Source organism: Meridianimarinicoccus roseus, from assembly GCF_003172915.1.
GTDB classification, from domain to species: Bacteria; Pseudomonadota; Alphaproteobacteria; order Rhodobacterales; family Rhodobacteraceae; genus Meridianimarinicoccus; species Meridianimarinicoccus roseus.
Map to the genome: position 1 here is coordinate 56,903 of NZ_QGKU01000033.1, position 56,227 is coordinate 113,129.

The following is a 56,227-nucleotide window of genomic DNA, read 5'->3' on the forward strand; positions in this document are numbered from 1 at the left end:
CGTAGCTTTCACGCAGCAGCATCACCTCGGACCCGTTTTCGGCGGCGATGCGCAGTGACCCTGCGGCCTGCGGCTTGACGATCTCGCGGATGTCTTCAACCGGGACTGCGAACAGGCGTTGCCCCTGACGCAGGATAATGCAGTCGAGGAAGGCCAGCGAGACGGGGATATGCAGGGCGACGCGCGTGCCCTCGCCCGCGGCGCTGTCGACAATGATGCGGCCGCGCAGATCGTTCATCGTGGTGTTCAGCACGTCCATGCCCACGCCGCGCCCCGACAGGGTGGACACGCTGTCGGCGGTGGAGAAGCCCGGCTCGAAGATCACCTTCCAAAGCGCGGAGGGATCGGGTTCCTCCTCGGGACCGAAGAAGCCGCGTTCGCGGGCCTTCTTCAATATCTTGTCGCGGTTCAGGCCGCGCCCGTCATCAGCCACGACGATGCGCACCTCACTGCCCACCTGCGAGGCGGACAGGGTGATGCGCCCGCGGCGCGACTTGCCCGTCGCCTCGCGTTCGTCCGGCGGCTCCAGGCCGTGATCGGCGGAATTGCGCAGCACGTGCAACAGCGGGTCGTAGAGGCGGTCTGACACCAGCTTGTCGACGAGCGTGTCGGATCCCTCGACCACAAGCTCGATCTGCTTGCCGGTCTCACGCTCCATCTCGCGGATCATGCGTCGCAGGCGGCGGAACACCTCGTCGACCGAAACCAGCCGCAATTCGGTGGCCGCGTCCTGAACCTCCCGCACCAGCATTGTCAGCCGGTGCACGGCGGCATCGAAACTGGTCAGTTCCAGCCCGGACAGGTCGGGGGAATTGACCGTTTCCGACACGCTGAGCGACAACTCACCGAGAAGATCCATCAGGCGGCTGATCTTGCCCGAGGAGACGCGCATCAATGCGGCGCCAGAGGATGTTTCAGCGGCGACCTCGACCTCACGTGTCATCGGTTCACTCCAGTTCTAGGTAGCATCTTGCCGGTCATGACGCGGGTCAGCCCCCGCCGAACGGCGAACGATCGACGGACGGGCAGCGGATGATCCGCGCTCGTACCAGCCTATGCACAATCCGGGCCAAACCGACCCGGACCGGTCAGGCCGCGTCTTCTTCCCCGCGATCGAAGTTGAATATGCATACCCCGTCGAACCCTGTGGACTTGAACAGGAAGGTCTTCTTCATCGTGTCGATGAAGCCACCGTAGTTCTTGTCGAAGTTCTTCAGGTCCGCCATCGACGGAAAAAAGACATTCACCGAAATGTCGCCGTCCTTACTGATGAGGACGGTCAGCCCCGACAGCTTGCAGTTGGGGATCGCGTTGCCGAGGGTCTCGGTCACGAAAGGCGCTGCAATCTGTGCCGCATCGAGACTGGGGAACTTGAGGTGGTATGTTTTTGAAAGCATGTCTCTGGCCTGCCGTTGTTCTGACGTCTGTTTCATCTGCAACGGCGGCTTGATCGTTAATGTAATACATCCTGAAGTATATTTTTAATGAACATTGCCCATACGTCTGTGGGGGGTCTGCGGACTTAGGCCCGGGTTCAGGGCCATGTGGCCAGTCCGGAGTTCCGCAAGTCTGTGGCGATCAGACGACGGGCGGTGTCATGAAACCCGGCACGGACGTGCGGCGCGTGCGGGCTGACGTGAGGCCGACAAGCACCACGATGCGCGCGGGGCCTCTGATGGCGTATAACGCACCCCGAACGGCCCGTTTTAGCGCACAAGGCAAACTTTTTTTGCTTCGACGCAGTTGGCACGCTTCCTGCTTCTTCCTTTTCAACGAGAAGGAGACTGACATGGACGCTGTACAGATCATCGACCAGAACTTCGTCGCGGCAGCGGCGCTCGCCGATCTTCTGAAACGCCGCCGGGTAGCCGTGGCCGCGCCGGGTGCGGCGGGCAAGATCGCGCTGCTTGTGTGCTCGGCCGCCTACGAGGCGTCCCTCGGATCGCCCCGAGCGCTGGTCGAGGCGGCGCGCGCCGCCGGAGCGCAACGCATGATCGTCGTGGACGAAGCTGCGGCGAGCCTGACGCTGACCGAAGATCTGGGCGGGCGCCTTGTGCGGGTCGGCCTGCCCGCTGCCCGGCCCGGCACCGACCCGCTGCGCGACGGCGCGCTGCTGGCGCTGGCAGACATCGCCGGTCAGTCCTTCGGCGCGATGGTGGCGGCCGATGCCGCGACCGGCAGCCTTATCGACATGGCCGCCCGCGTTGGGCGCACCGACGTCACCGTGTTCATCAACGGACCGACGGGCAGCGGCAAGGAGGTGCTGGCGCGACTGATCCATGCCTCGTCGCGCCGCGCGGCCGCGCCCTTCGTCGCGATCAACTGTGCCGCGATCCCGGAGAACATGCTCGAAGCGATCCTGTTCGGCCACGAGAAGGGCGCCTTCACCGGGGCATCGACTGCGAACAAGGGCATCGTGCGCGCGGCCGACGGCGGCACGCTGCTGCTGGACGAGATTTCGGAAATGCCGATGGGTCTGCAGGCCAAGCTGCTGCGCGTCCTGCAGGAGAAGGTGGTCACGCCGCTCGGATCGCAGAAGGAAGTGCCGGTGGACATCCGTATCGTGGCGACCTCCAACCGCGACATGCTCGGCGAAGTCGCCGCCGGGCGCTTCCGCGAGGACCTTTACTACCGTCTGAACGTGTTCCCCCTGTGCACGCAGGCGCTGGCCGACCGGCCCGGCGACATTCCCGCGCTGGCCGTCGCGATGATCCGGCGCCACTGCGCGCAGGACGAAGCCTTGCCGCTGCTGACGGCGGACGCCTGCGACGCGCTCATGGACCACGACTGGCCCGGCAATGTGCGCGAACTGGAAAACGTCGTGCAGCGTGCCCTGGTGCTGCGCATCGGCGACCGGATCACGGCCGAGGACGTGATGATCCACGCCGCTGCCGGACTGGTGCCGATGAACGACGCGCCGGCGCGGCTCCAGCTCGCAGCCCGCGTGGCCTGAGGAGGCTGGCATGACCATTTCGGGAGTATCCGGTGCCGGCAGTCTTGCCGCCCTCGCCGCACAGGCGGGCCGCGCGCCGCAGCAGGCGCAGCAGGCGCCGCAGCAGTACCAGGGGCCAAGCTTCTCGGAACGGATGAACGGCGCGATCGAACAGGTAGCCGACGCGCAGCGCACGGCCTCGGAAAGCGCCAAGGCCTACGAAACCGGCGCGACTGATGACCTCGCCGCGGTGATGATCGACCAGCAGGTCTCGTCACTCGGCTTCCAGATGACCCTTTCCGTCCGCAACAAGGCCCTGACGGCCTATCGCGACATCATGAACATGCCGGTCTGAACCGGCGGCACGAGCACAGGCAGGAAGAACGATGGATACAGCCACCGCACCGGTCCCCTCTACCGGCCGCTCGGGCACCGTTGCCAGGATGCGCGCCACTTTCGCGCAGGCGACGGGCTTCACCAACCAGCCTGCGATCCGTCGTGCGATGCCGGCCATCGCGCTCCTTGTCGCCGCCGTGCTTGGGCTTGGCGCCTACATGCTGCTGTCGCAGCCCGAGCGGATGACTCTGGCCGCCGGCCTGCCCGACAGCGAGAAGGCGAACGCGCTTCAGATGCTTTCGGCGGCGGGCATCGACGTTGTTCTGGACCAGACCACCGGGCAGTTGCGGGTGACCGCAGCCGATTTCCACCGCGCACGGATGCAATTGGCCGCCGAAGGTCTGCCCGCCACCACGCCCGAAGGCTTCGCGATGATCTCGGACATGCCGATGGGCACCAGCCGATCGGTGGAAGGCGCCCGCCTGCGCCGGATGCAGGAACTCGATCTTGCCCGGTCGATCACCGAATTGCAGCCCGTGACAGCCGCGCGCGTGCATCTCGCGCTGCCCGAACGCACGGCCTTCGTGCGTGACAGCCAGCCGCCCCGCGCTTCCGTGATCCTGCAGATCGCTCCGGGCCGCGCGCTGGACCAGGGCCAGGTGCGCGCGATCGTCAGCCTCGTGTCGACCTCGGTGCCGGGCATGGCGCAAAGCGCGGTGTCGGTCGTGGACCAGTCCGGCCGACTGCTGTCGGACGATGGCGGCGATCCGCTGCAGCAGCTGACCAACAAGCAGATGGAACAGCAGGCGCGCATGGAAGCGCAGTACCGCGCCCGGATCGAGGCACTGATCACGCCTCTGGTCGGCATCGGCAACGCAGCCGTGGAAGTCACGCTCGACATGGATTTCACCCGGTCCGAGATCACCAGCGAAAGCTACGACCCCAACGCGCGCGCCCTGCGCAGCGAACAGGAAAGCCTTGACCAGGTCAGCAACCCCGCCGCCGAGGGCATTCCTGGTGCGGTCGCAAACACACCGCCCGCAGAGGCCGAGCTGAACGCCGAACAGGGCGGCGCTGGCACCGGGCCCGACCAGCTCACCAACCGGTCCAGTTCTTCCACCCGCAACTACGAAGTGAGTCGCCGGGTGGAGACGATCCAGCCCGCCACCGCCACCGTCACACGGGTCAGCGCCGCGGTGCTGCTTCGCGCCCGCCCCGGCGAGGAAGGAGCGCCTGCCAGCCTGCCGACCGAAATCGTCGAGGCCATCGAGACGCTGACCCGCACCGCCGTCGGCTTCGACGCGGCGCGCGGCGACCTCGTGACCGTGTCCACCGGGCAGTTCGTCAGCGCCTTCGACATGACCGAACCGGCCTGGTACCAGGCCGAGTGGATCCCCGCAGCGGGTCGCCAGATCCTTCAGGTGATCGCGCTCGCGGTGATCGTGCTGGGCGTCGTACGCCCGATGCTGAACCGCGTGCTGCTGCCCGCCGATGCAGCGCCCGAGGGCGAGAACCCCGGCTTCCCCGAAACGGTCGAGGTGAAGGACGGCGAAAGCCTGAACGACCTGCGCAAGCGGCTGGAACAGCCTGGCCTGCAGGGTGGGTTGACCTATGACGAGAAAATCGCCTTCCTGCGTAACATCGCCAGCGGCGAAAGCAGCCGCATCGCGACCGTGTTCCAGTCGATGCTCGACACCGAGAAGGACATGGTGCGATGAGCGACGACACCTACATCAGCGCGCGCCCCGGCAGCCTGCCCTTTTCGGAACTGACCGGAACGCAGAAATCCGCCGTGATCATGCTGCTGTTCGGCGAAGAGGGCGCGGCCAACGTGCTGCGCTGCATGTCCCCTCAGGAAGTTCAGCAGATCGGCACGGCGATGTATTCGGTCCGTGGGCTGGACCACGCCACGGTGGACGCGGTACTGAACGAGTTTCTCGACAATCTCGGCGCGCAGACCACGATCGGCGTCGGCGCCAGCGCCTATGTGCGCGACGTGATGACCTCGGCGCTAGGCAGCGACAAGGCTCAGTCCGTGCTCAGCCGGATCAGCCCGTCGAGCGGCGAGCGCCCGATCGAGATCCTCGACTGGATGGACGCGAATGCCGTTGCCGAACTGATCTTTGACGAGCATCCCCAGATCATCTCGCTGATCGTGGCATCGCTGGAATACAATCAGGCGGCGGAAGTGCTGTCGCTGCTTCCGGCTGATCTGCAGCCCGACATCGTGAATCGGATCGCGACCCTGACCACCGTGCAGCCAGAGGCGCTGCGCGAGCTGGAAAAGGTGATGCAGCAGAAATTCAAGGCGAACACGACGCTGCGCGCCTCGCAGATCGGCGGCGTGAAGGCCGCTGCACGGATCATGAACTTCACCCGCCAGGGGATGGAGGAACGGATCCTCAAGGAGATCCGGAAAGACGACAAGGACCTGATGCAGGCGCTTCAGGACAACATGTTCGTGTTCGAGAACCTGGGCAAGTCCACCGACCGGGCGCTACAGACGCTGCTGCGCGAGGTGGATCAGGAACTTCTGGTGCTCGCGCTGAAGGGCACCGACGCCAAGTTGCGCGAACGGTTGCTTGGCTGCGTGTCCTCGCGGGCCGCAGCAAACATCCTCGACGAGATGGAAGTGATGGGCCCGGTGCGTCTGTCCGAAGTCCGCGAGGCACAGAAGCAAATCGTCGCCATCGCGCGGCAACTGTCCGACAACGGAACCATCGTGCTTGCCGGGCGCGGCGGTGAAGAAATGGTCTGAGGGGTATCATGGCACAACCACATGCAGGACACGACGACGCGCGGGCACTGAGCCCGGAGGACATCATGCGCCTGGTCCGCGAGGCCGGACAGTCTGGGTTTGCGCGCAGCGCCCTTGACGCGGACCGCAGGGGGGCAGCCTTCACCGCCCGCGACCCGTTGCGAAGCGAGGCTCCGGCCTGGGGGGCGGAGCGCCAGCCCCACCAGCCCGGCGCCGCCGAGGCCGCAGCACCCTTTGCGCCTGCGCGTGCCGCGGCCCCGGCTTCTGCCGCTGCCGCAGCGACAGCCGCGGCAGGTGCGCCCGACCCCGCCGCTCCGGGGGCCGCGCACGCCGCGGCGGCTTCAGCATCCCAACCTCGCCCCGCCGCCCCAAGCCAGCCGGACATCACCGCGCTGCTCGAACAGGCCCGCGCCGACGCGTTCGAACAGGGCCGCACCGAAGGGTTCGAGCAAGGCTATGCCGCCGGTGCCGAAGAAGGCCGGATGTCGGGCTGGACCGCGGGACTCGATGCCGGGCGCAAGGAGGCAGAGGAAGACCTGCGCGACGCGCGCGATACCTTCCTGCAGGCCGCACTTGTGCTGACACGCCCGGACGCATCCGACCTCGGAATGCTGACCCCGATGCTGCTTGACGCGGTCCGCACGCTGGCGTCGGAACGTGCAGGCATGGCCATCGCCGCGATGCCGGAGGCCTTCGTTGCGCGCATAGAGGCGCTGGCCGCGCAGGCCGTGCGCGGTCTGGAGAGCCTGACCATCCGGCTCAACCCCGAAGACTATGCCGCGATTGCCCCTCATCTGCCACAGTCCGAACTGCTGGCCGAAAGCCGCATCCTGCGCGAGCCTGCGCTCGCGCGCGGCGATCTGGTGCTGCGCGCCGGCGGGGTTGAACTGCGCGACGTTCTGGGCGTGCGGCCTGCGCGCACCGGCAGCGAGGCCGCCGCATGAGCGCGCTGGCCCGCCTGCTCGGCGACGAGTTGCGCACCGCTGCAGCCGCCCCGCTTGCGGACTGGAGCGGTCAGGTGCTGCGCTATGACGGGCTGATCGTGGAATGTGCGGGCTTTCCAGCCGCCCCCGGCAGCCGTTGCCGGGTCGAAACGCTGGACGGCGCGGGCGTGACCGGCGAGATCGTCGGGTTCGCCGATGGCCGCAACATGCTGTTCCTCGACCGGCCCGGCGCGCGGATCGTGGCCGGAGCGCGTGTGACGCTGCTGGACGACGGATCGCAGGCCGCGGTGGGCCCCGGTCTTCTGGGCCGCGTTCTCGACGCAGACGGTGCGCCGCTGGATGGCGGCGCCGCGCCCGACACACCCGATACCTGGCCGCTGGCCGGCCGCGAGATGAACCCGCTGATCCGCACGCCGGTGGACACCGCCCTCGATGTCGGCGTACGCGCGATCAACGCCGCGCTGACGGTCGGTCGCGGGCAGCGCGTGGGCATCATCGCAGGCTCCGGCGTGGGCAAGTCCGTGCTGATCGAGATGATGACCAAAAGCACCACGGCCGACGTGATCGTTGTTGGGCTGATCGGCGAACGGGCCCGCGAGGTGGGAGCCTTCGTATCCAAGGTGATGACCGGCGAGGCCGCCGCCCGAGTCTGCATCGTCGCGGTGCCGGCCGACCGCTCTCCGTTGCTGCGGCTGCGCGGCGCGCAGCGCGCTACCGCCATCGCCGAATACTTCCGCGCCGAAGGCAAACAGGTTCTGCTGATCATGGACAGCCTCACCCGCGTCGCCCACGCCAAGCGCGAAGTCGGTCTGGCCCTTGGCGAGCAGCCAACCGCCAAGGGCTACCCTCCCTCCGTGGTGTCGATGATACCGCAGCTTCTGGAACGGGCGGGCCCCGGTCTGCCGGGCGAAGGTGCGATCACCGCGTTCTACACGATCCTGGCCGACGGGGACGACACCAACGACCCGGTGGTGGACGGCGCGCGCGCGATCCTCGACGGGCATCTCGTGCTGTCCCGCAAGCAGGCACAGATGGGCATGTACCCGGCCATCGACATCCCGCAATCGGTCAGCCGCGTGATGAACGACGTGGTCGATCCCGAGCACCGCGCCGCCGCCCGCAAGCTGCGGGCGATGGTCGCCGACTACATGGAAAACCGCGACCTGATGCTGATGGGCGGCTACAGCGAAGGGCAGGATGCCGCGCTCGACACCGCCATCGCGCATTGGCCCGCGATTACCCGCCTGCTGCGCCAGAACGAGGAAGAGAAGGCCGACTTCGACGCCAGCCGGGCACAGCTTCTCGCCGTCACGGCGGACGTGGCATGAGCCGCCGGGAACGCCTGTTCGCGCTCATGGCGCGACGCCAGAAGATCGAACTGGGCCAGAAGGCGGCCACCGCGCAGCGCGCTGCGATGCGCGCCGCCGACGCGGACCGGCAGGCCGAGCAGTTGGGCAATCTTCTGGCCGAGAAGAGCGGGACACTGGCCCGGTCCGCCACCAAGGCCGACATGCTGGCCGCGCACTGGATGGGCGTGGAACTGGCCGCCCACCTGGAGATCACGCGCAACAACGCGGCGCATCTGGAGCAGGACCTGATCCGCGCCCGGGCGGAGTTGGCGCAGGCCGAGCATCGCAGCGGGCTGTATCACGACCGTGCCGCCGAAGCCCGGCGCGAGGCCCGCGAGGCTGCCGAGGCACGACGCGAGGCCGCCCGCCCCGCCCGCCGCGGACCGGCCTCCGCATGAGCCGCGCAGCCCCCGCCCAGGGACGCTTGGCACTGCTCTTGCAAGCCAGCCCCAGATCCGTTCGGCGCCGCAGCGCGGCGCGGAAGACAGCCACGGAGGCGACGACAACAGATGACTGAGATCGCATCGATCAGCCTGCGCCGCGACACGCTGCAAGGCGGCAGCCTGTCCCGCGCGCCGTCCGGCAAGGACGGCGGGGCCTTCCGCGACATGTTCGACCGGATGAACGCACCGCGCGACGACACGGGCGCCGACCGGCGGGATCGCGATGCAGCTGGTGCCGCCGACCGGCCCGGCAGCCGCGGCGCGGACCGTCCCGACACACGCGATGACCGGCGGGCAGATGCGCGGACCGACGCGCGCGACGACCGGCAGCCGGACGATGCGGACGCGCGGGACCGGGCGGGCGATGCAGCCGGACCGGATGGTCAACGCGCGCAGGAACGAAACGAGGCCGATCCGGAGCGCGCCGAAGGGCCGGGCAACAACCCTCCGGCGACCGATGGCAAATCGGCGTCACAGGCCGCGCCCGAAACCGCCGCGCTGACCGGTGTCGTCACGGTCGCGGCATCCGATACGGCACGGGCCACCCCAGCGCCCAGCGGCGACGGGGCGACACGGGCGATCCCGGGTTCGACCACGGGCGCGCCGACCGCCGCAGAAGCATTGGCCGCCGCAGCCACACGAAGCACCCCCGAGACAGGCGCGACGGCACAACCGGCACCGGCGGCAAGTCCCGAACAGGCCGAAGCCGAAGCGGCGGCCCGCTTGGCGGCACCGCAACCGGCGGGCGACCTGTTGGCGAAGCGCGCTGCCGCACAGGACAAGAGCCGCACGGCGCTCCCTGCGCAAGCTATCGCAGGCGGGCAGACCGGCGGGCAGACAGCAAATGCGGCGACGGCAAGCGGCACGGTCATCTCCGGGATCGCGCAACCGCAGACGGCACCGCAGCAGGCCAGCCAGGACATCGGCGCACAGAACCCCGCGCAGGCTATCGCGACCACCGACACGGCCACCGGCACCGCGGGCGGGACTGACATGCCCGGCATCGCCGACATGCTGGCCGAGGCGATGACCCGCGAGGCCGCGGCCGCCACCCCGAAGCCAGATGCCGCCGCCCTGCGCCAGCGCGCGGAGACGGCCTCCCTTCCCGGCACTGAAGCTGCACAGGCAGCGCAGGGCGCGCCCGGCGGCATGGCCCCGGCCGCCCTTCCCGGCAGCGCCGAAAACGCCGCGGCACTGTCGGCGGCGCAGGGCCGTGGCGGCACGCCCGTCGGCATTGCCGGCGAAACCGCCACCGCTGCGGCACGCCCGCTGCCCACCGCACACGTGCTGTCGACCGAGTCCGCCGAATGGATGACATCGCTTGTCGACCGGATCGCACGGTCCAGTGCGGACGGAATGGACGAGATCGAGATGACGCTCACCCCGCGCAACCTTGGCAACCTGTCGGTGCGTATCGACATGCGTGACGGCGCCGCGATGGTTTCGATCGTCACGGAAACGGCCGATGCCGCGCGGCTGTTCAACGACCAGCAGGACAAGCTGGCCAGCCTGATGTCCGAAGCGGGTCTGAACCTCGGTCAGCACCGTGCCGACACAGGCGGCGAGAGCGCGCAGGGCTGGCGGGGCGATGCCCCGGCCGGACCTACCGGCAGCGCGCAGACCAACGACGCACCCGCAACCGCCCCGGCCTCTCCCCGCGGGCTTGTCGATCTCCTGGCATGAGGACCGTGACCCTTGGCTGACGCAACCGCAGACACCCCGCCGAAACGCAAGGGCGGCCTTGTCCGGATCATCCTGATGGTGCTTGGCGCCGCGCTGCTGCTCGGCGGCGGCTTTGGCGGCGGCTATTTCTATTCACGCCAGACCGTGTCGCCCGCCGACGAGGTACAGCGCCTGCTGGACGAACGCGACGCGGCCGAAGCCGAAGAAAGCGGACCGCAGATGGAAAAGGTCGCCAAGGAAATGCCGGCGCAGGCCGCGTTCCTGACCCAGTACTACGAATTTCCCGAACCGCTGACCACGAACCTCAAGGGGTCGCGCCGGTTCCTGCAGATCGGCGTGGGCGTGTCCACGCAATACGACGAGACGGTAATCCGCAACGTGGAAACCCATACGCTTGCACTGCGTTCCGACATGCTGGCCGTTATCAGCGGTTTCGGCGAACCTGATATCGAGGGAAAGGCCGGGCGCGACGCGCTGGCCGACGCGCTGCGCGACGCGATCAACGTTCGCCTGGAGAAGCTGGAAGGCTTCGGCGGCGTCGAGGGCGTCTTCTTCTCGACCTTCGTTCTGCAATAGGGGCCCGCGCCATGGCGACGCCACACAAGCTTTCGTCGAACGAAGTCGCCGCACTGGTCGGCGGACTGATGGACATGGACAAGGACGTCGGCGGAGGTTCCGACGGCGCCCGGCCCTACAAGCTGGGCAAGAACGACATGTCGATCATGGGCGACCTGCACGCCCTGCGGATGATCAACGAACGGTTCTGCCGCATCGCGCGGTCGGTGTTCCTGCCGATGATCCGGGTGGCGCCGCGGATTTCCGCCTTCCCGCCCGAGATCAAGAAATTCTCCGACTACAGCGACGAGCTTGAGAATTTTGTCAGCTTGACGATCAGCCGCATGTCGGGCCTGCGGGGCAGCCAGCTTCTGATGGTTCCGCCCGCCTTCGTGTCGCTGCTGACCGAAGCGTATTACGGCGGGGCCGTGCGCTACGTGCCGAACCGGCGCAACGAGTTCACAGCCACCGAACAGCGGGTGATCGAACTCGTGACCAACGGTTTGAACCGGGCGCTGGAAATGGCCTGGCGCGATCTGATGCCGTTGCAGTTCGAATTGCTGAACCGGGAAGAGAACCTGCAATTCGCCAGCTTCGTGGAAAGCGGCGAGATGATCGTGAACTGTTCCTTCATGGTGCAGTTGCCCGACACCGACCCGGCACAGTTCGACGTGATCTACCCGCTGCAAGCCTTTCGCCCCATCGCGGCGCAGTTGCGCTCGCGGATGCAGTCCGAACTGGTGGACGAAGACGCAAGCTGGCGCGCCCGGCTGGTCGAGGCGATCATGAACGTCCCGCTGACAATGTCCGCGCGCTTGGCCGAACCCGAGGTCGCGCTCGGGCACCTGATCGGCGCCACGCGTGGGTCGGTCATCCCGGTGAACCTGTCGCCCGATCCCAAGGTACTGATCGAGGAACAGCCCTTCTTCGACGTGGAGGTCGGCGAACGCGGCGGCCGCGCCGCCGTCAGCATGGGCGCGCGCTACACGCTCTGAACCGCCAACCCCCGGAACCGCACCCGACCTGCCCGCCGCAGCAACAAAGGACCAGACCATGACCGACACATCCGACACGACGACCATGCCATCGGAACATGGCACCACCGATGTTTCAGGCCTGCGCGCGCTCGAGAACATCAAGGTCCGAATGACCGTCGAGGTCGGCCGGACCGAGATCACGATCCGCGAACTGCTGCGCCTGAACGAGGGATCGGTGGTGGAGCTTGACCGCCTGGCAGGCGACCCGCTGGATATCCTCGTGAACGGCACGCCGATCGCCAAGGGCGAGGTGGTGATCGTCGGCGAACGCTTCGGTATCCGCTTTGGCGACATCGTCGATCCCAAGGAACGTGCGCTGTCTGTGTGAAGGTGGCACGGAACATGCACTCATGGCGCGAGACCCCGGACCGGAGCGCGCCAAGTGGACATCCTTCGCCCTGAACAGATCATAACCGTCGCGGCCTTCCTTGGGCTGCTGCTGCTGGCCGCCGCGCTGCTGCGCACCAAGGGCGGCGCGCTGAAAAGCCGCCTGACCGCGGGGCGGCGCATGGACGTGACCGAGGTCGCCTCGCTGGGACCGTCTGACCGCGCGGTATTGCTCCGCATCGATGGGCGGGAGTTCCTTGTGCTGACCTCGAAGCGGGGCACGCCGCAGGCGCTGCCGCTGGGCGACATGCCCGCCCCGCGCGGCCCGGAGGCCACCGCATGAGCCGCGCAGCCTTTCCCGCCGCACTGGTCTGCCTTGCCGCCGCGCTGTGCCTGCCTGGTGATGCGCTGGCCCAGGGGATGCCGGCCTTCCAGCTGACGCAGAACGACGGCGAGACGACCTACAGCCTTTCGCTGCAGATCCTCGCGCTCATGACCGGCCTGACTGTGCTGCCCTCGCTCGTGCTGGGGGCCAGCGCCTTCACCCGGATCATCATCGTGCTGTCGATCCTGCGCCAGGCGCTCGGCACACAGCAGACCCCGCCCAACCAGGTGCTGATCGCCATCGCGTTGTTTCTCAGCTTCTTCGTGATGCAGCCGGTCCTGACCGAAGTCTACGAGACCTCGGCCGGTCCCTACCTCGACGGAGCGCTGCCCGCCGACGAGGCCCTGTCGCGCGGCCGCGAGGTGATGTCGACCTTCCTGTTGCAGAACACCCGTCAGAACGACCTTCTGATGTTCGCGGACCTTGCGGGTGACGCGCCCTATGCCGAGGGCGAACCGGTGCCGCTGTCGGTGCTGCTGCCCGCCTTCATGACGTCGGAACTGAAGACTGCGTTCCAGATCGGGTTCCTGCTGTTCCTGCCGTTTCTTGTGATCGACATGGTGATCGCGTCGATCCTGATGGCTCTGGGGATGATGATGCTGTCGCCGATGCTTGTCTCGCTGCCGTTCAAGCTGCTGCTGTTCGTGCTGGTCGATGGCTGGGCCCTGACAATGGGGTCCCTTGCCAGCAGTTTCCTCGGGGGATGAGGCGATGGATTTCGACGCGAATATCGAACACCTGCAACTGGCCTACTGGAACATCCTGCTGACCGCAGGTCCGGTGCTGGGCATCGCGCTGGTGGTGGGCCTTGCGGTCGGCGTGCTTCAGGCCGCGACCTCGATCAACGAAGCGACCCTGAGCTTCGTGCCCAAGCTGGCGATCGTGCTTTTGACGATGGCCGTGTTCTCGGGCTTCATGCTGACCACGATGAGCGACTATTTCGCCTTCGTGTTCGAAACCATCGCGACGCTGCGCTGAGCCGATGGAAGGCACCGCACTGCCCGGCCTCGGCCTGTCGGAACTGGTCGGCCTGCTGTTGCAGTTCCTGTTCTCGATGCTGCGGGTCGGCGGATTCCTGATCGCCGCACCGCTGTTCGGCAGCCGGTTCATCCCGTTGCCGGTGCGGATCATGGCGTCGGTCGTGCTCAGCCTGCCGGTCTTCGCGCAGGTGCAGATGCCGCCGCCCGAAGAACTGGCGACGCTGTCTGCGGTGCCGATGGTGATGACGGAACTCGTGATCGGCGTGTCGGCCGGCCTGCTGCTGACGATCCTGTTCGGCGCTGCGGCGGTCGCGGGCGACCGGATCGCCACGACGGCGGGGCTCGGCTTTGCCAGCCAGGTTGACCCGTCCTCGGGGGGGCAGACCCCGGTCGTCAGCCAGATCTTCATGCTGTTCATGCTAGCGCTGTTTCTTGCCGAGGACGGGCACCTCGCCGCGCTGCGCATCGTGCTGGAAAGCTACGTGATCGCCCCGGCGGGCGCGCCGGTCGATCTTGCCGTGCTGATCGCTGCGGGCACGACCGCGGCCGGGCAGATGTTCCTCGTAGGGATGCAGCTGATGCTGCCCGCGGTGTCCGTTCTGCTGCTGGTAAACCTCGTGATTGGCGTCGTCACGCGCTCCGCGCCGCAACTGAACATTTTTTCCTTCGGCTTTCCGATGACCCTCATGGTTGGCATCGGGATGCTTTTCCTTGGCGCTCCGACGCTCGGCACCGCGATGCTGCAACTGGGCCTCGACGCGACGGACGCGCTGACCGCGATGATGGGGGCGCTGGCCAATGGCTGAGGGCGACGACGGTCAGGAAAAGACAGAAGAACCGACCCCGAAGAAACGCCAGGACGCGCGCGACAAGGGGCAGATCGCAACCTCGAAGGAAATGTTCGTGTTCGGCGGCATGGCCGGCGCGACGGCGATGCTGGCGCTGTCCAAGGGGATAATGCCCTGGCTCGTGGGCGAATGGGCGCAGTTCTTCACCTTCACAGATGCCGACCATCTGGAAACGCTGATCCTGGCCAAACTGGGCGTCGCGTTCTGGCAGACGCTGCTGATCCCGCTGGTGATCGGGCTGCCGCTTCTGGCGATGATCGGGCTGATGCAGGCAGCGGTTGGGGGTCTTGTGTTCGCGCCCGACGCGCTGGGTTTCAAGCCCGAGAAGATCGACCCTCTGAAGGGCCTTCAGCGCATGGTGTCGATGCAGTCGCTCGTCGAACTGGGCAAGGCGCTGCTGAAGGTGGTGCTGCTGGTGACGGCGGCGGGCGCGGTGCTGATGCCCCTGCTGCCGGTGCTGGACCGGACCCTCACCATGGCGCCGGGCGACGCCGCGGCGGTGATGGGCGACGGGATGATCCGTCTGCTGACAGCGATGACACTTGCGCTGGCGGTGGTCGGCGGCGTGGATCTGGCGTGGCAGTTGCACAGCACCACCAAGAAGCTGCGAATGTCCCGCCAGGAGATCAAGGACGAGATGAAGCAATCGGAAGGCTCGCCCGAGGTGAAGGGACAGCTGCGCCGTCTGCAGATGGAAGCTTCGCGCAAGGGGGCGCAGCGCCAGAAGGCGCTTGCCGATGTGCCGAACGCGACGACGATCATCACCAACCCGGTGCATTTCGCGGTCGCCCTGCGCTATGTACCCGACCAGCCGGGCGCGCCGACCATCCTCGCGCTGGGTCGCGGGCCGATGGCGCACGAGATCATTGCGCGCGGCAAGGCCGCCGGGGTCACCGTGCTCCAAGCCCCGCCGCTTGCGCGAGCGCTGTATTTCACCGGAGAGATCGGAGCCGAAATCTCGGACCAGCTCTACACCGCCGTCGCCGCCGTGCTGGCGCATGTCTACCGGCTCGACAACGGCATCGGCAGCGAAATACCCCAGATCGACCTGCCCGACGGCTTGATGCTGGACGAATTCGGCCACCCCCTGAACGGAGCGCAAACATGAAACAGACAGGCCATCGCAGCACCGGCGACATGATTTCGACCGTGGTCTTCGCGGGCATGGCGCTGATCCTCGGAAGCGAGGCAGCGTCTGGTACCGGCCCGGTCTGGCGCGACGCGCTGCTGGGGCTGACCGCGCTGGCGTCACTGCTGGGCGCGCTGCGCTTCCCTCTGGCCGCGCTGACGGCCCGGCTGCGCGGCGACGAGGACACCTGAGACGACCCGGCGCGCAATTGGCACGGCGGGTCAACGGGCTGTTACGGACGGTCATGGCGATCGCGCGGCGGCGCGGATACTGCCGCAAGCGTCACTTATGACCAACCCATTCCGAGGTAACCCAATGAGCTTCTTCGCACGCAGCGCCGCCGCACTGGCCGCGGCCCTCCTTCTATCGCAGCCCGCCACCGCCGAGCCGGGCTTTTACGCAGGCGCCTTTCTGGGCATCGTCTGGAACGGCGACCAGACGCTGGACGGGGCCGCCGGCGCGCCCGAGGTCTCGCTTGAGGAAGGCGGTGATCTGAGCGTCTTCGCCGGCTACAATTTTGGCGCTGTCGGTCCGGCCGGGTCGTTGCGGACCGAACTTCAGTTCTCGGGCCGCGCTGCGGACGTCAAGCGGATCACCGGCGGCGCCGGACCCGTCACCGGCACGTTCGAGGAAGGCGCGGCCTTCGTGAACGTGCTGTATGACTTCGATCACACCGGAACCCGCTTCGTGCCCTATGTCGGCGCCGGGTTCGGCCATGCCGAATTGGGCTACAAGAACTACGGCACCGCGGGTGGCCAGGTGCTGGACGGCACGGACGAGGTCTGGGGCGCGCAAGCGATCGCCGGTCTGGGCTACGACGTGTCCGAAAAGGTTCGGATCTTCGCCGATTACCGCTACCGCGACTACAGGCAGTCACGCGTCGCAACCACAACCGGCGGCGCGGCGCGGGTCGACGCAGACTCGGCCAGTCTGAACCTTGGCTTCCTCTACGCGTTCTGACCCGTCGCGGCGAGTATGCCCGCCCGCACCGCTTGGGAGCGGCCCCGCATGGGCCGCCCCCTACTTTAGGCCAGCCGACACTACCAAAGTCAGGGCCAATGCGCTTTGGAGTATCTTCTCGCTATGCGTGTGCATACTTCTGGAGGGCAGCGCTGGCCGAATACCTTGCGCAGGACCGACTTCCTGCCATTAAATCGGCCATCCATCTTCCCGTTAAAATTAATGCGAACGACAGGGTTCGCTTCTTTTTGACGAGGGACATGGGACATGCACGATGACTTGCCTGACACTCCGAACCCGTCTTTGCTATCGCCAGTGGCGCTGGTGGCCATGGATGGGGCACTGACCCTTGCGCTGGTCTGGATCTTCAAGTCTTGGGCGCTGAGCTGGGGTGCTGCGCTTCTTCTGGGCTGGATCTGCGGCGCTTTTCTGACGGTCGGCATCATGTTCGCCGCCGCGGTCGCGTCTGAACAGACAACCGACAACGACGCCTGAAACCCAGGCGCGGGTCGGGGCTGCACACCCAGCACCCGCCCCACCTTTGCACTGATGGCTGGCGCGTGCGCGCGACAGCCGAACTGAAACGCCGCGCCCCTATTCTGCGGCGGATTTCAGGCTGGCCATAAGGTGATGGAATTTCTCTCCCTGCACCGCGACATGCTCGCGCAGCAGGCGCGCCGCGGCCTCCGCGTCGGCATCGGTCAGGGCCTTCACGATGCCTTCGTGTTCCGACATGGACTGCATCAGGCGTCCGCGCAATTGCAATTGCACCCGGCGGAACGGCTTCAGCCGCCGGTGAAGGCGCGATGCCTCGCCCTCCAGGAAGGCATTGCCGGACTGGCGATAGATGATGTGATGGAAGCGTTCGTTCTCGCGGTAATAGGCGTCGGTCTCACCCGCCTCTACGGCCTCGCGGCAGCGAGCGTTCGCGTCGTTCAGAGCAGCCAGCGCGTCATCGCTTATCCGGGAAGAGGCAAGGCGCCCGCAGATGCCCTCGAACTCGGCCATCACCTCGAACATGTCCATCAGTTCGACGATGCCGGGCTGACGCACGAAGACGCCGCGGCGGGGTATCGCCTCAACCAGTCCGGACAACGCAAGTCGCTGGAAAGCCTCGCGGATCGGGGTCCGGGACACACCGAACCGTTCGGCAAGCCGATGCTCGTCCAGCCGGTCCCCATCGGAGAATTCCCCGCTGAAGATCAGCCCTTCAAGCGTTTCCGCAATCCTGTCGGCACGACGCATTTCCATGCCAATATGTATACGCTCAAGCCCTTTTTCGTGCAAGAGAGCAAATCTTGTATACAAAAACATTGACTCACGGTGCAAAGACGTCAATTCTTGGGATGCAGCGCCCAAAGAGGCGCGGTCAACTGTTCAGGGAGGACAATCAGACCATGACCAGGACATTTCTGTCTGCCACCACGGCACTCGCGCTGATCGCTGGCGCGGCGCAAGCCACCGAACTGCGCCTGTCGCACCAGTGGTCCAATCAGGACGTGCGCCACGCCGTGGCCCAGATCGTCGCCGACGAGGTAGCCGCAGCTGAGGTGGATCTCGATATCCGCATCTTCGGCTCGCAATCGCTGTTCAAGGCGCGCGAGCAGTACACGCCTCTGTCGCGCGGTCAGCTCGACATGACGGTGCTGCCGCTCAGCTACGCAGGCGGGCAGCGCCCCGAATACAACCTTACGCTTATGCCCGGGCTCGTGAAGAACCACGACCACGCCGCGCGCCTGAACGAAAGCCCGTTCATGGAAAGCATCGAGGCAACGCTGGCCGAAGATGACGTCATGGTGCTGGTGCACGGCTATCTCGCCGGCGGCTTCGCTGGCAAGGAAGGCTGCATGACCGCGCCCGAGGACGTCAACGGCGCGCAGATGCGCGCGGCGGGCAAGGCGTTCGAGCAAATGCTGGCAGGCGCCGGCGCTTCCATCGCGTCGATGGCCAGCTCGGAAATCTACAACGCGATGCAAACCGGCGTTCTGGATGGCGCGAACACCTCGTCCTCGTCCTTCGTGTCCTACCGGATCTACGAACAGGTGGCGTGCTACACCCCGCCGGGCGACTATGCGCTGTGGTTCATGTATCAGCCGCTGCTGATGAACAAATCCACCTTCGACGGGCTGACCGAAGCGCAGCAGGCCGCGCTGATGGCCGGTGCCGAGAAAGCGCAGGCCTACTACCTCGAAGAAGCCAAGAAGGAAGACGCGGAATCGCGCCGCGTGTTCGAGGAAGCCGGCGTGGAAATCCGCGACATGACAGAGGCGGAGTTCAACGCTTGGCGCGCGCTGGCGCAGGAGACGTCTTATCCGGCCTTCGTGCAGGACACGCCCGGCGGCCAGGCGCTGCTGGACATGGCGCTCGCAGTCGAGTGACGCCCGCCTGACCGACGACACGCGGGGGCCTTGCGCCCCCGCGCTTCAACGGAAATTAGAACCAGATAGAAAGAGGGCGCGCCATGGCGACCCATAGTTCCGCCACCGTCGCACGGACGGGCGGTAACCCTTTTCTGCGTGCCGTCGCTGCAGTATCGACCGTTGCCGGCTGGTGCGCGGCAGCGATGATCGTCGCGGCAGTGGGCATCACCTGCCAGATGATTTTCGTGCGCTTCGTGCTGAACGGATCGACCATCTGGCAGACCGAGGCAGTGATCTACCTGATGATCGCGGCCACGCTGATCGGCCTGTCCTACGTGCAACGCCTGCGCGGGCATGTGAACGTGGATCTGATACCGCTGCTATTGCCGATGCCGGCGCGCCGCGCACTGGCGATGCTGACGCTGGGCCTGTCGATCGCCATCATCGCGGTCATGCTATTCTACGGATACGAGTTCTGGCACTTCGCCTGGGAACGCGGCTGGCGGTCTGACACCGTCTGGGGGCCAAAACTCTGGATCCCCTACCTGTCTCTGCCGCTCGGACTCGGGCTGCTGCTGCTGCAATTGGTGGCCGATTTCGTGGCGCTTGTGCTGCGCATCGACACACCCTTCGGACTGGAGGCCGACTGATGGATCCGCTCACACTTGGGGGGCTGGTCGCGCTTGCCACCATTCTCGTACTGTTCTCAGGCGTTTCGGTGGCGGTCGGCCTGCTGATCGTGTCGGCCGGCTTCCTGATCGTGTTCGACGGAATGCGGTCGCTTGAACTGATGCCGGAAATCCTGTTCGGCAAGCTCGATAATTTCGCGCTGCTGTCGATCCCAATGTTCATCATCATGGGCGCTTCCATCGCTTCGACCCGCGCGGGCGCCGACCTTTACGAGGCGCTGGAGCGCTGGCTGACGCGCGTTCCGGGCGGGCTGGTCATCTCCAACCTGGGGGCCTGTGCCCTGTTCTCGGCGATGTCGGGCTCCAGCCCGGCGACCTGCGCCGCCATCGGAAAGATGGGCATCCCCGAAATGCGCAAACGCGGCTACCCCGACGGGATCGCCGCCGGATCCATCGCAGCGGGTGGCACGCTGGGCATCCTGATCCCACCCTCGGTCACAATGATCGTCTATGGCATCGCCACTGAAACCTCCATCGGGCGACTGTTTCTCGCCGGTGTGATTCCGGGCCTTCTGCTGGTGGCGCTGTTCATGGGATGGTCGCTGTATGCGACGTGGAAGTCCGGCAACACCGCCGTGCTGTCGGCACGAAGCTACAGCTGGCGCGAGCGGCTGGAGATCCTGCCCCGCGTGATCCCCTTCATCATCATCATCGTCGGTGTTCTCTATGCCATGTACGGCGGGATCGCGACGCCGTCCGAAACCGCCGCCGTCGGCGCGCTGCTGTGCCTGATGATCGCCATGGTGATATACAGCCTGTGGTCGCCCCGCGCGCTGTGGGTCGTGTTGCGCGACAGCACCCGCGAGAGCGTCATGATCCTGTTCATCATCGCGGCTGCGGGCGTGTTCTCGTACATGCTCTCGTCGCTCTTCATCACGCAGAGCATCGCAGCCTGGATCGGCGAGCTGGAGGCGAACCGCTGGGTGATCATGTTCGCCATCAACATTTTCCTTCTGGTCGCGGGCTTCTTCCTGCCCCCCGTGGCGGTCATCCTGATGGCAGCGCCGATTCTGCTGCCGATCATCACCACGGCCGGTTTCGACCCGATCTGGTTCGCCGTGATCCTGACCATCAACATGGAAATCGGCCTGATTTCGCCGCCTGTTGGGCTCAATCTCTATGTTATCAACGGAATCGCACCGGATATCTCGCTGCGGACGATCCTGACAGGTTCTCTGCCCTTCGTCGCGTGCATGGTCCTTGCTATCATCATCCTGTGTGTATTTCCCGGGCTGGCGACCTGGCTGCCCGACCTTGTGATGGGGCCTGCGTTTTGAATATGTTTGCCGACATTCTGTCCTCCGTCTTCGAACGGCGGCAATGGATCTGGGAGAGGCCCCCAAAACCGGGGGCCCGGCTGGACGATCTCGCGCGCACGCTGATGGGCAACCGCGGAGAGGCTACGGGCATGGCGCTGGCGCATGATCTGCTGCAAGCCTATGCCGCAAGTTCCCCCGAGGCCCGGCGCGCCTTCTTCGATTTCGTGATGCACGATCTCGACATCGACGCGGACGCGGTGCGCGCAGCGCTGGCTGCCTATGAGAACGACCCCGGCAAGGCCACCTACCGCGCCTATGCCGAGGCCGCCGAACCGCGGCGGCAGGAACTGATCCGTCGGCTGAACCAGGTGCCCGGCGGCACCGCACGGCTGGTGGGGATGCGCAGCGACCTGCTGAAAATCCTGCCGGAGGCGCCGCATCTCGCGCCGCTCGACCTGGATTTCCGGCACCTCTTCGCATCGTGGTTCAACCGGGGCTTCCTCGTGCTACGGCCGATCAACTGGGAAACCCCGGCGCATCTGCTTGAGAAGATCATCGCTTACGAAGCGGTGCATGCGATCGGAAGCTGGTCTGCGCTGCGGGCCAGGCTCAAACCCGCCGACCGGCGCTGCTTCGCTTTCTTCCACCCCGCAATGCCGGACGAACCGCTGATCTTCGTCGAAGTCGCGCTGACCCGGGGCATCCCCGGATCGGTGGACCGCTTGCTTGCCGACGACCGCGACGAGACACGCGCCGCCGATGCCGACACGGCGGTGTTCTATTCCATCTCGAACTGCCAGACCGGGCTGGCGGGCGTGTCCTTCGGGCACCTTCTGATCAAGCAGGTGGTTGAGGACCTGTCGCGCGCTCTGCCGGGGCTCAAGACCTTCGTGACGCTGTCTCCTGTTCCCGGGCTGGCCGGATGGGCGAAACAGACCGGCCAGACACTCGACCCCGCCGCGCCGGACGCGCTGCGCCAGTTGACCGCCCGCTACCTGCTGGAGGCCAAGCGCGGCGAGGAACCGCGTGATCCGGTGGCGCGATTTCACCTTGGGAATGGCGCGATCCTGCATGCGGTTCACGCCGATGCGGATCTGTCGGAAAAGGGCCGGGCACAGTCCGGCGGCGCGATGGTCAACTACCTGTACGATCTGCGCAAACTGGCCGAGAACCACGACCGCTACGCCAAGCAGGCCACCATCGCCGCCAGCGCCGATGTGCGCGCGCTGGCCAAGGCCGCGAAAAAGACCGACGCATAGGAAGACCCCAGATGGCAAACCCCCTGTTCGATACCCTGTTCGGCCAGCACGCCGGGCGGCCGAACCCGTTTCTTCACCTCGCCGATGGCAGCGCGCTCAGCTATGACGCCTTCCTGCGCCGCACCGCTCAGTTCGCCAACCTGATCACAGGCGCGGGCCTCGCCCCCGGCGACCGGCTGGCAGCGCAGGTCGCCAAGTCGCCCGACGCTCTGGCCGTCTATGCCGCTTGCGCGCAGGCCGGGATCGTCTTCTTGCCGCTGAACACCGCTTACACGCCCGGCGAAGTGTCGTATTTCGTCGAGAACAGCGGCGCCAAGCTGTTCGTCTGCGAGCCGCCCAAGGCCGGGGCGCTGACACCCGTGGCCCACGGCGCGAACGCGCGGCTGGAAACGCTGAACACCTCGGGCGGGGGCAGCCTTGGCGAAGGGGCGCGCCACCAGCCGGAAACCTTCTCCACCGTGGACCGTGACGAAGACGACCTGGCCGCGTTCCTCTACACCTCGGGCACGACCGGCCGGTCGAAGGGCGCGATGCTGACCCAACGCAATCTTATGTCGAATGCCCGTACGCTGGCCGATCTGTGGCGGTTCACCGGCGATGACGTGCTGTTGCACGCGCTGCCGATCTTCCACACCCACGGCCTGTTCGTCGCCACCAATATCATTGCCCTGACCGGAGCGTCGATGCTGTTCCTGCCGCGCTTCGACATCGATGCGATGATCGCGCTGATGCCGCGCGCGACGACGATGATGGGCGTGCCGACCTTCTACACCCGCCTTCTGGACGATACCCGCTTCACCGGCGATCTGACCGCGCATATGCGGCTGTTCGTGTCGGGTTCCGCGCCGCTGCTGGCCGAAACCCATGAACGTTTCGAGGCGCGCACCGGGCACCGCATCCTCGAACGCTACGGGATGACGGAAACCAACATGAACACCTCCAACCCCTATGACGGCGACCGGAGGGCCGGCACCGTCGGCTTCCCGCTGCCCGGAGTGGAGGTCAAGGTCACCGATCCCGCCACTGGGGACGCGCTGCCGCAGGGCGAGATCGGGCAGATCGAGGTGCGCGGCCCGAACGTATTCAAGGGCTACTGGCAGATGCCCGACAAGACAGCGGCCGAACTGCGCGCCGACGGGTTCTTCATCACCGGCGATCTGGGCCGGTTCGACGCTGACGGCTACCTGCATATCGTCGGGCGCAACAAGGACCTGATCATCTCGGGCGGCTACAATATCTACCCCAAGGAAATCGAGCTGCTGCTGGACGATCAGCCCGGCGTTCTGGAAAGCGCGGTGGTCGGCGTTGCGCATCCCGATTTCGGCGAAGGCGTGGTCGCCGTTCTGGTGCCCGAACCCGGCGCGGTGCCCGACCTCGAGGCGATCCGCGCCGCCTGCAGCGAGACGCTGGCGCGCTACAAGCAGCCAAAGGTGTTCGAGCTTCGGGGCGAACTGCCCCGAAACACGATGGGCAAGGTGCAGAAAAATGTGCTGCGTGACGATTACGCGAGCGCGTTCGGCTGAGGTTCAGAAACGGCGGGCCAGTGACAGGTTGAAGATCGCGACGGTGTCTTCGCCCGGCGGGACGACCGACAGGCGCAGGTCGCTGTGGCCCTTGCGCAGCGCCGCCGTGGCCGCCACGATGGGTATGAAACCGTTCGCGTTGGGGATGCCGTAGTCGGACTTCAGGCTGCGCGACAACTCGCGATAGTAGGCCGTGCCGACGCTGGCGCCGAGCCGCAGCCGCCCTATCCGGCCGGCCGCGACCTCGGCCGACACGCCGCCCAGCAAAAGAGGCGCCACTTCGAGATAGCTGTTCAGGAAGACCCCGCCCTCGACATGCCATTCCGTATCAGGCAACGCCGCGACCCCTGCCAGCGGCGCGCGGCGGCCGAAGGTGATGCCGGGCGTGACATTGTTCAGATCGGCGTTCCCCACGTGCCACGACCCGGCCATGAAAGCGACATAGCGGTCCGCCGGTTGCGCCGCCGCCGGCCCGGCGACGGCCAGGACCAGCGCAAGCGCGGCCGCCGCGCGTCTCATGCCGCCGCCACGAGGGCGCGAAACAGTGCGCGCTGGCGATGGGCATAGATCAGATGTTCCGGGTGCCATTGCACGCCCACCATGAAAGGCCCGGCTTCGCGCTCCACCGCTTGCACCATGCCGCCGCGATCTCGCGCCGCGACCCGAAGCCCGCGCCCGAGACGATCGACCGCCTGGCTGTGCAGCGCGTTGACGCGCATAGGCTCCAGCCCGGCGATGCGTGCCAGTTCGGTGCCCGGCTCCACCCGGACGGTCTTGCGCGGAAGGATCGTCTTGCGCTTGTCCGACGTGGCAAAGACCCCGTAGGCGTCCTGGTGCAGCGTTCCGCCAAGCGCGATGTTGATCATCTGGGCACCCCGGCACACGCCAAGCACCGGCATGCCACGCGCGCAGGCTCCGGTGACCAGTTCCTGTTCCATGGCGTCGCGCGCCGGATCGAGCCGCGCACTGCTGACCAGCGCACCGCCGTAGATGTCGGGCGAGATATCGTCACCGCCGCCGATCACCAGCCCGTCCACGTCATCAAGGTGCCGGGGCCGCGCCGCTGTCCAACGCACCGCACGCCCGCCCGCCAGCCAGACATTCAACGCGAACATCGGAAAAATCCGCCAAGACGAGCGGCGCGAGGTTGTCACCGCGATGCGAGGGCGGCTGCGGCTCATTGCACGATCAGCCAGTGACTCGCGGCCAGCGGCCAGTCGCGCAGCCGCCCGTCACCGGCCCGCGCCAAGTAATCCGCCCCCATCCGCGCCAGCAGCGCGCGGTCGGCGGCCAGCCTTTCGACCACGATCCAGCGGTTCCATTCCAGGCACAGGCTCCAGTCCGACGCGCCGATATTCGCGTCGGGCAGACGGTAGTGATAGGTCGGCCGCGCCTTGATGCGCGGATCGTCCAGCACCCGGCGCAGGCGCGGCTCATCCAGATGCGCAAAGAGCGGCAGCAGATCCAGTTCGCGGTTGCGGGTCGGATTATGTGTCAGGTAGTCGTCAATCAGCCCGGCGACATCGGGCCAATAGTCGCCCGCCAGAACCGTAGCCACATAGGGCTTCGGAAACGGGTCCGCGAAGGCGACGGCCCGTCGGGTCAGGTCCAGCCCCATCACCCCGCGTAACCAGCCCGACAGCAGCAGGTAGGATTTCAGAACGGCGGTGATGCCGTCCGCGTCGCCGTCATCCTCGCGTGCGCCCGCGATCTCGGGGTTGAGCTGTGCGCCAAAGGCATAGAACGGGCTGGCACGCGTGCCCACCGCCCCGGCGGCGTTCAGCCGCTGAACCAGCGCGTCGATGCGGGGGATCTCGGTGTAGGGTATCGGCGGGCAGACGATCTCGCAGGGCATCACGAGCGAACTGATGTCTCCGAACAGCTTGCGCATCTCGGCGCGGAACCCGGTCATGCCCCCTTCGCCGCCGCCCCCATCGGCGCCGTAGGGGCGGTGGGCGTATTGCGTGTCCAACTCGCAGGTGAAGTCGCCAAGCTCGGTGCCCTCGACATGGAAGCGGTGGGCGTCTTCTTCGCGGACCGTGCCGCCGAAGGCCTCGCGCACGATGCCCGCGCCGTCCGCCGCAGTCACGGCAGCGAATTCGACTTCCACCCCGACACGGCGCGGCGCGCCCTCCGCGTTGTCGGGTTGCGGCGGTGCCGCGACCTCGGTCAGAAAATCCATGCGCGCCCTCTTTGGTCCTGCTGTGCCCGGCGGACCGCCGCCCGGCCTGCGCGCAGCCTAGATCAGCCCGCGCCAGCCGCAACCCCTACGCGCAAGCTGCGACGGAAACGAAAAGGGCCGCACCCGTCGGGGTGCGGCCCATCCGGGCGGCTGGGGGGCAGCCGTCCGGACATCCCTCACAGGATTTCGGCGATCAGAAGAAGCCCAGCTTGTTCGGGCTGTAGCTGACCAGCATGTTCTTGGTCTGCTGGTAGTGGTCCAGCATCATCTTGTGGTTTTCGCGGCCGATACCCGACTGCTTGTAGCCACCGAAGGCGGCATGCGCCGGATACAGATGGTAGCAGTTGGTCCAGACCCGGCCGGCCTGGATGCCGCGGCCGAAGCGGTAGCAGGTGTTGGCATCGCGCGACCATACCCCGGCGCCGAGGCCATAGAGCGTGTCATTGGCGATTTCCATCGCTTCCGCCTGGTCCTTGAAGGTGGTCACGGACACGACCGGCCCGAAAATCTCCTCCTGGAACACGCGCATCTTGTTGTGGCCCTTCAGCACGGTCGGCTTGATGTAGTAGCCGCCCGCCATGTCTCCGTCGAAGCTGTTGGCTTCGCCGCCGGCTAGAACCTCTGCGCCTTCCTGGCGGCCGATGTCGATGTAGGACAGGATCTTCTCGTACTGCTCGGACGAGGCCTGCGCACCGATCATCGTCTCCATCTTGCGCGGGTCGCCCTGCACGATGGCGTTCACGCGCTCCAGCGCACGTTCCATGAAGGCGTCGTAGATGTCTTCCTGGATCAGCGCCCGCGACGGGCAGGTGCAGACCTCGCCCTGGTTCAGAGCGAACATGGTGAAGCCTTCGAGGCACTTGTCGAAGAAGGCATCATCTTCGCGCATCACGTCCGAGAAGAAGATGTTCGGCGACTTGCCGCCCAGTTCCAGCGTGACCGGGATGATCGATTCCGACGCGTACTGCGCGATCAGTCGACCGGTGGTGGTTTCGCCGGTGAAGGCGATCTTGGCGATCCGGCTGGAGCTTGCCAGCGGCTTGCCCGCTTCAAGGCCGAAACCGTTGACAATGTTCAGCACGCCGTCAGGCAGGATGCCGCCGATCATCTCGGCCCACATCATGATGGTGGCCGGGGTCTGTTCGGCCGGCTTGATCACGACGCAGTTGCCCGCCGCCAGTGCCGGGGCCAGCTTCCACACCGCCATCAGCATCGGGAAGTTCCACGGGATGATCTGGCCGACCACGCCGAGCGGTTCATGGAAGTGATAGGCGACGGTGTCGTCGTCCAGCTCGCCCATGGAGCCTTCCTGCGCACGGATCACCGATGCGAAATAGCGGAAGTGGTCGATCCCCAGCGCCATGTCGGCCAGCGTCGTTTCGCGGATCGGCTTGCCGTTGTCCCAGGTTTCTGCGAGCGCCAGCGTGTCGATGTTGTCTTCCATGACCTGCGCGATCTTCATAAGCGCGTTGGCACGGTCGGTGACGCTGGTTTTGCCCCAGGCTTCGCGGGCCTTGTGCGCGGCGTCCAGCGCGTCCTCGATGTCGGAGGCGTCGGAGCGCGCGATCTCGCCAATCGGGCCACCCGTGATCGGGCTAATGTTCTCGAAGTAGCGGCCGGCATTGGGTGCCTTGAACTGGCCCCCGATGAAGTTGTCATAGCGGCTCTTGAGCGGGCATCCGGCCGATGCGGCGTCCGAAACGTCCAGTTGGTCTTTGGGCATGGTGTCCTCCTCGAGTGTGTGAAGTCCTCGCGCTTCGAGCAACAGACTGTCCCTTCGGACCCGTCACGCCCACCCGGACCTTAGTCGGAGAAGCAACAGCGGCGTCCAAAGCGCCGCCGCGCACACGCCGGGACGGACACGATCAGGCGTCCGGCGTCGCCTTCGCGATATCGCAGACCAGCGCCGTCGCTGGCCCGCCCGACCTGTTGTAAACCCAGTGCACGGTGTCCTCGCGTTCGGGGAACGTGCCGAGTTGCGCCGCGTCGAACGCCCTTTCGCCCTCCGGCCTTCCCTCGATCCATTCCCCGTCGATCACGCTGACGATGCCTGGCCGGTCCTCGTGACTGTGGCGGGCGATCTGCCCGCCCGGCGCGATCCTGATCGCGCGCATCCGCATCGTGTAGCCCGAAAGTCCGATGGTGGCTTCCATTGTCTCGGGGGAAAGCTCTTCCAGCATGTCCACCCGCAGCCCCTTGTGCTCTGTCGGCCCGCTCAGGTTGGCAAGCACGGCCTGACCGGCGATCGCAAGGCATAGCCCTGCCGCGACGCCAAGCCCGACATTCCTGTATGTGGCCCGTTTTTCATGAGTATTCATTGGCTTCACTCCTGCTGGTTGCTGTGTGAACCCAGCCTAGCCGCCCCGCGCCCGCAGCTCGAATGCGCATTTTTCACGGAATGCTGAGCGGAATTCACGGACCGCCAACAGCGTGTTTGGCGTATCGCGGCGACGGTACTAGCATGACTGGTGTGCGCTTTGCCGCGCCTGAATTTGGAGGATGCAGACCCGCTTGGCCCGCAAGCTACCCCCTTTCGCGGCCGTGAAGGCCTTCGAGGCGACAGCGCGGCACATGAACGTCACAAAGGCCGCCGAAGAGATGTGCCTCAGCCCATCGGCCGTCAGCCACCAGATCCGTGCGCTCGAGGAGTATCTGGACACTGCCCTTTTCGAACGCCGTGGCAACAAGCTGGCGCTGACCCTGACCGGACGGGCCTATTCCGGCAAGCTGACGACGCTGCTCGACGCGTTCGACGAATCCACTCGCGCGATCCGCAAAGCAGGTCACCGACCGCTGCGTGTGCTGTCCACGCCGGGCTTCGCCGCGCGCTGGCTGGTGCCGCGGCTTGGGCACCTCGAATTCGGCAACCGTGTGCAACTACGCGTGTCGGAGGGTGCCCCCAGCACCGATTTCGCTTCGAACGATGCGGATGTCGTGATCCAGTGGTGCGATGACCCCGTGCCTAGCGTCGTTACCGAACCGCTGATGGAATCGGGCCGCTACCCGGTCGCCAGCCCGGAGATGCGCCGCCGCGAAGGGATTGAGAGACCGGCCGATCTCGCACGCGTCACGCTCATGCACGACGAGACGATGGACACCTGGGGCGAATGGTTCAGCGCCGCCGGTGTCGAGGCGCCCGCGTTTCCCTGCGGACCAACCTTTCCCAATTGCGAATTGTCCACCACTGCGGCGGAGGCCGGACAGGGGGTCGCTCTTGCCTATGACACCATGGTGCGCGGAACGCTTGAATCAGGTCGGCTGGAGCGGCTTTTCGACACCGACATCCTTCCCATCGTGATCTACTCCGTCGCCTATCCGGAGTCGCGACGCGACGATTCCATGATCCGGCAGTTCGCGGCATGGCTCCATGAAGAGGCCGCGCGCGATGGCGTCGCGGCACGGCCCGCGCGCTTTGCCCGCGCGGCCGAACGGACGACCTGAATGGCCTCTATCGCTCCGGCGCCAGAAGCGTCAGCCCGTAGCTTTCATAGATCGCCGCGATCCGGCCGTCCTCCAGTGCGTAGCGGACCGCATCATCGACCATGTAACCCAATGGCTTATAACGGAAATGCAGCGCAGTGCCCAAGGTCCAGCGGCTTCGGGCCAGGCCCGCCAGCGGGGGAGTGTGCACCCCGATCCCGTCACGCAGCCCGTGTTCCAGCTGGCCCAGCGGACCCATCGCGGCCATGACCTCACCGCGCGCCAGCGCATCCATCGCCGCGACCATGTCTGGATACCGGCGGATACCCGCCGCAAGCTGGCCGCCGGCGAAACCCGAAAGGTAGAAATCCGAAATCGAGTCGTTCTCAACTGCGACTGTGTCGAAACGGAAATAGGCCGGAACCGGCTTCTCGTCGGGATAGGCGGCCTCGGAATAGGCGATCGCGATCGTCTCGGCGGCGTACTGGCCGGTGAACTCCACCTGATCGACGCGGCACTTGAAGGCGCTGTCATAGGGCACACGCATCATCACGTTGCTGACCTTGCCGCCGATCAGCGGACCCTGCCAGATGTTGAACCGCAGGTCCGCCTCAAGATTCTCACCCGCCGCGACCTCGGTGAAGCGCGCCTCGACGCCGATATCCTCCGCGATCAGGCGCGCGATCTCCACGTCGACCCCGCGCAGCGCACCATCCTCGCGCCAGGAATAGGGCGGGTAGTCGGCATAGACCGCAAAGGTCATGAAGCCGCGATCCAGGATCTGATCGATGTCCTGACCGACGATGTCACGGCTGGCGTTCTGCGGCTTGGCCTGCGGCACCCAGTCGGCACAGGGGTCTGTGGCTTGCGCGCCGGTCGCCGCGCCAAGCGCGAGCGCAAGAATGGCGCATCTCAGCGCGGCCCGGATCAGCGGTCTGCGGATGGCTGGGCGGGTCTGCTGCGGCATGGCGGCGTCCTTGCGATGTAGTTCGGAAAAGCGGTCCGGCCCCAAAGGCTAGCCGGGGCCGGGCACCGAAACCATGCGACTTTGGTTGCACCTGCCGCGCATGTCGGCCGGATGCCGTCAAGCGGGGGCGCAAAACCGCACCGCGACCAAGGTCGGATGGCCCGGTGCGGTCAAATCGCCAATCCTTGCGGCGGGAGAACAGCCATGCTCAAACACTACCTTGCCGCCAGTACCCTCGCCATTGCCATGGCGACCGCGCTTCCCGCCGCCGCGACGGAGATCGCCATCGGCTACCTGCGCGCCGAACAGCCTGCGCCGCCGGTGCTGTCCAACCTGCGCCCTGACCCCGCCGACCTCGGCATCGCCGGAGCGCAGGCCGGGCTGGCCGACACCCGAACCACGGGGCAGTTTCTCGGACACGACTACACGCTTGATGTCGTTTCGGTCCCGCCAGGGGGAGACGTTCTGGGCGCTGCACGGGCCGCGCTTGGGAGCAGCCGCCTTCTGCTGCTCGACGCGCCGGCCGATACCGTGCTCGCCATCGCCGACCTGCCCGAGGCGCAGGGCGCGCTGTTGTTCAATGTCGCCGCTCCCGACCCGGTGCTGCGCGACGCCGAATGCCGTGCCAACGTGCTGCACACGGTCGCCAGCACCGCAATGCGCACCGATGCGCTGATACAGGTGCTGCTGGCCAAGCGCTGGACGGATATCGTGGCAGTCGCTGGCGCGCACGAGGCGGACAGCGCCTTCATGGACGCGCTCGACCGGTCGGCGGGGAAGTTCGGCCTTAAGATCGGCAAGCGCAAGATCTGGGCCTTCGATGCCGACATGCGCCGCGCCGCATCAACCGAGGTGCCGCTGTTCACACAAGATCTTGGCGACTACGACGTGCTGCTTGTCGCCGACGAACTGGACGATTTCGGCGAATATATCCTGTACAACACCTGGCGTCCCCGGCCCGTCGCGGGCAGCGTCGGCATGACGCCGCAGACGTGGTCGCCCGCACTGGAACAATGGGGCGCGGTGCAGCTTCAGGAACGCTTCCGCGACACTTCCGGGCGCGACATGCAGCCAGAGGATTACGCCGCCTGGGCCGCGCTGCGCAGTATCGGGGAGGCGGTCACGCGGACCGGCTTCGCCGCCCCGGATGCCCTGCGCGCCTACATCCTGTCAGACGAGTTCGAGCTGGACGGCTTCAAGGGCCGCCCGCTCAGCTACCGGGGCTGGAACGGGCAGTTGCGCCAGCCGATCCCCGTGGTCCATCCCCGCGCGCTGGTGGCGCTGGCCCCGGTGGAAGGCTTCCTGCACCAGGTCAACGAACTTGATACTCTGGGTCTGGATGCGCCCGAAGTCGATTGCACCGCCTTCGGCGATTGACAGACCGACCACTTCCCCAAATCAGAAACCGTGCGCAGGGCAACGACCGGCGTGGCAAAGGAGAGACGCATGAAAACGGCGATGACGGCACTCGTGCTCGGGCTGGCCTTCAGCGGCGCGCAGGCCGCCGAGATCTGGGTCACCAACGAGAAGGACGACACAATCAGCGTCATCGACATCGACACGCTGGAAGTGACACGCACGATCCCTACCGGCGAACGCCCGCGCGGGATCATCTTCAGCCATGACTATTCGGTGGTCTACATCTGCGCCTCAGACAGCGACTCGGTGCAGGTGATGGACCCGGAAACCGGCCGCATCCTGCATGACCTGCCCTCGGGCGAGGACCCGGAACAGTTCGCGCTGCACCCGGACAACCGTCACCTCTACATCGCCAACGAGGACGACGCGATCACAACGGTCGTGGACGTGGAGACCCGCACCGTCGTATCTCAGATCAGCGTTGGCATCGAACCAGAAGGCATGGCCGTCAGCCCGGACGGCAGGATCGCAATCACCACATCCGAAACGACGAACATGGCGCACTGGATCGACACGGACACACAGAAGATCTTCGCCAACTCGCTGGTCGGCAGCCGCCCGCGCCATGCGGAGTTTCCGAAGGGCGGGACCGAGATGTGGGTCAGTTCCGAAATCGGTGGCACGGTGGCGGTGTTCGATACCGCAACACAGAAACAGAAAGCAAAGATCAGCTTCGAGGTGCAGGGGGTGCATGACGACAGGGTACAGCCCGTCGGGTTCGAGTTCACCGAAGGCGACACCCATGCCTTCGTCGCGCTTGGGCCGTCCAACCATGTCGCGGTCGTGAACGCCGAAACCTACGAGGTGGAGGACTACATTCTCGTCGGGCGTCGCGTCTGGCACATGGCCTTTTCACCTGACAAGTCGCTGCTGTTCACAACGAACGGCGTGTCCGGCGACGTGACCGTGATCGACGTGGCGGCCCGCGAGGCAATCAAGTCGATCAAGGTCGGCCGGTTCCCCTGGGGCGCAGCGCTGCGGCCTTGACGGCCGCGCGGGGGCCGAAGCGCGGCTGATGCCGCGTCTACGACCCCGGCCGCCTGCCCTTGCGCGGCGCGCTCTGCTAAGGTGCGCACAGGAGGACGCATTCCATGACCTATCGTTTCCCGATCCGCCTTGCGGCGCTGCTTGCCGCGCTTGCCCTGCCCGCAGCCGCAGCCGACGACACCGATGACGCGCACGGCACCCTGAACCCCGACGAGATGACGTGGCAATCGATGCTCGACCGCGCAGACCGGGGAGAAACCGGGATGGTGCTGTGTTCCAGCGGCTACATGCTTACGAAATCGGGCAATCACGCCGCGGCGCGCACGCTTTTTCGCAACTGCGCCGACGCCGGATATACCGGCGCAATGACTTGGATGAGCCAGCTCGACAACAACGGGCTGGGCGCCGAATACGATCCCGACGCCGCTGCCGACTGGGACAGGCAGGCGGCCGAACGGGGCGATCCCGTGGGCAAGTTCAACTACGGGCTGGACCTGATCCGCGGCCACGGCGTGCCGCGCGATGTGGAGGCTGGCCGCGCGCTGGTGGACGAGGCCGCCCGCGACGGTCTGAAGATCGCCCGGCAGATGCAGGACAGCGGCTATGACCCCGAGGCCGTCACGCCGGATGCGGACCGCTGGAAATACGCACCTCTGTTCTGACCGGGCCCGCGGACGAAAGGGACGACAGGGGCGCGGACTACGACCAAAGCAGCATCGCCCGCATGGTCGTAGTCTTGACCTGCATCAAGAAAGCGCCCGGGTGGCGGGCCTACGGTCGGCCCGTCAATCCCAAGGAGACCTATGATGAAACCGTTACTCGCCGCTGCAGCGCTTGCCCTGTCTGGCCTCACCGCCCTGCCCGCCACCGCCGATGTCACCTTCGAGGATGTCAAGATCAGCGCCGGGCAGACCCTGTTCGAAGCCGAATGCCGCCGCTGCCACGCCACCAACCCCACCGACGCCAGCTATGGCCCGCCTCTGGAGGACGTGGTCGGCCGCGCCGCGGGCACCCATGCCGATTACGACTATTCCGACGCGCTGGCCGCCTCGGGCATCGTGTGGACTCCGGCCGCCCTGCGCGCCTGGATGGAGGATAACGACGGCTTCATGCCCGGCACCAAGATGCGCCATGTCGGGATCGAAGACCGCACGGTGCAGGACTTCATACTCGCCTACCTGCAAAGCCTGACCGCGGGCACCGCAGCGCAGTAGCAGCGCGAAGCCCTACGACCGCCATCTGCGCCCGCGTGTCGCAGACATCGTTGCAGCCCGCCCGCATAGCGCGGCGGGCTGCAACCGTCATGGCCAGGCCGAAGAAGCGCGCCAACCATCTGTAAAAAAACGGTTGTTTTTCTCCGATCACGCTTTCGCGACCCCGTCAATTCGCCTGTAGTCGTACGACCTTTAGCGCGTTGCGGGACGCGCGGCGGGGTTCCTATTGTCGCCCGTACGAACCGGGTGCGACCACCTTCGCGCCGGAAACCGTGTTCTGGGAGGAACATATGAACCGCTTCATCACCGCCGTCGTCGCATCGCTTCTCGTCGCCGGGCCGGGCTTCGCCCAGGTCACGGAGGAGGATCTCGCCAACGATCAGACCGACACCAGCCAGGTCGTCACCAACGGCATGGGCCGCCATCTTCAACGCTACAGCCCGCTCGACACGCTCAACAAGAGCAACGTGGAGAACCTCGTTCCGGCATGGGCGTTCAGCCTCGGCGGCGAGAAGCAGCGCGGGCAGGAAACCCAGCCGCTGGTCTATGACGGCATCATGTACATCACCGGCTCGTACAGCCGGGTCTACGCCATCGACGTGAAGACCGGCAAGGAAATCTGGCAATACGACGCCCGTCTGCCGGAAGGCATCCTGCCCTGCTGCGACGTGATCAACCGCGGCGGCGCAATCTACGGTGACAAGTTCTTCTTCGGCACGCTGGACGCGCGCATCGTCGCGCTTGACCTCAAGACCGGCGACGTGGTGTGGCGCGACAAGATCGCCGACTACAAGGCCGGATACAGCTACACCGCCGCTCCGCTTGTCGTGGGCGGGCTGGTCATCACCGGCAACTCGGGCGGTGAATTCGGCATCGTCGGCGAAGTGCAGGCCCGCGACGCCGACACGGGCGAACTGGTCTGGACCCGCCCGATGATCGAAGGTCACATGGGGACCTACAAGGGCGAGGAAAGCACGATGACCGGCGTGCTGAATGCGACCTGGCCGGGCGACATGTGGAAAACCGGCGGCGGCGCGACCTGGCTCGGCGGCAGCTACGACATCGACACCGACACGCTGGTCTTCGGCGCGGGCAACCCGGCACCTTGGAACAGCCACCTGCGCGGTGCGGGCGAACCGAAGGCCGACAATTCGGGCGATAACCTCTATGCCGCGTCGCGAGTCGCCATCGACCCCGCCAACGGCGAAATCAAGTGGCACTATCAGACCACGCCGCGCGAGGGCTGGGATTTCGACGGCGTCAACGAGGTCGTGGCCTTCACCGACGCCGAGGGCAACAAGAAGTTCGCCACAGCCGACCGCAACGGCTTCTTCTATGTGCTGAACCGCGAGGACGGCGCGTTCGTGGACGCATGGCCCTTCGTGAAGGACATCACTTGGGCCGAAGGCATCGGGGATGACGGTCGCCCGATCTACATCGAGGAAGGCCGCCCCGGCGACCCATCCGCCGCAACCGACGGCACCAAGGGCGAAACCGTGTTCTCGGCGCCGTCCTTCCTTGGCGGCAAGAACTGGCAGCCGATGTCCTTCAGCCAGAAGACCGGGCTGTTCTACGTGCCGTCCAACGAATGGGGCATGGACATCTGGAACGAACCGATCACCTACAAGAAGGGTGCCGCCTATCTCGGTTCCGGCTTCACGATCAAGCCGATGTACGAGGACCATATCGGCTCGCTCAAGGCGATCGACCCGATGACCGGCGAATGGAAATGGGAGTACAAGAACGACGCTCCGCTCTGGGGCGGGGTGATGACCACCGCGGGCGGTCTGGTGTTCTTCGGCACCCCCGAGGGCGAATTCATCGCGCTGGACGACGAGACGGGCGAGAAGCTCTGGTCGTTCCAGACCGGGTCGGGAATCGTTGGCCAGCCGATCACCTGGGAGATGGATGGCGAGCAATATGTCGCCGTTATGTCCGGCTGGGGCGGCGCCGTGCCGCTCTGGGGCGGAGAGGTCGCGGCGAAGGTGAACTACCTGAACCAGGGCGGCCTTCTGTGGACGTTCCGCCTGCCCAAGGCCTTGGCATCGGCTGAATAAAGCTCCGATCCCGAACCAGACCGAAGCGCATCCGGAGTGATCCGGGTGCGCTTTTCTGTTGCGCAACATGTCTGATTTTTCTGACACCCGCCGTCAGGAAAAATAGACATATTCCTGCTTTTGCACGGTTTTTCGGCGCAAACCGCGTGTCTGAACTTGCTCGACGCCGGTTTTTGCATACCATCGCGCACAAGTCGGACGAGAACGGGCAAGCAAACCCGTCGAACGCTACCGACGCGAAGCGAGGGGGGGTGTATCGTGACGTCCATGGACGACGGTGAAAGTACCTTCGATCTGAACGGGTTTGAACGAATGAGCCGGGGCTTTGCCTCGCTGCACGGCTGCCTGCCGGAAAGCGCCCTGAACGTTCTGGCCCGTGAAGTGATCGCGCGCCTTGCGGCGCAGCGCGGCGCACTACGCGACGAAGCCGCCCATCCGGCCGACCCGGCCCTGATCGACACGTTCTGCGATGCTCTGATCGGCAACGCGCCCAATGCCGCGATCGACCGGATTACCGCGCTGCGCAGCAACGGCGCCACGATCGACCAGGTGTATCTCGGGGTGCTTGCGCCGGCGGCCCGTCGCCTTGGCACGTGGTGGGACGAAAGCCGCGCCAGCTTTGCCGAGGTGACCATCGGCGTCGCGAGGATTTACGGCATCATGTACGCGCTGCGGGCCGAATTCCCGCTCCCGGTGGACTTCGAGCGGCGCCGCGCCGCCTTCGCCTCGGTGCCGGGCGAGGACCACACGCTGGGCGTCAGCATGGCGGCGGACCTGTTCCGCAAGGAAGGCTGGGAGATCGACCTGAAGCTCGGTCACGATCACGACGGATTGGTGCAAGCGCTGGCAATCGGCGATTCGCCCATCATAGGCCTGTCGGCCGGGCGCGAAGAGGCCTTGCCGGGCCTGATCCGGCTGATCGTCGCACTTCGGGTCAGCAACCCGCGCGCCTATATCCTCGTGGCAGGCCGCTACGTCGCAGCCCATGCCGACACGTTGGCCCTGACCGGGGCGGACGCGGCGGCATCCGAGGTGCCCGAAGCGCTGGCGGCGATGGATCTGCTATGGGAACGCGCGATGGCCGACATCGTCACGCGCGCCGCTGCTGCCGACGAGCCTCTTAGGCGCAAGACCTAAGTCGCATTGGGGGCACGGGACTGCCGGACTAGGCTCCGGCCATGCTCCGACTGCTCCCTGTCCTCGCGATCCTTCTTGCCGTTCTGTCCGGCCCGGCAGCGGCCGAACCGGCCACGCGCGCGCGCATCGCGGCGATGATCGTTCCGCCCTTCTCTCTGGGCGAGGCGCTGAACGACAAGGGCGTATACCAGTTGCTCAATTCGGGCGGGGCCGAAGCCGGCTTCGTGTTCGAAACCGAACAGATGGCGCCGCTGCCCGGCTTTTCCGGCGCGCCGATCAACATGCTGGTGACACTGGACCCGGACGGGCGATTCCTCGATGTGAGGCTCCTGTCGCACAACGAACCGATATTCGTTTCGGGCCTCGGCGAAGCGCCGTTCCACAAGTTCTTCGAACAGTATCGCGGGCTGTCGATCTCGGAACCGCTCGTTGTCGGCACACCTTATGGCAAGGGCGGTGCGGGCAGTGAACTGACGTATCTAGACGGCGTGACCAAGGCCACGGCCAGCGTGCGCATCGCACATGAAAGCCTGATGGCCGCAGCGCTTCAGGTTGCCCGCGAGAAGATGAGCGGAATTTCCGCCGGCCCCCCCGTAACCCCGGACCCCTCCGTCGATGCCCCGCTGGATTGGCAGGCGTTGCTGGAACAGGGCATCGCCCGCAACCTTCGCCTGACAAATGCAGAGGCCGACGCGCTGTTCGCGGGCTCCATATGGGCCGACGACGACCCCGAGGCGCGGGCCGACCCGGAAGGGCTTTTCATCGACCTCTGGCTGATCGATATCGGCGCGCCGACGGTGGCGCAGGCCGTGCTCGACCCCGACAGCCTTGAAGAGTTGCGCCGCTTCACCGAAATCTCGCAGAGTGACGAGCCTCTCCTGCTGATCGAGACCGCGCGCCACGGCCTCGTGTCCGAGGATTTCGTGCGCAACACCGCACCTGACCGGCTGAGCGCGGAACAAGGCGGCTTCCCGGTGGCGCTGCGTGACGCTGATCTGATGGTGGACCTATCTCGCGACCTGCCTCGTACGCTGCGCAATGGCACCGCGATGATCCTGCGCACCGACCGGCGGCTCGGGTTCGACCCGACGCAGGATTGGCTGCTGCACGCGCAGATCGTGCGCGAACACGGCATGTTCCAGCCTGAGATCGGCACCCGCAGCGTCACTCTGCCCTACCGAATGGACGAAAAGTTCTACATACGGCCCGGCGCGGTGGAACAGCTTGCGCCGTGGCGCGAGGCGCTGTTGAACCGCCAGGGCGACCTGATCGTCCTCGCGGGACTGCTTGCCGCGCTGCTGCTGGCGCAGGGCGCTGCTCTACGCCAACTCGCCCGGCTGCGGGCCTTCGTACCGCTGCGGCTTGCGGTGCTGGCCGTCGTGGTCGGCTTCGTCGGTTGGTGGGGCCAGGGACAATTGTCGATTGTCACGGTTCTGGCGGCAATCCGGACCGCTTGGGAAGGTGGCAGCTTCGCTTTCCTGCTCTACGACCCGTTCTCGCTGGCGATCTGGGCGGCTGCAATCATCGGCTTCGTCGCGTGGGGGCGCGGGCTGTTCTGCGGCTGGCTCTGCCCGTTCGGAGCACTTCAGGAATTCGCCCATCACCTTGGCCGTGCGCTGCGCCTGCCGGTGATCGAACCCTCGCCGCGCTGGGACGCGCGGCTGAAGAAACTGAAATACGTGCTGCTTGCCGGGCTGGTAGCCAGCGTCTTTACGGTGCCGGGCGCAGTGGACAAGCTGGCCGAGGTGGAACCCTTCAAGACCGCGATCACCACCTTTTTCCTGCGCGAATGGTACTATGTCGCCTATGCCGCTGCCTGGCTGGTGCTGGGTGCGGTGCTGTTCAAGGGCTTTTGCCGCTATGTCTGCCCGCTGGGCGCGGTGATGGCCATCGGCGGGCTGCTGCGCGGGCGGGACTGGATCGAACGGCGCGCCGAATGCGGATCACCCTGCCAACTGTGCCGGGTCAAGTGCAACTACGGCGCGATCGACCGCGCGGGAAAGGTGGACTATTCCGAGTGCTTCCAGTGCCTCGACTGCGTGACCGTCTTCGAAGATCCGAAGACCTGCGTGCCGCGCGTGCTGGACGCCCGCCGCGCTGGCCGCGCCGCACCTGCACAGGTGGCCGCCGAATGACCCTTCCTCGCCGCCGTTTTCTTGCGATCACCGCCGCCGCCGGGGCCTGCACCGCGCTGCCCGCGCCCGCGGCGGTCCCGTCATGGTCGGGTCTGGCGCTTGGCGCCGAGGCCACTATCACGCTACATGGCCGGACCGAACCGGACGCTGCCGCAGCGCTGGATGCCGCCGTGGCCGCGCTGCGTCGGATCGAACGGCGCTTCAGCTTGTTCGACCCCGCGTCCGACCTCGTGCGCCTGAACGCGCAGGGCGCACTTGCTGCGGCGGACCCGGACTGGCACGAACTTCTGGCGGTCGCCGATGCCGTGCATCGCGCCAGCGCCGGACGCTTCGATCCGACGGTGCAACCGCTGTGGCGGGCGCTGGCTGAAGGGCGCGACCCCGCGCCAGCGCGTGCGCTGGTCGGCTGGCATCGGGTGCGCCGCAACGGGGACGCGATCCGCCTCGATCCCGGCCAGGCACTGACGCTGAACGGGATCGCGCAGGGGTTCGCCACCGACGCGGTCCGCGATGTGCTGCGGCGCCACGGCTTCGTGCGGATGCTTGTGAATATCGGCGAGTTCGCGGCCGATGGCGGCCCGTGGCGGCTGGGGATCGCGGACCCGGCCCAAGGCGTTGTGCTGACCCGGACGCTGACCGATGGCGCGATGGCGACGTCCAGCCCCGGCGCTCTGCGCCTTGGCGCGCAGGGTCACATCCTGGATCCATTGGGCCGCACCGATGCGCTGTCGGCGCCTTGGTCCACCGTCACCGCCGAGGCTGACAGCGCCGCGCTGGCCGATGCCGCCTCGACCGCGCTGTGCCTTGCCCCGCGCGGCGAGGTCGGCACGATCAAGGCGCGGCTGCCCGGCCTGCGGCGCGTGACCGCGATCGACGCGGCTGGCAACATCGCCACGTTCTGACCGGGCTCAGCGCCCGATGCGGCGTGCCAGCGTTTCCGCCAGTTGCCCCAAGGCCGCGGCCTGCGCCGCTGCCAGAGCTTGCGGACTGTCACTGGTCAGTGGAACCGAGATGTCAAAGGTGCCGTCCCGGTCGGACAGGGACGAGGCGACCGGCGCGATGGCATAGCTGCCCGAAAACACCAGCCGCCCCTGCCCTGCCTCGTTCACTCCGCCCAGAAGCCGGGTGACCCGCACCGTCGCGCTGGCCGCCGGCGGCTCGGCAAAGGGCCAGGGTTCCGCCGCGACCCGCGCCCCGGTGATGCGGCCAAGCGCGTCGGCAAGATGCAGCGTGAGGCCGCGCTCCGGTGTGTCGGCCCACATGGTCGCAGGCACCGTGTCGATCACGCCGCCGACCCCGGCCCGTACCACATCGTCCGAAGCGGCATAGCGCGGCAAGGACAGCTCGCGCAGTTCCAGCGAGGACACGATGGGCCGCACCGACAGGTCCGAGACGACAGGCGGCACAGCGACCTGCGTGACCGGGGCGGAACAGGCGACCAGCGCCAGCGACAGGCAGGCGGCCAGCGCCGCGCGAGGGGTGTGAGGCATCATCGTCCGATCAGCAGCGAGTTGGGTTTGCGTTCTATGGTCCGCGCCAGCGACGTGACGGCACGCGCGCTATCGCGCAGGTCGCGCAGCGCTGCAAGCGACTGGGCGTTGAATTCCGACCGCCCGCCATAAGTGGCCAGCAGCGCTTCGGACTGGGTGACAAGCCCATCCAGCCTGCGCGCAAGTTCCGGCAGGCTTTCGGCGGCGATGGCGATGGCATCCGCCGCGTCCGACGCGGATGCCAGGGCAGCATTGGCGTTCTCCACCACGCCGCCTTCGCGCAGTTCCGCCAACGTCGCGTCCAGCTCTGCCAGGGCCCCGGACAACGCTGCGGGAATTTGTGCCGTATCCTCGCTGGCCACCAGCCGGTCGGCACTGCGCACGAGATCGTCGGCCGACGCAACAAGCTCCTGCAACGGCAGGGTTTCGGCCTCGCGCGCGACGGCATCGATGCGCGCCAGCAGGTCCGGAAGGCCCGCCGCCGCGCTGTCCACCGACTGCGCGATGCTGTCGGCCCGTTCCAGCGCGGCAGTGAGCGCGGTGACCGCGCCGCTGCGCGTCACCTCTTCGGTGACGGCGCGAACATCCGAAACGGCAGCGCCGAGGTCGTCCATCGTGGTTCCGATGCGGGCGGGCAATGCCTGTGTCGCAGGGTCGTTTACCACACCCTGAAGCCCCGCCAGAAGTGCCTCGGCCCGCGCCGCGAGTTCGGCCAGCGGCACCGTGTTGGCCGAGGCGACCAGCTGGTCGAGTTCGGCCACCAGCGCCGGGAAGGCCTGCGCGGTGGTCTGCACGTCGGCGGTGATATCGCTCGTGCGGGCCAGCGCCGCCAGCAGGTTCGGCACCGCGTCGCTTTCCCTGACCTGCACCGTCAACGCGCGCAGATCGCGCACCGCGCCTTCCACTTCGGACAGCGTGGCGGCCAGCATGACCGGCAAGCCCTGCGCCGCCTCGCCCTGAAGGATCTCGGTGCCGGCCGCGACAAGACCCTGCGCTTCGGCCACCAATCGCTCCAGCGGTAGGCCTGCCGCCTCGGCCGCGAGGGCGGACACCTGCTCGCTCAGTGCGGGCAGCCCGTCCACCGTGCGCTGCAACGAGGCCGCGATGGCATCGCTGCGCTCCAGCGCCGACAGCAGGTTACCGATCGCCTCGCCCTGTTCAACCCGCGTCAGGATTTGGTTCAGCGTACCAAGGCTGTCGGCCGCATTGTCGGCCGCACCCTGCACGGCGGGCGATCCAACCAGCCCGCGCAGTTCCTGCACCAGCCCCACGACCGCCTCTGGCGCGGCGCGCGCACCTTCCGAGGCGATCACCCGGTTCACGTTGTCCAGCAATGCGCCCACGCTGTCCACGATGTCCTCGATCGGCAGGCGGTTGAACCGCGCCAACGCGGTGCGCGCGGTGTTGGCCGGGTCCGAGATGTCCGGCGGCGCGGTCGGCAGCAAAACACGGCCGCGTGCGTCGGTCACGATCTCGCCGGGCGCCATGTCGTCCAGCCGCGCGATCTGCACCTTGAGCGAGGTGCCAAGCAGACCCTCGCTGACCAGACGGGCGCGATAGCCTTCGGCTACCAGTCGGCCCAAAAGTTCGCGGGTCCGGTCCGCAACGTCGCCTTCCGTAAGACCCAGCCTGCCTGGCAGCAAGCTCAGGTCCGCGCGCAGCAGAAGCGCCGGGTCGGCGCCGTCCGGCGTGATCTCGCCGCCTGTACCTGCGACGGTGCCGATGCGCAGGCCCCGATATTCGACGGGTGCGCCGACCGAAAGCCCGTTGATCGACGTGTCGAACAGCGCCGAATAGGGCACGACGGGGCCTTCGTCGACGGCGACCGTGGCAGACCCCGCAGCATCGCGGCTGGCGAAGACGGCGAATTCGTGCCCGTCCTCGATCGGCACGCCGTCCGCGTTCAGGATGTCGAAGGCGATGCCGCCTTGCACCAGCGCGCTGAGGTTGGCGATTTCCACGTTCAGCCCGCCTGTCCCGAAGCTGACCGAGATGCCCGAAGCGCCCCAGAACCGTGCACCGGTTGTCACCAGCCGGTCATAGGGCGCCCGCACGAAGGCGCGCGCGGTCACGGCAGTGCCATCATCGGCCAGCACGGGCCGGTCGATCAGCCCGACATTCACTCCCTTGTAGATGATCGGTGCCCCGGCAGAGATCGATCCGCCGCGCGGCGCGCTCAACACGAACTCGACACCCTGCTCGGCGCCCGTGATCAGCGGCCTGTAGTCAAGCCCGGTGAACCGCGAAGTCGGCGTGGCGACGATCGAGTCCCATGTTCCTTCAAGATAGACGCCGCCGACCAGCGTGCCGAGGCCGCTGATCCCCTGCGCCGAGATCTCGGGCTGCACGATCCAGAACCGCGCGTCGCTATCGACGTAGCGCGCGATGTGCTTGTCGAGCCGGACAACCACGATGACGTTCCGCAGGTCTTCGGCAAAGCGCATGTCTTCGACCCTGCCGACGTTCACATCGCGGTATTTCAGTTGCGTCTCGTTCTCGACCACACCGTCGGCGTTCTGGAACGAGATCTCGATCAGCGGGCCACGCTCCGACAGGGTCTGCCATGCCATCGCCAGCGCCACCAAGAGCGCGACCAGCGGCACGATCCACACCAGCGACGTGCCGCCCGGAAAGCCGCGCGCGGCCTGAAGTTCCGGCGCGCTGGCCTGCGGTTCGGGGCGTCTGGGCGGTGTATCTGTCACGCGGAAGGGTCCTGTGCGTTGGGGTCGGCGGCGTCCCAGATCATCCGGGGATCTAGGCTGAGTGCGGCCAGCATGGTGAAAATGACCGACGCGCCGAAACAGATCGCCGCAAGGCCTGGAAAGATCCCAGCGACGCTGCCAAGATGCACCAGCGCCGCGAGAATGGCGACGACGAACACGTCGATCATCGACCAGCGGCCGATGAACTCCACCACCTCGTACATCCGGTGCAGACGGTGGGCGCCGCCGGGGCGGAGCTTTCGGGTGGCGATCATGACCCATGCAATGGCGAGGAACTTTCCGACCGGGATCATAACCGACGCGATCAGCACGATCAGCCCGACGAATACATCGCCGTGGGTCACAAGGTCCATGGCACCGCCGATGATCGTGCTGGAATAGGTCGCCAGCAGCGTGTCTGTAATCATCATCGGGTACAAATTGGCCGGCACGTAGACGATCAACCCGGCCAGCCACCATGCCCAGACTCGCTGGCGGCTGTTGCGGAAACGGCTTTCCAGCCTCGCACCGCAACGCAGGCAGTCAGTCTCGCCCATCGGGGCAAGCAGCCCGCAATGCAGGCAGCCGACCAGACCGGCCGATCTTGCGGTCCGGCCCGCGACAGTGCCGTGTGCGGCGCCTGCGTTCATGCGGCGCGGTCCAGCGCGCGCCACAGGCTGCGCTCGCACAGTATAGTGTCCTTGGCGGCAACCAGGATCACCAGGCCGACAAACGCCCAGAATGCCGGGCCGAAGCCGACGGCGGCAAGGCTGGATACCTTCACCAGCGCGACCGCGACCCCGATGATGAAGATCTCGGCCATCGCCCAGGGCCGCAGCCGCATCGAGATACGGAACGCCTGCGCGGCGTAGGGGCGGGCCCGCCGCCCCAGCGCGAGCGGACCCAGCGCATAGATCAGACCGCAAAGGCGTGCCACAGGCAGCACCACGATCAGCGCCAGAACGATCACCGACAGGGGCGCCATCCGGCCAGAGGCCAGCGCGAAGGACAAAGCCGCGTCCATCACCGATGCGCTGCTGCGCAGCCCGCCAGCCGCGATATCAAGGAAAGGAAAGGACACCGCGACCACCATCAGGATCAGCGCCCCGGTCGCCAGCGCCACGATTGTCGCCGCCGCCCCCCGGCGCGGAGCCAGCAGGACGGTCCGGCAGCGCACGCAGCGCGCGCGCGTGCCTGTCGGCACATCGCCCACGTCGTGAAGCCAGTCGCATTGCGGACAGGCGATCAAGTCGTGGCTTGGGGCGGCTTGGGGGCCGATTGCGTCGCTGGATCGGTCGTTCATTCACCTATTGTGGGGCCTGTACCGACCGGGGGCAAGCCGCTGCCCTGCAACGTCACTTCAGGCAGTCGGAAAGTGCTCCGGCAAGCCCGCGAAGCACATCGCCGTAAAGCGCTGGTCCGGGCGGCAGCGCGGCGCCCAACGGATCGGCCACGGCCAGTCGCACCTCCGTTCCCTCGAACACGGGCGCGATCAGCGCGGTGTTGAGCTGAGGTTCCGAGAATACGCAGGCAATCCCACCCTGCCGGACGACGCTGCGGATTTCGGCGATGCGGGCCGGGCTGGGATCACTTGCGTCGCTCAGTGCGATGGCTCCCGCGGCGGGCATGTCGAAGGCGCGTTCGAAATACTGATATCCGTCGTGGAACACCACATACCGCCCGCCGCGCACCGGCGCGAGCATCGCGTCCAGGTCCGACCGAAGCGCAGCCAGCCCCGCACGCGCCGTCCGCGCATTTTCGGCGTATCTTGCCGCGTTCGCCGGGTCGAGCCGCGCCAGCCGCGCCGCGATCTCGTCCAGCCAGATTTCGGCATTCCCGGGATCGAGCCATAGATGCGGGTCGACAAGCCCGTCCGCAAGAGCCGCCGGGTCGTGCCCATGCGCGTCGCCCTGCTCGTGATCTTCGTGGTTATCGTGGTCCCCGTGCGCGTCCGCCTCCAGCCCGAAGTTCGCCGCGGAACGTGCGGGCAACGTGCGGGTGCCAGGATGCGCGGCAAGGGTCAGAAGGTCAGCCCCCTTGGCCAACGTCGGCAGTGCCATGCCCAGCCACGGCGTCAGTCCCGGCCCGATCCAGACCACGAGATCGGCGGCCTGAAGCGCCCGCGCCTCGGACGGGCGCAGCGCATGGCCGTGCGGCGACGCCCCGCCCCCCATGATCAGGTCTGGTGTGCCGATCCCGTCCATAACCTGCGCAACGAGCGCGTGCACGGGCGGGATGTCTGCCGCCACGCGCGGCGCGGCGCGCGCGGGACCGGCCATCAGACCAAGCAGCCCGCAAAGCACGGCGCACAAGGCTGCGCAAAGACCGGCAGACGGAACGGATACCGGGGACTTGGACATCACACACCTTTTTGTTATTGTATAACACATCTTCACCTCGTATGCGGGAACGCGGCGGTTTGCAATGCCCCGCGGCGACCGCGACGCGCTGACAAGGAACGCCATGACCCGGACCGGCTTTGAAATCCACGATCATACACGCTGCATCGCCGACACGATGGCGGCTGCCGAAGCGCACTGCGCGCGGGAGAAGCTGAAGTTCACCCCGGTCCGGCGCCGCGTTCTGGAACTGCTTCTGCGGGACCACAAGGCACTTGGCGCTTATGACATCCTCGCGCGCCTTGGCCGCGAGGGGCTCGGCTCCCAGCCGCCGGTTGCCTATCGCGCTCTGGAGTTCCTCACGCGGATCGGCTTCGTTCACAAGATCGAGAAACTGAACGCCTATGTCGCCTGCAGCCATCCCGGCGGCGCCCATGCCCCGGCTTTCATGATCTGCCGCACCTGCGATTCGGTCGCCGAAACCGCCGCGCAACCGGGACAGGGCATGCTGGACAAGGCCGCCGCAACCGCAGGCTTCACGATCGAGAATACGGTCCTCGAAGCCGAGGGCCTGTGCCCGGACTGCAGCGGAAAAAGCTGACACTCCACGCCATTCGCGGGCGTTGACGCTGCTTCCGCCCAAGGATTTTACACGCCTGTCAAATAGCCGTCACATTGGATGGTTAACGCTCAATTAACCGGCGATTGAGCCAGTCCAACAGGAGCTATCAATGTCTGATCTCGTGATCACGGGTGTGATCGACGGGCCGCTTTCCGGCGGCCTGCCGAAAGCTGTCGAACTATATGTGCGCGCCGACATCGCCGACCTGTCCGTCTATGGGCTTGGCAGCGCCAACAATGGCGGCGGCACCGACGGCGAGGAATTCACCTTCCCCGCTATCTCCGCAACGGCGGGCACCTTTCTCTATCTTGCCTCGGAAAGCGCCGGTTTCACCACGTTCATGGGCTTCGCACCGGATTTCACCGACGGCAGCGCGCTGGCGATCAATGGCGATGACGCGATAGAGTTGTTCCTGAACGGCAACGTGGTGGACGTCTTCGGCGACCCGGACACAGACGGCACCGGCCAGGCCTGGGATCATCTGGACGGCTGGGCCTATCGCAACGCCAATGCCGAACCATCGAGCACATTCAACGCTGCGGACTGGACCTTCTCGGGCACCAATGCTCTGGACAATGAAACCAGCAACGCCACCGCTGGCACGCCCTTCCCGACCGGCAGCTACAGCGCCGCGCCGCAGCCGACCGTGATCAACGCGGTGCTGGGCAGCACCACCGGAAACGACAGCGAATACGTCGAAATCTTCGGCGAACCGGGCACGTCGCTTGACGGCCTGAGCCTGATCGTCGTGGAGAGCGACGCCGGAAGCTCGAACGGGACGATCGACAGCCGCATCGACCTTGGCGCTGGCGATGTGATCGGCACGAACGGCTTCTTCCTGCTGGCGAACGGGCTTGCCGAAGGCACCTACGGCGTGACCGCCGACAGGACGCTGAACGAAAATTTCGTCGAGAACAGCAGCTATACGCTGGCGCTGGTGGAAACCGCGACGCTGACCGGCACCACCGTGTCGGGCAGCGAGACCGTAATCGACGCGGTCGGCGTGACAGATGGCGGCGCGTCCGACAGCTTCGCCTTCGGCGCCCCGGTCGTCGGGCCCGACGGCAGCTTCCTGCCCGCCGGCGTGCGCCGCACGACTGACGGTGTCGACACCGATAGTGCAGGCGATTTCGGCCTGCTGGACTTCGGTAACGATCCGGCGATCAACACGCCCACAGCGGGCGGGTCCGACACGCCGCCGCCCGGCCCTACGCTGACCGCGATCTACGACATTCAGGGCGCGGGCCACGTGTCGTCCCTGACCGGTCAGGTCGTGCTGACCTCTGGCATCGTGACGGCGGTGGACAGCAACGGCTATTACCTGCAGGACGCCACCGGCGACGGCGATATCGCGACCTCGGACGCGATCTTCGTCTTCACCGGCAACACCCCGCTGGTCAGCGTCGGCGACGCGCTGGAAGTCTCAGGCACGGTGTCGGAATTCACGCCGGGCGGCGCGTCCACCGGCAACCTGTCCTCGACCCAGCTGATCAACACCACCGCGACGCTTGTCAGCTCCGGTAACGCACTGCCCGCCGCCACGATCATCGGGCAGAGCGGTCGGCTCGTCCCCACGTCGAACATCGACGATGACGCCTTCGGCAGCTTCGACCCGATGACCGACGGCATCGACTTCTTCGAAAGCCTCGAAGCGATGCTGGTCACCGCCGAAGACCTGCTGGCGGTCTCGGGCACCAACCGCTTCGGCGAAATCTTCGCCGTGACGAACCAGGGCGTCGACGCGACCGGCATCAGCAGCCGCGGCACGCTGAACATCGCGCCGAACGACTTCAACCCCGAGAAGATCCAGATCAACGAAGACACCGGCATCCTGCCCGGCTTCTCGATCCCGATGGTGGATGTGGGCGCGCAGCTCGGAGACGTGACCGGCGTGATCGGCTACAGCTTCGGCAACTACGAGATCCTGCCGACGCAGGCTTTCGTCGCCTCCCCGTCCAGCCTGACCGCGGAAGTCACCACGCTGGCCGGCGACGCGGACACGATGACGGTCGCCAGCTACAACGTGCTGAACCTCGATCCGAACGACGCGGACGGCGACACCGACGTCGCAGACGGCCGCTTCGATGCGATCGCGGCGCAGATCGTGGCGAATCTCGGCGCGCCGGACGTGATCGGGCTGCAGGAAATCCAGGACAACACCGGATCCACCGACGACGGCACCGTTTCCGCCAGCCAGACGCTACAGTTGCTGGTCGACGCCATCGTCGCAGCGGGTGGACCCGCCTACAGCTTCATCGACAACACCTTCATCGCTGACAATGCCTCGGGCGGTCAGCCGGGCGCGAACATCCGCACCGCGTTCCTGTACAACGACGCGCGCGTGGACCTCGTGCCGGGCAGCGTGCAGACGATCGACGGCCAGGGCTCGGGTCAGGCCTTCAACGGCGCGCGCCTGCCGCTGGTCGCCGATTTCGAGTTCAACGGCGAAACCGTGACGGTGGTCAACAACCACTTCTCGTCCAAGGGCGGGTCGGCCCCGATCCTGGGCGTCGAGCAGCCGTTCGACCAGCGCCAGGAAGACGTGACCGTCAACGGTTCGCTTGACGAACGTCAGGCGCAAAGCATGGCGGTGCAGAATTTCCTTGCCGCCAAACTGGCCGCCGACCCGTCGGCGAAGCTGGTCGCCCTCGGTGATTTCAACGAATTCGAGTTCGTGTCGCCCGTCACCGGCCTGGAAAACGTGCTCAACGCCGATGGCACGGGTGTGAACAACCTGACCAACACCCTGCCCGAGGACGAGCGCTATTCGTTCAACTTCCAGGGCAACAGCCAGTCGCTCGACCACATCCTGGTGTCCGACAGCCTTGCGGACAACGCGGACTTCGACATCGTCCACGTGAACAGCGAATTTGCCGATGGCGCGTCGAAAGCATCGGACCACGATCCGCTGCTGGCCACGCTGGGGTTCGAGGTGATGCCGCAGACCTGGACGCTGGAACTGCTGCACATCACCGACCAGGAAGCATCCACCGGCAGCATCGGCGACTTTGCCCGCGCGTCGGGTATCCTGAACGCGCTGGAGGCGCAGGACCTCGGAAATGACGGGATTGCGGACAACACAGTGCGCCTGTCCTCGGGAGACGCGATCATTCCGGGCGTGTTCTACGACGCGTCGGAAGCGGTCTTCGGCGCGGGCGGCATCGCCGACATCCAGCTTGTCAACGAGATGGGGTTCGACGCGGTCGCCTTCGGCAACCACGAGTTCGACAAGGGCACCGCAGAGTTGGCCGAACTGATCGCCGGCTTCGAACTGGCCCGCGACGGTGATAACAATTTGATCCTCGACGCGGATGGCGCGGCCACCTTCACCACCACGCCGATCGGCGATTTCAGCGCGCTGACCGGCACGCCGACGCCTTACACGGGCACAGCCTTCCCGTATCTGTCCACCAATCTGGACTTCGACACCGACCCGGCGCTGAAGGCCTTGGCGGCGCTCGGTGGGCAGGCGCCCCAGCCAAACACCGTCACTTCGTCGACAATTCTGGACGTGAACGGCGAGATGCTGGGCGTGGTCGGCGCGGTCACCCCGAACCTTGCGGCGATCTCGTCCACCGGCGGGCTGGGCATTTCTCCCGCCTGGGCGGATGGCACCCCGACCCCGGCCGAACTGGATGCACTGGCGGCCGAGATCCAGGCCGAGGTCGACGCGCTTCTGGCGGCCAACCCGACGCTGAACAAGGTGGTTCTGCTGGCGCACATGCAGCAGATCACCATCGAGCAGGGCCTCGCCACCCGGCTGGAGAACGTCGACATCATCGTCGCGGGCGGGTCAAACACCCGGCTCTTCGATGACAACGATTACATCCGTCCCGGCGACAGCGACCAAGGCCAGTACCCGCAGTTCTTTACCAATGCGGGCGGCACCACGACGGCGCTGGTCAACACGGACGGCAGCTACAAATACGTTGGTCGACTGGTCATCGACTTCGACGCGGACGGCAACATCATCGCAAACAGCTATGATGAAACCGTGTCGGGCGCCTATGCCACCGATGCGACCGGGCTTGCCAATGTCGCAGGCGCAGAGGGCCTGATCGATCCTGAAGTCCAGGCGATCACCGAGGCGATCCAGGACCAGATCCTTGCCACCGAAGGCAACGTGTTCGGCGTGTCGAACGTGTTCCTGAACGGCAACCGGTCGGGCACGGCAGGCGATCCCGACGGGGTCCGCACACAGGAAACGAACCTCGGCAACCTGACCGCGGATGCGAACCTGGCCTATGCGCAATCCATCGACAGCACGGTGATGGTGTCCATCAAGAACGGCGGCGGCATCCGCGCGTCCATCGGCGAGACGGTCGTCCCCGCCGGCGGGACAGGTTTCGAGCGCCTGCCGAACGGCGAGATCCTTGATGACCAGGGCAACGTCGTGAAGCCGGCAGGCGGGATCAGCCAGAACGACATCCAGACCACGCTGGCCTTCAACAACGACCTGTCGCTGCTGACGGTCACGCGGGCCGAACTGATCGAGATCCTCGAACATGGCATCAGTGGGCTTCCGGGCGTCTCGGGTCGGTTCCCGCAGGTGTCGGGCATCCAGTTCAGCTTCGACGAAAGCCTGCCCGCCGGCAGCCGGATCGTGAATGCCGCGATCACGGATATGGAGGGTAACGACCTCGACGTGCTGATGCGCGACGGCGTCCTTCAGGGCGACGCGGCGGCGGGTGTGCGGATCGTCACGCTTGGCTTCCTTGCAGGCGGTGGTGACGGCTATCCGTTCCCGCAGGGGCCTGAAGCCAACCGGGTCGATCTGGAAAACTTCGACGGCGACGGCATCAACGACGGTGTCGCCACCTTCGCGGCGGATGGGACCGAACAGGACGTGCTGGCCGAATACCTCGCCGCCAACTTCGGCGATGCGGCCAATGCGTATGACGTGGCGGACAGCGGACCGGCCGGTGACACCCGGATCCAGAACCTGGCCTTCACGGCGGACACGGTGATCGACGAACCCGAGTTCAACCTGATCCTCGGCCAGGGGGCGCGCGATCGCCTGACCGGTACCGACGAGGCCGACATGATCGTCAGCGGCGCCGGGTCGTACGAGACGATGGAAGGCGGCCTTGGCGGGGACGTGTTCGTCTTCGGCTTGGAAACAATGAACGGCCTGCGCGAGCGCGACATCATCAGCGACTACGAGGTCGGAGTGGACGTGATCGGCCTGACCGGAGGGGCGACGGTGGCGGATATCCGCGAAACCTCGTCCGCCGTGGTGGTCTATTTCGACGATCCGACCGGAGCGCAGGACGCGCTGTTCGTCCGGGGTGACGGTGTGACCGCCGCCAACCTCACATTCGAAACCATCGACACGATCTCCTTCGTGTAAGACAAGAACGGAAAAGCAAAACCATGAAATCGCTTATCTCCGCCCTCGCCTTCGGGTTCGCCGCGCTCGGTGCGGCAGACCATGCCGAGGCCGCCCCCTTGAACGTCGCAACCGACACTCCGCTGATCGACATTCCCTTTGCGTCTGCCGATTTCCTCGATCTGGGCGGGTTCGGCGACCTTTCCATTCTGGGCGCGGAAGGTCTGGCCAGCGGCACGCCCCAGTCCGGCACGCTGTCGCTCGATGTCCTGATCAGCTTCGATACCACCGATCCGGCAGGCACAATCGGGGGGGCGCTGTTCTCGATGGACGACAACGGCGCCTTCCTTGACGGAACGCTGGTGCAGTCGGGGTTCGACGGCGACATCCTGCAACTGCTGTTCGGTAACCTGACCGGCAGCGCCGCCGCCGATTTCGGCCCCTTTGCCCTGCTCGAGGCAGTGTTCCTCTTCCCCGCGCTGGGAACCGATCCACTTTCGCAACTGACCGACGCAACCACCTACGACGTGTTCGGCACCCTGTCCTCAGCCACCCCCGTACCTCTGCCCGCCGCGCTGCCGCTGCTGGCGGCCGGTCTGGGCGGGCTCGTGCTCCTGCGTCGCCGGAGCTGACAGAGCGACCGCTCGCGCCCAAGGGGGCTCGCCGCGCGACCGGCGGGCCCCTTTCGCGTTCGGGCCGCAGCGCTACACGGCGCCTCACTTTCCTGTAACGGCGATTGCGGGGCGACGGGGCGCGCGGCATAACGCTTCCCGAAGGGGAAGGTTTGATGCTGGACACCGCTGCGCGCAAACTGATCGATCCGCCGCTGAACCGGCTGGGCCGCGGGCTGGCATCGCTGGGTGTGCGGGCCAACCAGGTTACGCTTGCCGGGTTGGCACTTGGGTTGGCCAGCGCCGCGATGATCTGGGCGGGTCACTGCGCACTGGCGTTGCTGCCGCTGCTGGCCTCGCGACTTGCAGACGGTCTGGACGGAGCCGTTGCGCGGGCGACGCAGAAGACCGATTTCGGTGGCTACCTTGATATCGCAGCGGATTTCCTGTTCTACGGCGCGGTCCCGCTGGCCTTCGTGCTGCTTGACCCGGTGGCCAACGGGGCGGCCGGCGCCTTCCTTTTGGCGGCGTTCTACTTCAACGGGACAAGTTTTCTCGGCTACGCCATCCTGGCCGAACGGCACGGTCTGCGCACCGATGCGCAGGGGATCAAGTCGCTCTATTTCTCGAACGGGCTTCTCGAAGGCACTGAAACAATCGCTTTTTTTGTGCTGCTTTGTCTTTTGCCCGCCCATTTCGCACCGCTTGCCTGGGGCTTCGGCGCCCTGTGTTACGCCACCGCGACGCTGCGCATCCTTGCCGCGCGGCGCGTGTTCTCAGATCGAAAGGATCCCTGATGAACCTGCTCCGTTCCCTTGCCGTGCTGGCGCTCGCCGCGCAGCCCGCGCTGGCAGCCGATCCCGACCCTTCGGACTGGTCCGCCGTCCTTGAGGAGGCGCGAGGCCAGACGGTGTTCTGGAACGCCTGGGGCGGGTCCACGGCGACCAACGATTTCATCGCGTGGGCCGGGCGGCGCGTGGCGGAAGACCATGGCGTCACGGTGGAACATGTAAAGCTGACCGACACGGCGGATGCCGTCACCCGCGTGCTGACAGAACGGCAGGCCGGAAAGGACAGCGGCGGCGCCATAGACATGATCTGGATCAACGGGCCGAACTTCGCGGCGATGAAGGATGCGGACCTGCTGTTCGGCCCGTTCGCCGAAGCCTTGCCGAACTGGAGCTTTGTCGATGTGGACGGCAAGACCGTGCGCAGCGATTTCACCGTGCCGACCGACGGCTATGAAGCGCCCTGGGCGATGGCGCAGGTGGTGTTCATGCACGACACCGAAGACCTGCCTGAGCCGCTGGGCAGCATGGCTGCGATCCGCGACTGGGCGGTCGCCAACCCTGGCCGGTTCACGTATCCGCAGCCGCCCGACTTCCTCGGAGTGACATTCCTGAAGCAGGCGCTGATCGACATCACCCAAGACGCGGAGGTGCTGCAACGACCCGTGACCGAAGCCGACTACGACGCGGTGACGGACCCGCTCTGGGCTTATCTCGACACGCTGACCCCGGCGCTTTGGCGCAGCGGGCGGGCCTACCCCGCGAACGGGCCGGCGCAGTTGCAACTGATCGCCGACAACGAGATCGACCTTGCCATCTCGTTCAGCCCCGGCGAAGCGACCGCCGCGATCGAAACAGGGCAATTGCCGCCCAGCGTTCGCACCTTCGTTCTGGATCGCGGCACGCTCGGCAATGCGTCCTTCGTGGCGATCCCCTACAATTCCGGCGCCAAGGCCGGCGCGATGGTGCTGGCGAACTTCCTGATGTCGCCCGAGGCGCAATTGCGCGCGCAGGACCCCGCCGTGCTTGGCTATGGAACGGTGCTGGACATGGACCGTCTGCCGGAAGCCGACCGCGCGGCCTTCGCAGCGCTGGACCAAGGCATCGCGACGCTGGCCCCGGACGAACTTGGACAGGTCCAGCCCGAGCCGCACCCAAGCTGGATGACCCGCATCGCCGAGGACTGGACCCGCCGCTACGGCACCGGCCAGTAGGCGCTGGCTGGTCGGACCATGCCGCGGGACGGGCTTGTGCGCAGCGTGCCCGCGCTGACGCTGCTGGCGATGCTGGGGCCGGTGCTGGCAGGGCTATGGGGCACCGTGCTGCCTGCGCTCGGCCACCTGCCCGCTGCGGGCGAGACCGGCCTCTCCGGCGCGCCCTTCGCCCGCCTGCTGGACTGGCCCGGCCTGCCGCGCGCGATCTGGCTGTCGCTGGGGACGGGGCTTGCGGCGACGCTGATCTCGCTCGGCATAGTTGCGCTGATCGTGGCGGGCTGGTGGGGCACACCGGCCTTCCGGGCGCTGGAAAGGGCGCTGTCGCCACTGCTGTCGGTGCCCCACGCGGCCGCGGCGTTCGGACTGGCCTTCCTGATCGCGCCATCGGGCTGGATCGCGCGGGTCGTGTCGCCCGCGCTGACCGGCTGGGACCGGCCCCCCGACTGGCTGATCGTGAACGATCCGTGGGGCCTGTCCCTGATTGCCGGTCTGGTCGCCAAGGAGGTCCCGTTCCTATTGCTGATGACGCTGGCCGCTCTGGGACAAAGCGACGGCGCACGCAGCCTGCGCGTGGCGCAGGCACTGGGATACGGCCGGGTCACAGGATGGCTGAAATGCGTTTTTCCCCGGGTCTACGCGCAGATCCGGCTGCCGGTCTTCGTTGTGCTTGTTTTCGGGATGTCGGTGGTGGACGTGGCCGTGATCCTCGGGCCGACGACCCCCGCCACACTCTCCGTGCAGATCGTGCGCTGGATGAACGACCCGGACCTCGCCCTGCGGATGACCGCGGCAGCGGGCGCGCTGCTGCAATTGGCGCTGGTGCTGGGCGCGCTGTGCCTGTGGTGGCTGGGCGAACGCGCGGCGGCACGTCTGGGCCGGGCGGCTGTCCTGCGCGGCGGCAGAGGCTGGGCCGACCCGGCATTGCGCGCGGGCGGGCTGCTGGCCGGGGCCGTGTCGGCGCTGGCCATGCTGGCAGGGATCGCGGCACTGTTCCTGTGGTCCGTCGCTGGTTTCTGGGGCTTCCCCGATGCGCTGCCCGAAGCCTACAGTCTGCGCACATGGACCCGCGCGGCCCCCGGTATGGCAGACGCGCTGGCCGACACTGCGCTGGTGGCACTGGCCGCTACCGCGCTGGCGCTGATGCTGGTCCTCGGGTGCCTGGAGGCCGAGCATCGCAGCGGGCGCGCGCTGACGCGGCGCGGGCTTTGGCTGATCTACCTGCCACTTCTGTTGCCGCAGACCGCCTTCCTGCCCGGACTTCAGACGCTGTTGCTGGGCATCGGCGCCGATACCGGCCGCGCCCCGGTGATCGCCGCGCATCTGGTTTTCGTGCTGCCCTATGTCTTTCTGTCGCTGGGCGATCCGTGGCGCGCCTGGGACGTGCGGCACGGACGCATTGCCGCCGCGCTCGGGGCGGGTCCGTGGCGGGTGCTTTGGACGGTGCGGCTGCCGATGCTGCTGCGCCCGGTGCTTACCGCCGCCGCCGTAGGCATCGCGGTTTCGGTCGGGCAGTATCTTCCCACTCTGCTGATCGGCGGCGGGAGGGTCGCGACGCTGACAACCGAAGCTGTGGCGCTGGCGTCGGGCGGGGACCGGCGCGCGATCGGCGCCTATGGCGTGGCGCAGACGGCTGCCGCGCTGCTGCCCTTCGCCGTCGCGCTGGTCGTGCCAACGCTCGTCTGGCGTAACCGTCGGGGGCTGCATGGCTGACGGGCTGATCCTCGAGGCACTTCGCATCACGCGCCACGGCGCGCCGCTGGTTGCGCTGGACCGCGCCATCGCGCCGGGCGAGGTGTTGACCGTGATGGGCCCGTCCGGCGTCGGCAAGTCAACGCTGCTGGCAGCGATCACCGGCACG

At 66.6% G+C, this 56,227-nt stretch carries 54 protein-coding genes (2 of these 54 cut by a window edge); 40 read left to right on the forward strand and 14 right to left on the reverse strand.

What is annotated here, in order from left to right:
* Both DKT77_RS10415 and DKT77_RS10420 read right to left on the reverse strand, forming a co-directional pair.
* On the reverse strand, window positions 1-943 hold the 5' portion of the coding sequence (locus DKT77_RS10415) for a chemotaxis protein CheA (protein ID WP_109811644.1). It extends 269 nt beyond the left edge of the window; 943 of the gene's 1,212 nt are visible here — the first part of the coding sequence; the start codon lies at window positions 941-943; its stop codon lies beyond the left edge, outside the window.
* Window positions 944-1,088: 145 nt separating this feature from the next.
* Window positions 1,089-1,397, reverse strand: coding sequence for a hypothetical protein (locus DKT77_RS10420; protein WP_109811645.1), 309 nt, complete (start codon window positions 1,395-1,397; stop codon window positions 1,089-1,091).
* 392 nt (window positions 1,398-1,789) lie between these two features.
* On the opposite strand from DKT77_RS10420, the gene DKT77_RS10425 reads away from it, so the two are divergent.
* From DKT77_RS10425 to DKT77_RS10515, 19 genes are all read left to right on the forward strand, one after another.
* On the forward strand, window positions 1,790-2,953 hold the full coding sequence (locus DKT77_RS10425; protein WP_109811646.1) for a sigma 54-interacting transcriptional regulator: 1,164 nt from the start codon (window positions 1,790-1,792) through the stop codon (window positions 2,951-2,953).
* 10 nt (window positions 2,954-2,963) lie between these two features.
* Window positions 2,964-3,287, forward strand: coding sequence for a flagellar hook-basal body complex protein FliE (fliE, locus tag DKT77_RS10430; RefSeq protein ID WP_109811647.1), 324 nt, complete (start codon window positions 2,964-2,966; stop codon window positions 3,285-3,287).
* 31 nt (window positions 3,288-3,318) lie between these two features.
* A complete protein-coding gene (gene fliF, locus DKT77_RS10435) occupies window positions 3,319-4,986 on the forward strand; it encodes a flagellar basal-body MS-ring/collar protein FliF (protein WP_238547799.1) in 1,668 nt (555 codons plus the stop codon).
* On the forward strand, window positions 4,983-6,026 hold the full coding sequence (fliG, locus tag DKT77_RS10440; protein ID WP_109811648.1) for a flagellar motor switch protein FliG: 1,044 nt from the start codon (window positions 4,983-4,985) through the stop codon (window positions 6,024-6,026). Before fliF ends, fliG begins: the two co-directional genes overlap by 4 nt.
* Before the next feature lie 8 nt (window positions 6,027-6,034).
* On the forward strand, window positions 6,035-6,970 hold the full coding sequence (locus tag DKT77_RS10445) for a FliH/SctL family protein (protein WP_109811649.1): 936 nt from the start codon (window positions 6,035-6,037) through the stop codon (window positions 6,968-6,970).
* Window positions 6,967-8,298, forward strand: coding sequence for a FliI/YscN family ATPase (locus DKT77_RS10450; protein WP_109811650.1), 1,332 nt, complete (start codon window positions 6,967-6,969; stop codon window positions 8,296-8,298). Before DKT77_RS10445 ends, DKT77_RS10450 begins: the two co-directional genes overlap by 4 nt.
* Window positions 8,295-8,717 carry a hypothetical protein gene (locus tag DKT77_RS10455; RefSeq protein WP_109811651.1) on the forward strand — a complete coding sequence of 141 codons (423 nt, stop codon included), beginning with the start codon at window positions 8,295-8,297 and terminating at the stop codon, window positions 8,715-8,717. Before DKT77_RS10450 ends, DKT77_RS10455 begins: the two co-directional genes overlap by 4 nt.
* Window positions 8,718-8,828: 111 nt before the next feature.
* Window positions 8,829-10,445, forward strand: coding sequence for a flagellar hook-length control protein FliK (locus tag DKT77_RS10460; RefSeq protein WP_109811652.1), 1,617 nt, complete (start codon window positions 8,829-8,831; stop codon window positions 10,443-10,445).
* Between the two features lie 12 nt (window positions 10,446-10,457).
* On the forward strand, window positions 10,458-11,021 hold the full coding sequence (locus DKT77_RS10465; RefSeq protein WP_238547800.1) for a flagellar basal body-associated FliL family protein: 564 nt from the start codon (window positions 10,458-10,460) through the stop codon (window positions 11,019-11,021).
* 11 nt (window positions 11,022-11,032) lie between these two features.
* Window positions 11,033-11,995 (forward strand): flagellar motor switch protein FliM, encoded by a 963-nt coding sequence (fliM, locus tag DKT77_RS10470; protein ID WP_109811653.1) that lies wholly within the window; start codon window positions 11,033-11,035, stop codon window positions 11,993-11,995.
* A gap of 85 nt (window positions 11,996-12,080) precedes the next feature.
* Window positions 12,081-12,365: a flagellar motor switch protein FliN gene (fliN, locus tag DKT77_RS10475; RefSeq protein ID WP_109811774.1), complete on the forward strand. Its 285-nt coding sequence runs from the start codon at window positions 12,081-12,083 to the stop codon at window positions 12,363-12,365.
* Between the two features lie 54 nt (window positions 12,366-12,419).
* Window positions 12,420-12,707: a flagellar assembly protein FliO gene (locus DKT77_RS10480; RefSeq protein WP_238547801.1), complete on the forward strand. Its 288-nt coding sequence runs from the start codon at window positions 12,420-12,422 to the stop codon at window positions 12,705-12,707.
* Window positions 12,704-13,456 (forward strand): flagellar type III secretion system pore protein FliP, encoded by a 753-nt coding sequence (gene fliP, locus DKT77_RS10485; protein WP_109811654.1) that lies wholly within the window; start codon window positions 12,704-12,706, stop codon window positions 13,454-13,456. The genes DKT77_RS10480 and fliP overlap by 4 nt, the downstream gene beginning before the upstream one ends.
* Window positions 13,457-13,460: 4 nt before the next feature.
* Complete coding sequence (gene fliQ / locus DKT77_RS10490; RefSeq protein ID WP_109811655.1) at window positions 13,461-13,727, forward strand: flagellar biosynthesis protein FliQ; 267 nt, start codon at window positions 13,461-13,463, stop codon at window positions 13,725-13,727.
* 4 nt (window positions 13,728-13,731) lie between these two features.
* Window positions 13,732-14,535: a flagellar biosynthetic protein FliR gene (gene fliR, locus DKT77_RS10495; RefSeq protein ID WP_109811656.1), complete on the forward strand. Its 804-nt coding sequence runs from the start codon at window positions 13,732-13,734 to the stop codon at window positions 14,533-14,535.
* On the forward strand, window positions 14,528-15,685 hold the full coding sequence (locus DKT77_RS10500; protein WP_109811657.1) for an EscU/YscU/HrcU family type III secretion system export apparatus switch protein: 1,158 nt from the start codon (window positions 14,528-14,530) through the stop codon (window positions 15,683-15,685). The genes fliR and DKT77_RS10500 overlap by 8 nt, the downstream gene beginning before the upstream one ends.
* Window positions 15,682-15,897: a hypothetical protein gene (locus DKT77_RS10505; protein ID WP_109811658.1), complete on the forward strand. Its 216-nt coding sequence runs from the start codon at window positions 15,682-15,684 to the stop codon at window positions 15,895-15,897. The genes DKT77_RS10500 and DKT77_RS10505 overlap by 4 nt, the downstream gene beginning before the upstream one ends.
* Before the next feature lie 124 nt (window positions 15,898-16,021).
* A complete protein-coding gene (locus DKT77_RS10510; protein ID WP_238547802.1) occupies window positions 16,022-16,666 on the forward strand; it encodes an outer membrane protein in 645 nt (214 codons plus the stop codon).
* Window positions 16,667-16,933: 267 nt separating this feature from the next.
* Window positions 16,934-17,161: a hypothetical protein gene (locus DKT77_RS10515; protein WP_109811660.1), complete on the forward strand. Its 228-nt coding sequence runs from the start codon at window positions 16,934-16,936 to the stop codon at window positions 17,159-17,161.
* A 99-nt stretch (window positions 17,162-17,260) separates the two neighbouring features.
* On the opposite strand, the gene DKT77_RS10520 is transcribed toward DKT77_RS10515, so the two are convergent.
* Window positions 17,261-17,917, reverse strand: a complete 657-nt coding sequence (locus DKT77_RS10520) for a GntR family transcriptional regulator (protein WP_109811661.1) — start codon at window positions 17,915-17,917, stop codon at window positions 17,261-17,263.
* Between the two features lie 146 nt (window positions 17,918-18,063).
* Here DKT77_RS10520 and dctP point away from each other — a divergent pair, with 146 nt between their 5' ends.
* From dctP to DKT77_RS10545, 5 genes are all read left to right on the forward strand, one after another.
* Complete coding sequence (gene dctP / locus DKT77_RS10525) at window positions 18,064-19,044, forward strand: TRAP transporter substrate-binding protein DctP (RefSeq protein ID WP_109811662.1); 981 nt, start codon at window positions 18,064-18,066, stop codon at window positions 19,042-19,044.
* Between the two features lie 83 nt (window positions 19,045-19,127).
* Window positions 19,128-19,676, forward strand: a complete 549-nt coding sequence (locus DKT77_RS10530) for a TRAP transporter small permease (RefSeq protein WP_109811663.1) — start codon at window positions 19,128-19,130, stop codon at window positions 19,674-19,676.
* Entirely contained in the window at window positions 19,676-20,992 is a 1,317-nt protein-coding gene (locus DKT77_RS10535) for a TRAP transporter large permease (protein ID WP_109811664.1), read from the forward strand. Before DKT77_RS10530 ends, DKT77_RS10535 begins: the two co-directional genes overlap by 1 nt.
* Window positions 20,989-22,233 carry a malonyl-CoA decarboxylase domain-containing protein gene (locus tag DKT77_RS10540; RefSeq protein WP_109811665.1) on the forward strand — a complete coding sequence of 415 codons (1,245 nt, stop codon included), beginning with the start codon at window positions 20,989-20,991 and terminating at the stop codon, window positions 22,231-22,233. The genes DKT77_RS10535 and DKT77_RS10540 overlap by 4 nt, the downstream gene beginning before the upstream one ends.
* Window positions 22,234-22,244: 11 nt before the next feature.
* Complete coding sequence (locus DKT77_RS10545; protein WP_109811666.1) at window positions 22,245-23,756, forward strand: malonate--CoA ligase; 1,512 nt, start codon at window positions 22,245-22,247, stop codon at window positions 23,754-23,756.
* Between the two features lie 3 nt (window positions 23,757-23,759).
* Here DKT77_RS10545 and DKT77_RS10550 read toward each other — a convergent pair whose 3' ends face one another.
* From DKT77_RS10550 to DKT77_RS10570, 5 genes are all read right to left on the reverse strand, one after another.
* The gene (locus DKT77_RS10550) at window positions 23,760-24,275 is read right to left on the reverse strand and encodes a hypothetical protein (RefSeq protein WP_109811667.1); all 516 of its coding nucleotides are present in this window, start codon (window positions 24,273-24,275) and stop codon (window positions 23,760-23,762) included.
* The gene (locus tag DKT77_RS10555) at window positions 24,272-24,937 is read right to left on the reverse strand and encodes a gamma-glutamyl-gamma-aminobutyrate hydrolase family protein (RefSeq protein ID WP_109811668.1); all 666 of its coding nucleotides are present in this window, start codon (window positions 24,935-24,937) and stop codon (window positions 24,272-24,274) included. The genes DKT77_RS10550 and DKT77_RS10555 overlap by 4 nt, the downstream gene beginning before the upstream one ends.
* A complete protein-coding gene (locus DKT77_RS10560) occupies window positions 24,934-25,938 on the reverse strand; it encodes an amidoligase family protein (protein ID WP_109811669.1) in 1,005 nt (334 codons plus the stop codon). The genes DKT77_RS10555 and DKT77_RS10560 overlap by 4 nt, the downstream gene beginning before the upstream one ends.
* A 193-nt stretch (window positions 25,939-26,131) precedes the next feature.
* On the reverse strand, window positions 26,132-27,661 hold the full coding sequence (gene adh / locus DKT77_RS10565; RefSeq protein ID WP_109811670.1) for an aldehyde dehydrogenase: 1,530 nt from the start codon (window positions 27,659-27,661) through the stop codon (window positions 26,132-26,134).
* Window positions 27,662-27,803: 142 nt separating this feature from the next.
* A complete protein-coding gene (locus tag DKT77_RS10570) occupies window positions 27,804-28,256 on the reverse strand; it encodes a cupin domain-containing protein (RefSeq protein ID WP_238547803.1) in 453 nt (150 codons plus the stop codon).
* Between the two features lie 181 nt (window positions 28,257-28,437).
* Between DKT77_RS10570 and DKT77_RS10575 the strand changes: the two genes are divergently transcribed.
* Window positions 28,438-29,379, forward strand: a complete 942-nt coding sequence (locus tag DKT77_RS10575) for a LysR substrate-binding domain-containing protein (protein ID WP_274520075.1) — start codon at window positions 28,438-28,440, stop codon at window positions 29,377-29,379.
* Window positions 29,380-29,386: 7 nt separating this feature from the next.
* Here the strand turns inward: DKT77_RS10575 and DKT77_RS10580 are convergent, their stop codons facing one another.
* Window positions 29,387-30,325, reverse strand: a complete 939-nt coding sequence (locus tag DKT77_RS10580) for a substrate-binding periplasmic protein (RefSeq protein WP_109811671.1) — start codon at window positions 30,323-30,325, stop codon at window positions 29,387-29,389.
* 204 nt (window positions 30,326-30,529) lie between these two features.
* Between DKT77_RS10580 and DKT77_RS10585 the strand changes: the two genes are divergently transcribed.
* The 8 genes from DKT77_RS10585 to DKT77_RS10620 all read left to right on the forward strand — a co-directional run bounded on the left by DKT77_RS10585 (window position 30,530) and on the right by DKT77_RS10620 (window position 40,176).
* Window positions 30,530-31,702: an ABC transporter substrate-binding protein gene (locus tag DKT77_RS10585; protein ID WP_109811672.1), complete on the forward strand. Its 1,173-nt coding sequence runs from the start codon at window positions 30,530-30,532 to the stop codon at window positions 31,700-31,702.
* Window positions 31,703-31,771: 69 nt separating this feature from the next.
* A complete protein-coding gene (locus DKT77_RS10590) occupies window positions 31,772-32,731 on the forward strand; it encodes a YVTN family beta-propeller repeat protein (protein ID WP_109811673.1) in 960 nt (319 codons plus the stop codon).
* Window positions 32,732-32,835: 104 nt separating this feature from the next.
* Window positions 32,836-33,393: a tetratricopeptide repeat protein gene (locus tag DKT77_RS10595; protein ID WP_238547805.1), complete on the forward strand. Its 558-nt coding sequence runs from the start codon at window positions 32,836-32,838 to the stop codon at window positions 33,391-33,393.
* A 144-nt stretch (window positions 33,394-33,537) separates the two neighbouring features.
* Window positions 33,538-33,945: a c-type cytochrome gene (locus tag DKT77_RS10600; RefSeq protein WP_109811778.1), complete on the forward strand. Its 408-nt coding sequence runs from the start codon at window positions 33,538-33,540 to the stop codon at window positions 33,943-33,945.
* Between the two features lie 290 nt (window positions 33,946-34,235).
* Window positions 34,236-36,002: a PQQ-dependent methanol/ethanol family dehydrogenase gene (locus tag DKT77_RS10605; RefSeq protein WP_109811674.1), complete on the forward strand. Its 1,767-nt coding sequence runs from the start codon at window positions 34,236-34,238 to the stop codon at window positions 36,000-36,002.
* A gap of 267 nt (window positions 36,003-36,269) precedes the next feature.
* A complete protein-coding gene (locus tag DKT77_RS10610; protein ID WP_109811675.1) occupies window positions 36,270-37,139 on the forward strand; it encodes a cobalamin B12-binding domain-containing protein in 870 nt (289 codons plus the stop codon).
* 41 nt (window positions 37,140-37,180) lie between these two features.
* Window positions 37,181-39,274: a 4Fe-4S binding protein gene (locus DKT77_RS10615; protein WP_109811676.1), complete on the forward strand. Its 2,094-nt coding sequence runs from the start codon at window positions 37,181-37,183 to the stop codon at window positions 39,272-39,274.
* On the forward strand, window positions 39,271-40,176 hold the full coding sequence (locus DKT77_RS10620) for an FAD:protein FMN transferase (RefSeq protein ID WP_109811677.1): 906 nt from the start codon (window positions 39,271-39,273) through the stop codon (window positions 40,174-40,176). Before DKT77_RS10615 ends, DKT77_RS10620 begins: the two co-directional genes overlap by 4 nt.
* A 6-nt stretch (window positions 40,177-40,182) precedes the next feature.
* Here DKT77_RS10620 and DKT77_RS10625 read toward each other — a convergent pair whose 3' ends face one another.
* From DKT77_RS10625 to DKT77_RS10645, 5 genes are read right to left on the reverse strand one after another with little or no spacing between them, the layout of a single operon-like run.
* On the reverse strand, window positions 40,183-40,767 hold the full coding sequence (locus DKT77_RS10625) for a PqiC family protein (RefSeq protein ID WP_109811678.1): 585 nt from the start codon (window positions 40,765-40,767) through the stop codon (window positions 40,183-40,185).
* On the reverse strand, window positions 40,764-43,466 hold the full coding sequence (locus DKT77_RS10630; RefSeq protein ID WP_109811679.1) for an MlaD family protein: 2,703 nt from the start codon (window positions 43,464-43,466) through the stop codon (window positions 40,764-40,766). Before DKT77_RS10630 ends, DKT77_RS10625 begins: the two co-directional genes overlap by 4 nt.
* Window positions 43,463-44,116 carry a paraquat-inducible protein A gene (locus tag DKT77_RS10635; RefSeq protein ID WP_109811779.1) on the reverse strand — a complete coding sequence of 218 codons (654 nt, stop codon included), beginning with the start codon at window positions 44,114-44,116 and terminating at the stop codon, window positions 43,463-43,465. The genes DKT77_RS10630 and DKT77_RS10635 overlap by 4 nt, the downstream gene beginning before the upstream one ends.
* Complete coding sequence (locus DKT77_RS10640) at window positions 44,113-44,769, reverse strand: paraquat-inducible protein A (RefSeq protein WP_109811680.1); 657 nt, start codon at window positions 44,767-44,769, stop codon at window positions 44,113-44,115. Before DKT77_RS10640 ends, DKT77_RS10635 begins: the two co-directional genes overlap by 4 nt.
* 52 nt (window positions 44,770-44,821) lie before the next feature.
* The gene (locus DKT77_RS10645) at window positions 44,822-45,826 is read right to left on the reverse strand and encodes a zinc ABC transporter substrate-binding protein (protein WP_109811681.1); all 1,005 of its coding nucleotides are present in this window, start codon (window positions 45,824-45,826) and stop codon (window positions 44,822-44,824) included.
* 103 nt (window positions 45,827-45,929) lie between these two features.
* Between DKT77_RS10645 and DKT77_RS10650 the strand changes: the two genes are divergently transcribed.
* The 7 genes from DKT77_RS10650 to DKT77_RS10680 all read left to right on the forward strand — a co-directional run.
* Window positions 45,930-46,406 (forward strand): transcriptional repressor, encoded by a 477-nt coding sequence (locus DKT77_RS10650; RefSeq protein ID WP_109811682.1) that lies wholly within the window; start codon window positions 45,930-45,932, stop codon window positions 46,404-46,406.
* Between the two features lie 130 nt (window positions 46,407-46,536).
* Window positions 46,537-51,777, forward strand: a complete 5,241-nt coding sequence (locus tag DKT77_RS10655) for a 5'-nucleotidase C-terminal domain-containing protein (RefSeq protein ID WP_238547807.1) — start codon at window positions 46,537-46,539, stop codon at window positions 51,775-51,777.
* Between the two features lie 23 nt (window positions 51,778-51,800).
* On the forward strand, window positions 51,801-52,388 hold the full coding sequence (locus DKT77_RS10660) for a VPLPA-CTERM sorting domain-containing protein (protein WP_109811683.1): 588 nt from the start codon (window positions 51,801-51,803) through the stop codon (window positions 52,386-52,388).
* Between the two features lie 155 nt (window positions 52,389-52,543).
* Window positions 52,544-53,164 (forward strand): CDP-alcohol phosphatidyltransferase family protein, encoded by a 621-nt coding sequence (locus DKT77_RS10665; RefSeq protein WP_109811684.1) that lies wholly within the window; start codon window positions 52,544-52,546, stop codon window positions 53,162-53,164.
* Window positions 53,164-54,369: an ABC transporter substrate-binding protein gene (locus DKT77_RS10670; protein WP_109811685.1), complete on the forward strand. Its 1,206-nt coding sequence runs from the start codon at window positions 53,164-53,166 to the stop codon at window positions 54,367-54,369. Before DKT77_RS10665 ends, DKT77_RS10670 begins: the two co-directional genes overlap by 1 nt.
* Window positions 54,370-54,387: 18 nt before the next feature.
* Complete coding sequence (locus DKT77_RS10675) at window positions 54,388-56,079, forward strand: ABC transporter permease (protein ID WP_109811686.1); 1,692 nt, start codon at window positions 54,388-54,390, stop codon at window positions 56,077-56,079.
* Window positions 56,072-56,227, forward strand: partial view of an ATP-binding cassette domain-containing protein gene (locus tag DKT77_RS10680; RefSeq protein WP_109811687.1) — the 5' portion only. It continues 477 nt past the right edge of the window; the window shows 156 of its 633 coding nt (coding positions 1-156); its start codon is at window positions 56,072-56,074; the stop codon falls past the right edge of the window. The genes DKT77_RS10675 and DKT77_RS10680 overlap by 8 nt, the downstream gene beginning before the upstream one ends.

What these genes read in the sequence shown, in the direction of transcription:
- DKT77_RS10420 (WP_109811645.1), bottom strand. Translation starts at nt 1,397, where the DNA reads ATGCTTTCAAAAACATACCACCTCAAGTTCCCCAGTCTCGATGCGGCA.
- DKT77_RS10425 (WP_109811646.1), top strand. Translation starts at nt 1,790, where the DNA reads ATGGACGCTGTACAGATCATCGACCAGAACTTCGTCGCGGCAGCGGCG.
- fliE (WP_109811647.1), top strand. Translation starts at nt 2,964, where the DNA reads ATGACCATTTCGGGAGTATCCGGTGCCGGCAGTCTTGCCGCCCTCGCC.
- fliF (WP_238547799.1), top strand. Translation starts at nt 3,319, where the DNA reads ATGGATACAGCCACCGCACCGGTCCCCTCTACCGGCCGCTCGGGCACC.
- fliG (WP_109811648.1), top strand. Translation starts at nt 4,983, where the DNA reads ATGAGCGACGACACCTACATCAGCGCGCGCCCCGGCAGCCTGCCCTTT.
- DKT77_RS10445 (WP_109811649.1), top strand. Translation starts at nt 6,035, where the DNA reads ATGGCACAACCACATGCAGGACACGACGACGCGCGGGCACTGAGCCCG.
- DKT77_RS10450 (WP_109811650.1), top strand. Translation starts at nt 6,967, where the DNA reads ATGAGCGCGCTGGCCCGCCTGCTCGGCGACGAGTTGCGCACCGCTGCA.
- DKT77_RS10455 (WP_109811651.1), top strand. Translation starts at nt 8,295, where the DNA reads ATGAGCCGCCGGGAACGCCTGTTCGCGCTCATGGCGCGACGCCAGAAG.
- DKT77_RS10460 (WP_109811652.1), top strand. Translation starts at nt 8,829, where the DNA reads ATGACTGAGATCGCATCGATCAGCCTGCGCCGCGACACGCTGCAAGGC.
- fliM (WP_109811653.1), top strand. Translation starts at nt 11,033, where the DNA reads ATGGCGACGCCACACAAGCTTTCGTCGAACGAAGTCGCCGCACTGGTC.
- fliN (WP_109811774.1), top strand. Translation starts at nt 12,081, where the DNA reads ATGCCATCGGAACATGGCACCACCGATGTTTCAGGCCTGCGCGCGCTC.
- fliP (WP_109811654.1), top strand. Translation starts at nt 12,704, where the DNA reads ATGAGCCGCGCAGCCTTTCCCGCCGCACTGGTCTGCCTTGCCGCCGCG.
- fliQ (WP_109811655.1), top strand. Translation starts at nt 13,461, where the DNA reads ATGGATTTCGACGCGAATATCGAACACCTGCAACTGGCCTACTGGAAC.
- fliR (WP_109811656.1), top strand. Translation starts at nt 13,732, where the DNA reads ATGGAAGGCACCGCACTGCCCGGCCTCGGCCTGTCGGAACTGGTCGGC.
- DKT77_RS10500 (WP_109811657.1), top strand. Translation starts at nt 14,528, where the DNA reads ATGGCTGAGGGCGACGACGGTCAGGAAAAGACAGAAGAACCGACCCCG.
- DKT77_RS10505 (WP_109811658.1), top strand. Translation starts at nt 15,682, where the DNA reads ATGAAACAGACAGGCCATCGCAGCACCGGCGACATGATTTCGACCGTG.
- DKT77_RS10510 (WP_238547802.1), top strand. Translation starts at nt 16,022, where the DNA reads ATGAGCTTCTTCGCACGCAGCGCCGCCGCACTGGCCGCGGCCCTCCTT.
- DKT77_RS10515 (WP_109811660.1), top strand. Translation starts at nt 16,934, where the DNA reads ATGCACGATGACTTGCCTGACACTCCGAACCCGTCTTTGCTATCGCCA.
- DKT77_RS10520 (WP_109811661.1), bottom strand. Translation starts at nt 17,917, where the DNA reads ATGGAAATGCGTCGTGCCGACAGGATTGCGGAAACGCTTGAAGGGCTG.
- dctP (WP_109811662.1), top strand. Translation starts at nt 18,064, where the DNA reads ATGACCAGGACATTTCTGTCTGCCACCACGGCACTCGCGCTGATCGCT.
- DKT77_RS10530 (WP_109811663.1), top strand. Translation starts at nt 19,128, where the DNA reads ATGGCGACCCATAGTTCCGCCACCGTCGCACGGACGGGCGGTAACCCT.
- DKT77_RS10535 (WP_109811664.1), top strand. Translation starts at nt 19,676, where the DNA reads ATGGATCCGCTCACACTTGGGGGGCTGGTCGCGCTTGCCACCATTCTC.
- DKT77_RS10545 (WP_109811666.1), top strand. Translation starts at nt 22,245, where the DNA reads ATGGCAAACCCCCTGTTCGATACCCTGTTCGGCCAGCACGCCGGGCGG.
- DKT77_RS10550 (WP_109811667.1), bottom strand. Translation starts at nt 24,275, where the DNA reads ATGAGACGCGCGGCGGCCGCGCTTGCGCTGGTCCTGGCCGTCGCCGGG.
- DKT77_RS10555 (WP_109811668.1), bottom strand. Translation starts at nt 24,937, where the DNA reads ATGAGCCGCAGCCGCCCTCGCATCGCGGTGACAACCTCGCGCCGCTCG.
- DKT77_RS10560 (WP_109811669.1), bottom strand. Translation starts at nt 25,938, where the DNA reads ATGGATTTTCTGACCGAGGTCGCGGCACCGCCGCAACCCGACAACGCG.
- adh (WP_109811670.1), bottom strand. Translation starts at nt 27,661, where the DNA reads ATGCCCAAAGACCAACTGGACGTTTCGGACGCCGCATCGGCCGGATGC.
- DKT77_RS10570 (WP_238547803.1), bottom strand. Translation starts at nt 28,256, where the DNA reads ATGAATACTCATGAAAAACGGGCCACATACAGGAATGTCGGGCTTGGC.
- DKT77_RS10575 (WP_274520075.1), top strand. Translation starts at nt 28,438, where the DNA reads ATGCAGACCCGCTTGGCCCGCAAGCTACCCCCTTTCGCGGCCGTGAAG.
- DKT77_RS10580 (WP_109811671.1), bottom strand. Translation starts at nt 30,325, where the DNA reads ATGCCGCAGCAGACCCGCCCAGCCATCCGCAGACCGCTGATCCGGGCC.
- DKT77_RS10585 (WP_109811672.1), top strand. Translation starts at nt 30,530, where the DNA reads ATGCTCAAACACTACCTTGCCGCCAGTACCCTCGCCATTGCCATGGCG.
- DKT77_RS10590 (WP_109811673.1), top strand. Translation starts at nt 31,772, where the DNA reads ATGAAAACGGCGATGACGGCACTCGTGCTCGGGCTGGCCTTCAGCGGC.
- DKT77_RS10595 (WP_238547805.1), top strand. Translation starts at nt 32,836, where the DNA reads ATGACCTATCGTTTCCCGATCCGCCTTGCGGCGCTGCTTGCCGCGCTT.
- DKT77_RS10600 (WP_109811778.1), top strand. Translation starts at nt 33,538, where the DNA reads ATGAAACCGTTACTCGCCGCTGCAGCGCTTGCCCTGTCTGGCCTCACC.
- DKT77_RS10605 (WP_109811674.1), top strand. Translation starts at nt 34,236, where the DNA reads ATGAACCGCTTCATCACCGCCGTCGTCGCATCGCTTCTCGTCGCCGGG.
- DKT77_RS10610 (WP_109811675.1), top strand. Translation starts at nt 36,270, where the DNA reads ATGGACGACGGTGAAAGTACCTTCGATCTGAACGGGTTTGAACGAATG.
- DKT77_RS10615 (WP_109811676.1), top strand. Translation starts at nt 37,181, where the DNA reads ATGCTCCGACTGCTCCCTGTCCTCGCGATCCTTCTTGCCGTTCTGTCC.
- DKT77_RS10620 (WP_109811677.1), top strand. Translation starts at nt 39,271, where the DNA reads ATGACCCTTCCTCGCCGCCGTTTTCTTGCGATCACCGCCGCCGCCGGG.
- DKT77_RS10625 (WP_109811678.1), bottom strand. Translation starts at nt 40,767, where the DNA reads ATGATGCCTCACACCCCTCGCGCGGCGCTGGCCGCCTGCCTGTCGCTG.
- DKT77_RS10635 (WP_109811779.1), bottom strand. Translation starts at nt 44,116, where the DNA reads ATGAACGCAGGCGCCGCACACGGCACTGTCGCGGGCCGGACCGCAAGA.
- DKT77_RS10640 (WP_109811680.1), bottom strand. Translation starts at nt 44,769, where the DNA reads ATGAACGACCGATCCAGCGACGCAATCGGCCCCCAAGCCGCCCCAAGC.
- DKT77_RS10645 (WP_109811681.1), bottom strand. Translation starts at nt 45,826, where the DNA reads ATGTCCAAGTCCCCGGTATCCGTTCCGTCTGCCGGTCTTTGCGCAGCC.
- DKT77_RS10650 (WP_109811682.1), top strand. Translation starts at nt 45,930, where the DNA reads ATGACCCGGACCGGCTTTGAAATCCACGATCATACACGCTGCATCGCC.
- DKT77_RS10655 (WP_238547807.1), top strand. Translation starts at nt 46,537, where the DNA reads ATGTCTGATCTCGTGATCACGGGTGTGATCGACGGGCCGCTTTCCGGC.
- DKT77_RS10660 (WP_109811683.1), top strand. Translation starts at nt 51,801, where the DNA reads ATGAAATCGCTTATCTCCGCCCTCGCCTTCGGGTTCGCCGCGCTCGGT.
- DKT77_RS10665 (WP_109811684.1), top strand. Translation starts at nt 52,544, where the DNA reads ATGCTGGACACCGCTGCGCGCAAACTGATCGATCCGCCGCTGAACCGG.
- DKT77_RS10670 (WP_109811685.1), top strand. Translation starts at nt 53,164, where the DNA reads ATGAACCTGCTCCGTTCCCTTGCCGTGCTGGCGCTCGCCGCGCAGCCC.
- DKT77_RS10675 (WP_109811686.1), top strand. Translation starts at nt 54,388, where the DNA reads ATGCCGCGGGACGGGCTTGTGCGCAGCGTGCCCGCGCTGACGCTGCTG.